This window comes from Gilliamella sp. W8145, from assembly GCF_016101145.1.
Taxonomy (GTDB): domain Bacteria; phylum Pseudomonadota; class Gammaproteobacteria; order Enterobacterales; family Orbaceae; genus Gilliamella; species Gilliamella apis_A.
In genome coordinates, this window is the sequence record NZ_JACFRC010000004.1 from 1 (window position 1) to 57,671 (window position 57,671).

Consider the following 57,671-nt stretch of genomic DNA (forward strand, 5'->3'; position numbering starts at 1 on the left):
GGTTTTGTCTGCTTGTCGCTGACGCCGTGTCAGTGGATGCGCATTATAGGCACTTCTTTTTTTTTGGCAAGTGAAAAATTGCAATCACGATTCCGTTTGTTTTTTATTTGTTCAATACTCATATTGGTATATTTATAATATTTCCCCAGCAATTATTATAAACATAATAAAAAACAAAACTTTGCTATAAGTCACATTATTCAACATCCAAAAAATAAAAAAACTATTTTTTCTCTTTCAATAGCAATTTTATTTTAACGATTACCGCCAATTAAATATTTTGCTTTATCTTTAAATACCCATTTTATCAGATTAGCTATAATGATACTTATCGTTAATGTAGATATTAAAAAGCTAATTGCACCAAGTGAAGCTAATTGTCCGTCATCAGTTCTAATTACATCTGCTATTGGTGAATTAAATACTTGTTGTTCCAAAAGTAACACGATAATTTCATGAATAAAGTAAATTGGAAAACTTATATTGGCCATATATGAAAAAAACTTATATGTTCTTCCATGTTCATTCTTATGGTTTAAACCATCTAAAAAATAAAGCGCTAAAATAAATAAAATAATTTTTTGTAATGTATCATAATAAAGTTTTTCAACACCTAAATAGTCAACATAACGATAAGCAAATGGAATACAAAAACATAAACCAAAAAAGAAAATTACTAGCAATAGATTATCTTTAACTAATTGCATAATTTTTTCATAATTCTGTTTTATCATCATACCCGTTAAATAAACCGGTCCATAATGCAACAAATTTAATAACGGCCGGGTATAATCAGGTTTAGTGAACATAACTACCCAAAACATTGATATCAGACCAATAACAATCAAACTTTTTTGAGACCAGGAATATAGTAAAGGACTGATTGCAAAAATCATGATAATCATCGGCATAAACCACAATGGTAACAGTTGCGTGCCAGTCAACATCATCTTGACAATAGAACCAAGCGCACTCGGTTCAGTAGATGAAAAAAAAGGTAAGCTAGATAAAGACTGATAGTGAAAGTATAAAAAACAGAATATTGATACTGATATATATGGACATACAACTGTTTTGAATTTAGATAAATAATATTCCTTTACCTTATATTTGTATGTTAAATGTTGAAATAAAAAACCCGCAATTAAAACAAAAAAAGTGGTGAAGTTAAAAGCAAATAAATTCAAAAAAGAAAATAAATAACTATTAGCGATTAAATTACTATTTTTAAAAACACCTAAGCAATGGCTAAAGACGATCATAATGATAGCTACGCCACGTAATACATGGATAGAGTGGATTTTTTGAGGTTTGACTGTTGCCATTTTAACACACTAAATTTAACGAAGAAAATTTAGCATACATTAGCATAAAATCTGCTAATAAAAACTAGGATTATTATAGAAAAACAATAAAATATTTCTTGACAAAAGCTGGAGAGAATTACAAAAGATCTATATATAAAACTGATTTTAATTAATTATTTAATTTATTTTTAGCAAACGAACATAAAGGTATAATTTCACGCTTTTCTTGCTGTAATTTTTTAACGACAAGTTCAAGTAACTTGTCTGCAATACCATGCCCTCGATAAGCAGGATCAGTATATGTATGATTAATCGTTGCCTTATCATCACCAATTCGAGTAAATGTCATTTCAGCTATTTCTTGATTATTATCATTACAAACATAAAAACGGTCATCTTCTTGCTTATATTGTAATGTCATAAAAACCTCAAAATTTTATCGAAATTAATGAACCATGACTAGAAAATTATAGAAATTTATTAATAAAAAAATCTTTATAAGATCAATAGGGTGGATAATTGATATATCTATTTAAAACCTTAATCTTATCAATTATCCACATCTTATTTGATTATTAATAGAGCAATTTTTAGAATAAACGTTTTGCAGTATTATAAAGATCCATATCAAATGGTCTTTTCATATTATTAATCGCATCGATAATATCATGATGCACTAATTTACCATTTTGGATGCCTACACAACGTCCAGCATGACCATTAATAAGTAATTCAACAGCATAAGCCCCCATGCGCGAACCTAAAATTCGGTCATAAGGTACTGGTGAACCACCACGTTGTACATGTCCCAAAATCGTTGCTCGAGTTTCATGATGAACAGCAGCTTCAATATCCTTTGCCAATTGGTTTACATCACACATATTTTCAGTCACAGTAACTATCGCATGTTTTTTACCTTTAGCAAAACCTAATTTTATCTCTTCAATTAAGTCTTCTTTAGTATAAGAAACCTCAGGAATAATCATAAACTCACAACCACCAGCAACTGCCGCATTTAGTGTCAAATCTCCGCAATCACGGCCCATGATTTCAATCACAGAGATTCGATGATGTGAAGAACAAGTATCTCTTAATCTATCGATAGATTCTACAGCGGTGCCTAAAGCAGTAAAATAACCAATAGTATAGTCAGTTCCACGAATATCGTTATCAATGGTGCCAGGTAAACCAATACATGGAAAACCTTCTTCAGTTAAACGCATGGCCCCCATATAAGAACCATCACCGCCAATTACAACTAATGCATCGATTTGATGTTTCTTTAAATTAGCGATCGCTTTTTTTCTAACTTCTTGGTCTTTAAATTCAGGAAATCTAGCTGATCCTAAGAATGTACCGCCACGAGTGATAATATCGGAAACGCTAGAACGATCTAACTGAACGATTCGATCTTCACACAGACCTAAATAACCATCATAAATGCCAAAAACATCTAATCCTTCAGTTAATGCGGTTCTCACAACACCTCGAATAGCTGCATTCATCCCTGGCGCATCACCACCACTGGTTAAAATACCTATTTTTTTTATCATACAAAATAACTCCAATATATAAACCTTCGGCTATTATAAGGTCATAATAATTAACTAACAATAAAAGTTTAGAGGCTATTTTGATTAGTTTATCTACTTATTCATTTCTAAGGGGACAACAGAAACAGGATCTTGATGAATAATCACTGTTGCAGGCGCAAATTCTTGAGCAATATGTTTTTCAACTGCATCAGCGACAGCATGCGCTTTGATTAAAGGCATATCATCGTCTAATTCAAGATGCAATTGTATAAATTTTAATGGCCCAGCTTGTCGAGTTTTCAGATCATGAAAACCATGTACATTTGAGTATGAAGTAACAATTTGACTAATTTTTTGGTTATCACTTTCTGGTAAGGCTTTATCTAATAAGTCTTGAATTGCACTATAAGCTATTTGATAAGCATTATAAAAAATATATAGCGCAATAAAAAAGGCAAAACAGGCATCAGCATAAGTAATACCATACCAACTTAAAAAGAGAGCCACAATAACCGCAATATTCATAAACATATCAGAAGAATAGTGCAACATATCAGCTTCAATTGCTTTGCTTTTAGTCTGTTTTATTACATGTTTTTGGTATAAAACTAATACCCCTGTCACAATAACTGAAATCACAGAGACAGCAATACCTAATAAAGGTGAAGCTATTGCTTCTGGATGAATAATAGATTTAATACTTGAAAGTAATAAAATAGTTGCAGAACCAATAATAAAGGTGCTTTGTGCTAATGCAGCCAACGATTCGGCTTTTCCGTGACCAAAAGTATGATCATCATCAGCCGGTTTTAATGCATAACGAACTAAGAAAAAGTTAAGTCCAGATGCCAATAAATCAATACTCGAATCTAAAAGAGAGGCAAATAAACTCATCGAGCCAGTAAACCAGCACGTAAGTAATTTTATAATAATTAGGAAAACAGAAATTAAAACGGCACTTAATGTTGCCCTTTTAATTAACTTTTCGTACAAATGTGATTTTGACATTTGTTACCTATTTATTGGTAGGATGCGATCCCTTGTGGTAGAACCAGTTGCGCAGCAACTTGAGCTGCAGCTTTTTTATCTAATAGAATTTCAATAATTTTCAATGCAAAATCAATAGACGTTGCAGGACCTTGACTGGTAATGATTCTATTTTGTGCATCAAAATAAACTCTATCCGATTTCCAATGTTTAAAAGCATCTCTCGTTTCTGGATAACCGGTCATATATGCATCTGGAAATAAATTATGATGTTGCAGAACCATTGCCGGAGATGCACAAATAGCAGCAATTATATTGCCAGCTTGATGTGCTTGTTTTAATTTTTCAATTAATTGTTGGGAGTCGCGAAAGTTTTCCGCTCCTTTTAATCCACCAGGTAAAATAATCACATCAAAATCAAGATTACTAACTTCTGAAAATACCTTTTGGGCTAAGATAGTTACTCCACGAGAACATTTAATTTGTCTATCTTCGGTGATGCTAGCGTAAGTGACATTTATTCCGGCTCGAGTTAATAAGTCAATAGTTGTAACAGCTTCGGTTTCCTCACAGCCATTCGATAAAAATACTAATGCTTGCTTTGCCATATTACACTCCTTCTTATCTAATAGCTGTGTTTAAACAGCGTCAAAAATTAAAACTATTTTACTCGTTCGATATTAGCGCCCAATTTTCTAAGCTTCTCTTCAATATTATCATATCCACGATCAATATGGTAAATACGATCAACAACTGTCGAACCTTCAGCGATACATCCTGCTAAAACTAAACTTGCTGAAGCTCGTAAATCAGTCGCCATAACTTGAGTACCACTAAGTTTTTCGACACCATGAGTAATTAATGTATTACCTTCGATTTCGCCATGAGCCCCCATACGAATAAGCTCTGGTACATGCATAAAGCGATTTTCAAAAATCGTTTCTTTGATAATTCCAGTTCCTTCTGCCACCATGTTTAATAATGAAAATTGGGCTTGCATATCAGTTGGAAAACCTGGATGTGGTGCAGTATGAATATTTACAGCTTTTGCTCGTTTGCCTTGCATATCTAAACAGATCCAATCATCACCTGTTTCAATATTAGCACCAGCTTCCTTCAATTTTGATAGCACAGCATCTAATAAATTTGGATCAGTTTTACGACAAGTTATTTTACCTCTTGAAATAGCAGCTGCAACCAAAAATGTTCCTGTTTCAATACGATCAGAAACAACTTCGTGTACGCCACCACCCAGACTAGTGACACCTTCAATTTCAATACGCATAGTGCCAACACCGGTAATTTTAGCGCCCAGCATATTTAAGAATTTTGCGGTATCAACAATTTCAGGCTCACAAGCTGCATTTTCTATTATAGTTTTACCTTCGGCCAAGGTTGCTGCGCACATAATTGTTACTGTCGCCCCAACACTCACCTTATCCATAACAATATGAGCACCTTTCAAACGACCATTAACTGATGCTTTAACATATCCTTCATCTAACGTGATTGTCGCACCTAACTGTTGTAAACCTGTAATATGCAAATCTACAGGTCTTGCACCTATAGCACATCCGCCCGGTAATGAAACTTGCCCTTGTCCAAATCGAGCAACCAGTGGACCTAAAGCCCAAATTGATGCACGCATGGTTTTGACAAGTTCATAAGGTGCACAATAATTGTCAATTTGGCCAGCATCAAGATGAATAGAACCGTTACGTTGGTATTTCACGCCTAATTGCGCAAGCAATTCGAGTGTTGTATCGATATCTTTTAATTTGGGAACATTTTGCAACTCAACTGGCTTTTCAGCCAAAATTGCAGCAAATAAAATAGGTAGCGCAGCATTTTTAGCGCCAGAAATGACAACTTCCCCATTTAAAGAAGTAGGGCCAGTAACGTGAAACTTTTCCATTGTTAACTCTTATTCATTTTAAATGGCCGTTATTATAGAAGTTATTTATCAATAGATAAATGAATTTTACCAAAATATAATCACTAATTTATCTTCACTAAAGCAACTCAACACGATTTCAATTATTTGATATATCTCTTTTATTTATCCTAAATTTTATTTAATAAATTAGATTAAAATTATTGTTAATCGGAGATTGACTCACTTCACATCGGCATTTATAGTGAGATTGATATTTTTGAAAAGATCAATTAATTAAAAAATAAAATAATCTTAACTGCTTTATTTAATAAAAAGAGATAAATATGTTTGACTCAATCGCTAAAGCTGGAAAATATTTAGGTCAAGCCGCCAAACTAATGGTTGGAATTCCCGATTACGATACGTATGTACAACATATGAAACTAACTCATCCAGAACAAACTCCTATGACTTATGAAGAGTTTTTTAAAGAACGACAAGATGCTCGTTATAGCGGCAAAGGTGGCTTTAAGTGTTGTTAAATAGAAAGGAATAGTTTATGACACAAGATATTAGTACTTCCTTATTACCAGTCACCTTATTAACTGGATTTCTCGGTTCAGGAAAAACAACACTCATCAATTACCTGCTTGAAAATAATCACAATGAAAAAATAATGATTATTGAAAATGAATTTGGTCCAGTAAATCTTGATAGCAATTTACTTACACCGAATCAGGATATTCAAATTGTTGAAATGACCAATGGTTGCATTTGTTGCACTGTACAAGGTGAACTGACCAAAACTCTCCATCAATTGCACGCAGAAAGACAAGCTGGAAAATTGCAATTTGATAGACTTATTATCGAAACCACAGGGCTTGCCGACCCGGCACCTATTATTCAAACTTTTTTTATTGATGAGCTAATTAGAGAAACAATTAGACTTGATGCAATTATTACGATTGTTGATTCTCAACATATTTTGCAACATTTAAATGAACATCGAGTTGCTGTTTCTCAAATTGGTTTTGCCGATCGTATTATTTTATCTAAAACCGACTGCATCACCGAACAACAACAAATTGAAATTCTAAATCGCATTCAGAAAATTAATAGTAAAGCAACTATCTATCAAGCGATTAATGGTAAAATTGCAAAATCACAATGGTTAGATATCCATGCTTTTGATTTAGATGAGGAATTAGTTCTTAATAAAGGTTTTTTTATTGTTAATCCGTCCAAACAGTTAGAAACTAATTTTAAAATAATTCCATATCAAACCTCATCCTGGAATGATGATATCTGTTCCTATCTTTTTGAAGCTGGAGAACTTGATCTTAAAAAGATTGGCTCATTTATGGAAAATCTAGTTGATAAATACGGTAATGATATGCTGCGCTATAAAGGGATACTTGCAATTAAAGACAATAACCAAAGGCTCATTGTTCAAGGAGTCCATAAAATTGTCGGTTTTGATTACGGTTCTCCATGGCAACAAGCTTCCGAAAAAATATCTCGCTTAGTTGTGATTAGTCGAACTTTACCATTTGATGAATTAAATAAGGAATTTTTACAGACGGTAGCAAATTAACTGATCACAATTAATTAAAATCGACTAAAAAACCCCTTTCCTCAAAATTTTTTAGTAAAATCGACTAAATCTTCGATTTTACTATTAACTGCCTTTTTATCGAATATGGTAAAATGGTCAGCTTTCAACCAAATAAAACAGATAACACAAGAATATGGATTACGATATTGCCATCATTGGACTTGGACCTGCCGGTAGCACGCTCGCTCGGTTACTTAGCTCATCTTTTAAGATCATTGCATTAGATAAAAAACATCAAGCTGGTGATGAAGGTTTTCAAAAACCATGTGGTGGCTTATTGGCTAATGATGCACAAAAAGCGTTTGTAAGACAAAAGCTAAATTTACCATTGGATATATTAACTGATCCGCAAATTTTCAGCGTAAAAACCATCGATCTGCAAACGAAACTGATCCGTAATTATCAACGCAGTTATGTCAGTTTTGATCGACATAAATTCGACCTATGGTTAAAGTCGCTTATACCAAATAGTGTCAATGTGTTACATGATACGCTATGCAAAGAAATCAGAAGAGTCATTGATGGATATCAAGTCACTTATATTGATGAAAATAAAATTGAACATAAGATTACCGCTAGATATGTAGTTGGCGCTGATGGCGCAAATTCAGTTGTTCGACGTATGCGCTATCCTAATCATTCTATTAGACAATATGTTGCTATCCAACAATGGTTTACAGACAACCATAAAATTCCTTTTTATTCTTGTATTTTTGATAATAAAACCACAAATTGTTATGCGTGGAGCATTTCCAAAAATAAACATTTCATTTTTGGTGGAGCCTTCCCTAAAAAGACAGCCAATCAACATTTCGAGTTATTAAAAGAAAAATTAGCTCAACAAGGTTTTATTTTTGGCGAACCTTTAAAAACCGAAAAGTGTCTTGTTGTTTACCCAAATCGATTCCGAGATTTTTATACTGGTAATGAAAATATATTTTTAATTGGTGAAGCAGCTGGTTTTATTAGTGCTAGCTCGCTAGAAGGTATCAGTTATGCACTTGATAGCGCTGAAATTCTTAGCAAAATATTAAATAGTGGCGTAGCAAAACCTAATAAACATTATTATCAAAAAACAATGCCTTTACGCTTTAAACTATATAGCAAAATTATTAAAGCAAAAATTCTTACTACGCCAATATGGCGAAAGTTAATAATGAAAAGTAAAATTCAGCATATAAAAACAATTTAGTTAATACCAAATTAGCAAATGTTTCTAACAATGAAATATAACAAGGAATAGACATTATGTTTGATGTTAGCGATCTTATTCGCTTTAATCACGAATGGTCAGAAAAAATAGAACAAGAAGATCCTGATTTTTTTAAACAGCTTGCCGTTGCTCAGAACCCAAAATTTTTATGGATTGGCTGTTCTGATAGTCGAGTGCCCGCTGAAAAATTGATTAAATTAAAACCCGGAGAATTATTTGTTCACCGTAATGTTGGTAATTTGGTTATCCATACCGATCTTAACTGTTTATCTGTCGTGCAATATGCCGTTGATGTACTTGAGATAGAAGATATTATCATTTGTGGACACTTAGGTTGTGGTGGAATTAAAGCTGCAGTCGAAAACCCCGATCTAGGTCTAATTAACAATTGGTTATTACATATTCGCGACTTATGGTTCCGTTATAGTTCTTTAATCGGTGAGTTTCCTGCCGATATTCGTTTAGATATTTTATGTGAGCTTAATGTTATTGAACAAGTTTATAATCTAGGACATTCAACCGTTATTCAATCCGCATGGCAAAGAGGCAAAAAAGTTAATTTACATGGTTGGGTTTATGGGATTGATAATGGCAAGATTACTGACTTACATATTACATCATCAAGTAGTGAAAACCTTGAAATCAATTATCGAGAAGCAATTTCTTATCTATTAAATTTGCATAAATCACAATAATTTTACTTAAATCGATGGATAATTTGATTACTGCTGCCTCGCCATAATAGTTTGGGATCAGCCAGTTCTTGCACAAATTTTCCATCAATCAAAACATCTATATAGGGAACTACAGCTTGTTGAGCATCGGTTAATTCATCAAGCTTATAGCCTGTCCATAACCAAATATCTTTATTATCACACTCATTTTTTACTCGTTTGACCAGTTTTAAAATGGCAGGGACATTTTGTGGGTGCAAAGGATCACCACCAGAAAGCGATAATCCTTGGCGTTTTATTTCAGTATCTTGTAAATCTTTAATAATTTGATCTTCAAGTGATTGTGTAAATGGCTTACCAGAGTTTATTCCCCATGTGCTTTTGTTATAACAGCCAGGACATTGATGTATACAGCCTGCAACAAAAAGTGCACAACGAGTCCCTTCACCATTAACCACATCAACAGGATAATAACGATGATAATTCATAATGATAAAATAATTTATTAGCCTATTTGCCCATTATCTAAATGTTTAACTCGGCGTTTGACTTCTTCTTGTTTACCTGCATTAAATGGACGAGCATCGGGACTGCCTAAATATCCACAAACACGACGAGTAACAGAAACTTTAGCTGAATCATGATTACCACAGCTAGGACAAACAAAACCTTTGCTAGTACATGAAAATTCACCGGTATAACCACATTCATAACATTCATCAATTGGCGTATTGGTACCATAATAAGGTACACGCGTATAGCTGTAGTCCCACACATCTTCTAATGCTTTAACATTATTAATCATGTTAGGGTATTCGCCGTAACAGATGAAACCACCGCTTGCTATTGCTGGATAAGGTTTTTCAAATTCGATTTTTTCATATGGGTTCACTTTTTTCTCAACATCAAGGTGGAAACTATTAGTATAATAACCTTTATCTGTTACTCCAGGAATAATACCAAATTCAGAAGTATCTAAACGGCAGAATCGGTCGCATAAGTTTTCACTCGGTGTACTATATAAGCTAAATCCATAACCAGTCTCTTTTTTCCATTGTTCAACCGCTTTAGCTAAATGTTCAACGATTGCTACACCTTTATTACGTAAGGTTTCACTATCGAATGGATGAGTTTGGTTACCATAAAGTGCATTTAAAGTTTCATGCAGACCAATATAACCTAAAGAGATTGATGCACGGCCATTTTTAAAGATTTCAGAAACATTATCATCTTCTTTTAAGCGAACACCACAAGCACCTTCCATATATAAAATCGGAGCAACACGAGCTTTGACACCATCGAGACGAGCAATACGAGTCATCAATGCCTTTTTACAAAGTGCTAAACGTTTGTCTAAAATTTCCCAGAAACGAGCTTCATCACCTTTAGCTTCAATAGCGATACGAGGTAAGTTAAGACTAATGACACCTAAATTATTCCGACCATCATGAATTTGTTGACCATCTTCTTCATAAACACCTAAAAAGCTACGGCATCCCATTGGCGTTTTAAATGATCCAGTTACTTCAACAACTTTATCGTAGTTTAAAATATCTGGATACATACGTTTACTTGCACACTCTAACGCTAACTGTTTAATATCATAATTAGCATCACCTTGTTTGTGATTAATACCATCTTTAATGGCAAACACTAATTTAGGGAATACCGCCGTTTTATGATTTTTACCTAACCCTTTTATGCGCACTTTTAAAATTGATTCTTGAATTAACCTTGATTCCCAGCTTGTTCCTAAACCAAACCCAAATGTAACAAATGGAGTTTGTCCATTAGCAGTATGCAAAGTATTTACTTCATATTCTAAAGATTGAAATGCATCATAACACTCTTTTTGGGTACGACTTTCTGCATAAGCCTCTGGATTTGGGATATTCCATTCTTCAGCAACTTGCTTATGTTTTTGATAACTAATAGTGACAAATTTTGCTAAAATTTCATCAATACGATTAATGGTGGTACCACCATAAATATGACTAGCAACTTGCGCAATAATTTGAGCCGTTACTGCTGTTGCTGTGGCAATAGATTTTGGCGGTTCAATTTCAGCATTACCCATTTTAAAACCATTAGTTAACATGCCATCTAAATCAATTAACATACAGTTAAACATTGGGAAAAATGGAGCATAATCAAGGTCATGATAATGTATTTCACCACTATCATGCGCGCGCGAAATATCCTTTGGTAATAAATATTGTTTCGCATAATGCCGAGCAACAATACCTGCTAATAAATCGCGTTGAGTAGGAATGACTTTACTATCTTTATTCGCATTTTCGTTCAAAATAGCGACATTACTTTGTTCTATTAGCCCACGAATATCTTGATTTAAACGGCTACGTTCTTCACGAGCACGATCACGATCATGTCGATATTCAATATAGGTTCTCGCTAATTTTTTATAAGGGCCTGACATTAGTTGATTTTCAACAACATTTTGAATTTCATTAATATCGACACTTTCACGATCCATCATTTGATTAGTCACTACGCGAGCCACCGCTGCACAATAATCTGGATCATTAACATTAGCCGCAACAGCTGCTCTTATAATAGCATCCTTAATACGAGTCTCATTAAATGCAGTCTGACAACCATCACGTTTGATTACTACGGGCATATATACTCCTCAATATTCATTAATAGTTAGCGCTTAGCATGAGTTTTTATCGACCTTAATAGTTAATGTACTTATTCAAAACTATTGATTTTTTATTAAAATATGAGGCTTTTGGATATAAACTCGGATTTTCACATCGCTTTAGAAAACACTATATGTAGTAAATATGTTTGAATTATACGCCATATATTGTGTTTTTCTAGTTTTTTAAAAAAATAATTTACTTGACAAAGCAAACGCCAATAATCACAAGTCTTCCGGTGAATAGCATTAAAAAAATTTGGATAAATAGGATATAAAAGGTGAATAAATTTTGTTAGAGTGCAAATTAATTTTGCACTCTTATATAAGAAAAAGTATAGATATTTATCAAAATTAAGATTCAATATTTAACCAATCAGTATGGAACACACCCTCTTTATCGATTCGTTTATAAGTGTGCGCACCAAAATAATCTCGTTGGGCTTGAATCAAATTTGCGGGTAACACTGCTGAACGATAACTGTCATAATATGCGATTGCAGCCGACAGTGTAGGAACAGCAATACCTTGCGAAACAGCTAAACAAATTACATCACGCAATGATTGTTGATAGACTTCAACGGTTTTAGAAAAATATGGTGCTAAAAGTAAATTATCAATATTATTATTTTCACTATAAGCATCAGTAATTTTTTGTAAAAATTGTGCGCGAATAATACAACCTGCTCTAAAAATCTTAGCGATTTCACCATAATTTAGTTGCCAATTATAATGTTCTGATGCAGCTTTTAATTGAGCAAACCCTTGTGCATAAGAGATAATTTTCCCCATATAAAGCGCTTTACGAACTTTTTCAATTAATACTTGCTTATCTCCTATAAATACCTCTTTACTAGGGCCTTTTAGTACTTTTGAAGCAGCAACACGTTGATCCTTAATCGCTGAAATATAACGTGCAAATACCGATTCAGTAATTAAAGATAATGGTTCGCCTAAATCTAATGCACTTTGGCTTGTCCATTTGCCAGTACCTTTATTACCTGCTGCATCCAGAATCTTATCAACCAAATAATCGCCATTTTCATCTTTATATTTAAAAATATCTGCGGTAATTTCGGTTAAATAACTATCTAACTCGCCTTTATTCCAATCAGAAAAAACGTCAGAAAGTTCATCATTAGTTAATCCACCTACATGTTTTAATACACTATAGCTTTCAGCGATTAATTGCATATCACCATATTCAATGCCGTTGTGAGCCATTTTGACATAATGTCCGGCTCCATCAGGGCCTATATAAGCTACACAAGGTTCCCCATTTGCTTTTGCAGCAATTTTTTCTAAAATTGGCGCAACAAGTTCATAAGCTTCTTTTTGACCGCCAGGCATAATTGATGGCCCTTTTAATGCGCCTTCTTCTCCACCAGAGACTCCTGTCCCAATAAAATTAAAGCCTTCATCGGATAACATTTTATTACGACGAATTGTATCCTCAAAATAAGCATTACCACCATCAATAATAATATCACCTTTATCTAACAAGGGTCTGAGTTCATCAATGACAGCATCAGTACCTTTACCTGCTTGCACCATAATTAGGATACGGCGAGGTTTTTCCAAAGAATTAACAAAATCTTCAATACTATAATAAGGAACCAATCGTTTATCAGAATGTTCAGCTATAACCTCTTCTGTTTTATCTCTAGAGCGATTGTAAATTGATACTGAAAATCCACGACTTTCAATATTCAGTGCTAGGTTTCGCCCCATAACGGCCATTCCGATGACACCGATTTGTTGTTTAGACATAATTTGGCTCCTCTACTTTACTTGATTTAATCTTTATAACCTTACAAGATTTGATATTACTGCGCTAACACAATTATTTAGTCGCAATTAGATTACATTCTGCCATAAAAAAAGCCGTATCAATACTTAATACGGCTTTTTTTCATAACTTTAATTAAATTGCTTTAAACAAAGCAAATTATGAGCGTTTCATCATTTCAAAAAACTCGTCATTAGTTTTAGTCATGGCAAGTTTGTCGATTAAGAATTCCATTGCGTCAATTTCGCCCATTGGATTGAGAATTTTACGTAAAATCCACATTTTTTGTAATTCGTCAGGAGAAGTCATTAAATCTTCTTTACGAGTACCTGAACGGTTAAAGTCAATAGCAGGAAATACGCGACGTTCAGCAATTTTACGCGATAAATGTACTTCCATATTACCAGTACCTTTAAACTCTTCGTAAATAACTTCATCCATTTTAGAACCGGTATCAATTAGAGCCGTCGCTATAATGGTTAAACTACCACCTTCTTCCACATTACGAGCAGCGCCAAAAAAGCGCTTAGGACGATGTAAGGCATTAGCATCAACACCACCTGTTAATACTTTGCCTGATGATGGGATAACAGTATTGTATGCACGCGCTAAACGAGTAATTGAATCCAATAAAATAATGACATCTTTTTTGTGCTCGACCAAACGTTTTGCACGTTCAATTACCATTTCGGCGACTTGAACATGTCTTGCCGCTGGTTCATCAAACGTAGAAGCCACGACTTCACCTTTAACTAGGCGTTGCATTTCAGTCACTTCTTCTGGTCGCTCATCGATCATCAATACGACTAATTCACACTCAGGGTGATTAACCGCTAAACTTTGAGCAATGTTTTGTAGTAACATGGTTTTACCCGCTTTAGGTGGCGCAACAATCAAACCACGTTGACCTTTACCAATTGGAGAGGCTAAATCAAGTACTCTTGCGGTAATATCTTCGGTTGAGCCATTGCCACGTTCCATACGTAAGCGAGAATTTGGATGTAGAGGAGTTAAGTTTTCAAAAAGGATCTTATTGCGAGCATCTTCAGGTTTATCGTGGTTAACTTCATTTACTTTTAATAAAGCAAAATAACGCTCGCCTTCTTTTGGCGGTCTAATTTTACCAGCTATAGTATCGCCAGTTCTTAAATTAAAGCGCCTAATTTGACTTGGTGAAACATATATATCATCAGGCCCTGCTAAATAAGAACTATCAGCAGAACGTAAAAAGCCAAAACCATCTTGCAAAATCTCTAGAACACCGTCGCCAAAAATATCTTCACCACTTTTAGCGTGCTGTTTTAAGATTGCAAAGATAATATCTTGTTTTCTAAGACGGGCAAGATTTTCAAGCCCCATTTTTTTCTCACCAAGCGCTACAAGCTCGGCAACAGATGTGTTTTTTAATTCAGTTAAATTCATAGTTTTAAAAATTCTTGAGGATAAAATTGATATGTTTGCAATTACTGCTTTTGTTGTATATTTCTTTCATTTACTTATAAAAATTTCTCTTTCTAGCAATGTATAAAATTAATTATTACTTAGCTTTTGATGATAATTACGCGATTGGATATTGAATTTCACCACTTTATCAAGAAAAACAATGGATTGCTGAAAGGGGTTTCTGTAAGAATTTTAGCAATTTACACTAAAATTATAAGGCTGTCTATATTTTTAATTATATTTTATGGAAATAAAAATAATAAGCGCCATTATAAACGCTTATTATTTATATTTATTGAACAAATTAAAGTTGTGGATCGATAAATGCTTTAAGTTGTGCTTTTGATAATGCACCCACTTGAGTAGCTACTACTTCACCATTTTTAAAAATTAATAATGTTGGAATACCACGAATACCAAATTTTGGCGCTATATTTGGATTTTGTTCTACGTTTAATTTAGCAATAATAATTTTATCACCATACTCTTGAGCGATTTCCTCTAAAATAGGGGCAACCATTTTACAAGGTCCACACCATTCAGCCCAAAAATCAACTAATACAGGTTTTGTTGATTCGTTAATTGTATTATCAAATGTAGCTTCAGAAAGTGAAACAATGCTATGACTCATTTAATTATCTCCTAAGGAATTTATCTGAAATTATATTAGGATATTTTCATATCTACTGCTAGTAATTATTATAATAGGATATAATTATTAGTGAAGTTGTTATATTTAGTATGTTACAATTAACAAATTCTGATAATTATACTTTAAACAATAATGATTCAATCATATCTTACAAAAACAACTTTCAATCAATTTTCCCTGCATCCATTAATTATAAAAGCATTGGAGAAAAAAGGTTTCGTTTACTGTACCCCAATTCAAGAACAAACATTACCATTAACCTCAAAAGGAATTGACATTGCAGGACAAGGACAAACTGGTACGGGTAAAACGATTGCGTTTTTGGCTTCAACATTTAATCATTTATTGAATAATGATCCATTAGCCGATCATAAGCCGAATCAGCCACGAGCTATCATTATTGCGCCAACACGTGAATTAGTGGTACAAATTTATCATGATGCACAAACACTTTCAGAACAAACTGGCTTCAAATTAGGCTTAGCTTATGGAGGTGATGGTTATGATAAACAATTAAAAATGTTGTCTGCTGGTGTTGATATATTAATTGCTACCACTGGTCGACTAATTGATTATGCAAAACAAGATTATATTAACTTAGAGGCAATTCAGGTTGCCGTTCTTGATGAAGCAGATCGTATGTTTGATTTAGGTTTTATCCGTGATATTCGTTGGATATTTAAACATATGACATCGCCTAAAAAACGCCTCACTATGTTATTTTCAGCAACGTTAACCCATAATGTTCGTGAACTTGCTTTTGAATATATGAATGAACCACAATATATTGAAGTTGAACCTGAACAAAAAATTGGTCATAGAATTAAAGAAGAACTATTTTTCCCATCAAATGAGGATAAATTAGCTTTACTACAAACGTTAATTGAAGAAGAATGGCCAGATCGCTGTATTGTATTTGCAAATACTAAAGTTGCTTGTGAAAAAATTTGGCGCCATTTAGTGGCTGACGGTCATCGTGTCGGCTTATTGACGGGAGATATAGCACAAAAAAAACGTTTATCTATTCTTGATAAATTCACTCAAGGTGATCTTGATATATTAGTCGCAACGGATGTTGCTGCACGAGGTTTACATATTCCAAATGTAACTCACGTTTTTAATTATGATCTGCCTGATGATTGTGATGATTATCGACATCGAATTGGTCGTACTGGCCGTGCTGGTGCTGAAGGTTATTCAATTTCATTAGCTTGTGAGCGTTACTCTCAAAACCTACCAGCTATTGAAAAAGCGATTGATCACGCTATTCCGGTTAGTCAATATGATCCTCAAGCATTACTCACCGATCTACCGACACCAAGACCTTTCAAAAGAACAACTCGTAGAAAGCCATCATAACAAGGTAGCTGCTATCTGCTTAAATAAGAGTTAATTCATTACCATCATTAAGTTAATAACTTTAATGATGGTATTGAACTTATAAGATAAACAGACAACTAATCAATATGTTGCTTAGTTTGCAAAAACTCCTGATAAGCTAATTTTATTTCTTTTTTTAATTCTTGAGATAATAATGCCATATGTTGGCCAGATAATGCGCCATATAACCCAAATAAAATATTAAGCGAAAGTTTCGGATTCTTATGCTTAATTCGGTAATAAGTTTCCAAATAACCTATTCTTTTAAAGCTCTGAATATCAGTAATATCAACACTTATCATTAGTTTTTCTAAGGATACCGTCATATTCGGTAACGCTTTTAAACGATTTTGTGTTTTTGCTAATTTTTCGTTTTGATCTTGTTTAGCATACTCAATAACTATTTTCACAATATCATGTAACTTCTTACGATCTGTCAACAGATCGTCACCAACTTTATAATAATCAAGTAATTTATTTGAACCATCAAAAACTAAATTAAGAGGCTTCATCCCTAGATCAATAAAAAGAGATCGATAATTAGGATGAGCTCTTAAATAAAAATTTTTTTGATCAACCCACCCAAACATAGTTGACTCACTATTAAGACTAAATCCGCCAAAAAACGATCTTATCGAAACGTCTTTAAAACCAGAAAACTCTTGTTTTATTTTTTCCGCTAATTTTCTACGCATAATAAGTTCCTTTTTAACTTACTCGTTTAAGTAATTTTAGTGGGAGTGTTTTTATGTTAAACTATAGCAATTTCTTTGATATTTAAATGATTATTTGATATAAATTGATAAATATGGGATCTGCCTTCCATAAATGAACATTAATAATATTTATACTTGATTAATTATATTTTTTTGTTCTAAAAAATTATGACTTTTTTAATCGTTTAAATTTGCAGCATCTCTTAATATTTCTTTAAAAAAGAAAAGCTGTTTTTACATTGTTATTATGTTGTAATAATTATACAATCAATAATAGTTAATTTAATGGTAGATATTTTTGTCAAGATGAATCAACATGTTTAAAAACGTTTTTATATTACTGTTTTTGTTTCTTGCATCAACCGCATCAGCCGACAAATTAGCTCTGATAGAAGCATTAACATCTTGTAATCCTGATTTTTTTAAACATGTATATGATTACAAAGATGAGCTAAAAAATCACACTAACGTTGAAACTTTTAATCAGAACCAAGCCTATATTCCGGTTGAAAACCGTAGTGATCCGACAAAAAACTTCATCTATTTTCAAAGCCCTATCGCATATAAAAATCTTAAGCTTATTGGTTACTATGATAGTGCTATGGATTTAAAAAAAATGGGGAAATATTATTTTTGGGGTTTCATTATTGAAAATGATATCAACCAAATCCGCGATAGCTTAGATTTTTTAGAATGGAAAAATATGGAAGATAACCTACTCTATATCGCTAATCCAAAAATTCGAAGTATTAATGATGATATTCAAGTTTGGCATAAAAATACCGGCTCTGTTGTTGGTGTAAAAACAATTCCCGCACCAAATACAACTGAAAAATTATTATTAATTGAAAAAGGTGAGAATATGCATCTTTTGATTTGTTCAATTCAAGGCGTTGTTACTAATAATCTACTTAAGCAAGAACGCCCTGATATTTATGCAAATAAAGTTATTAAATAGCCGATTCATCCATCTCGCCAGTACGAATACGAATCACCTGTTCTACGTTATAAACGAATATTTTACCATCACCAATTTTACCTGTTTGCGCTGTTTTCATGATAGTTTCAATACAGGTTTCTAAAATATCATCAGGTACAACAAGTTCTATTTTTACTTTAGGTAAAAAATCAACCATATATTCTGCACCACGATAAAGTTCAGTATGTCCTTTTTGACGGCCAAAACCTTTCACTTCAGTCACTGTCATACCTGTAATACCTTGATCAGCGAGTGCTTCTCGAATATCATCTAATTTAAAAGGTTTGATGATTGCCTCAATTTTTTTCATATCTCTTTACCCTTAATTCGAGATTACCAATTCTTAAATCCAAAAGCAGAAGTAATTGGATAGCGTCTGCCTTTACCAAAGTTACGAGCAGTAATTTTTGGACCTACTGCTGATTGTCGTCTTTTATATTCATTAATATCAACTAATCTAATAACACGTCTTATTGTCTCTTCATCATAACCTTGTGCAACTAGTTGTTCAATCGAAAAATCCTTTTCAACATAACCCTTTAATATTCCATCTAAAATATCATAAGGTGGTAAGCTGTCTTCATCTTTTTGATCTGGAGCAAGCTCAGCTGATGGAGGACGAGTAATCACACGTTCTGGAATAACATAAGAGCGACTATTTCGATATTTAGACAATGCAAATACCATAGTTTTAGGTACATCTTTAAGTACATCAAAACCACCCGCCATATCACCATAAAGTGTTGCATATCCGACAGACATTTCACTTTTATTACCTGTTGTTAATACGAGCCTACGACGTTTATTTGACAAAGCCATTAAAATAACACCCCGACAACGTGCTTGTAAGTTTTCTTCGGTAGTATCTTTTGCAGTACCTAAAAACATCGGTGTTAAAGAGGTCATGAAGGCATCAAACATCGGTTCAATTGAAATAATATCAAACTCAACCCCCAATATTTCCGCCTCTTCCTTTGCATCAGCGATACTAATATCAGCCGTATAACGAAATGGCATCATAACAGCCTGTACTTTATCTTTACCCAACGCATCAACCGCAATAGCTAAAGTTAACGCTGAATCAATGCCACCTGATAACCCTAATACCGCACCTTGGAAACCATTTTTAGTAATATAATCACGCGTTGCAAGTACTAACGCATCATAAACAGCCGCTAATGGATCGTCTTTAAGGCTAGGTATTGGTTTATAATTATCATTGAGCAGAAAAATAGAAATTTGCTCTTCAAACGAATTTAATCGATGGACGATATCACCCTTTTCGTTACAGACAAATGAACTACCATCAAAAACAAGCTCATCTTGACCACCAATTTGATTCACATACACAATTGGTAATGCGGTTCTTACTGCATGTTGTTTAATAAGTTCTTGACGATACTGCGGTTTTTCATAAGCATACGGTGAAGCATTAATCGAAATAACCAAGTCGGCACTGTTTGCTGCAATTCGATCAATCGGTTCACATTGCCAAAGATCTTCACAGATTAATAAGCCAACTTTTTTACCTTTAAAATCAACCACACAAGTTTGCTCACCAGCAGCAAAATAGCGTTTTTCATCAAATACATCATAATTAGGTAATTGCTGTTTGTGATAACACGCTAATTGTTGTCCATCGAAAAATAGTGACAATGAGTTATAAACCAAACCATCTTGCCAATGAGGATGACCAACAATTACTCCACATTGTCGACTAGCTTGTTTGATGGCCGATAGCGCTTGTTGGCAACGATTTTTAAAGTCATCACGATAAATTAGATCTTCTGGAGGATAACCACAAATTGCAAGTTCAGAGAAAATAATAAGATCATGAGATGAATGGCGTTGCATCAATTCAATGATTTGCTGAGTATTACCTTCAATATCACCTACACGCCAATTTTTTTGTGCTAATACGAAAGATAAGGACATATAAATTCAACATTACAGATAAAAATTGGCAGTAAGTTTAAATGATTCTAAGTTGCGCTGCCACTTTTTTATCGTTAACATGCAATATTAAATTGGCATAAACTTGTTGGGAAATAATTATGCAAAAGATCCTAAATGTAGCATTAGAAAATCGCAGTTACCCTATTACTATTGGCGAAAACTTACTTAGTCAATTCGAACATTTCAAACTACACAGCGGCCAGCGAGTACTTATTGCCACAAATGACACAATTGCTCCGCTTTATCTACAGCATTTGATAGATATGTTTGAAGCTCATGGGATAAAAACAGATTTTGTTATAGTCCCTGATGGTGAACAATATAAAACCATGGAAACATGGAATCAAATTCTAACCGCTCTACTTGCCAACAATCATACTCGAAATAGCATCCTTATAGCGTTAGGTGGAGGTGTTATTGGTGATGTCGCTGGTTTTGCTGCTTCTGCTTATCAACGAGGAATTAAATTTATACAAGTACCAACAACATTATTATCACAAGTAGATTCCTCCGTTGGAGGAAAAACAGCTATTAATCATCCTCTTGGTAAAAATATGATTGGTGCATTTTATCAACCACAAGCTGTTGTCATTGATATTAATTGTCTTAAAACTCTGCCACCACGAGAGCTTTCAGCCGGTTTGGCCGAAGTAATTAAATATGGCATCATTATGGATTCTGAGTTTTTTAATTGGTTAGAAACACATATCGATGATCTACTTAATTTAGATGTAGATGCCTTGAGTTATTGTATTTATCACTGCTGTAAACTAAAAGCACAAGTCGTTGCTGCCGATGAAACAGAACAAGACATGCGCGCTATTTTGAATCTTGGTCATACTTATGGTCATGCTATTGAAGCGGAACTTGGTTATGGTAATTGGTTACATGGTGAAGCAGTTAGTGTTGGTATGTTAATGGCTGCACAAACAGCTAAATTGCTTGGTAAGTTGACAGATAAAGATATTCAACGAATAAAAAATCTTTTAATTAAAGCTAAACTACCAGTTAAAAGACCGGAACAAATGACAATTGAATCCTATATTCCACATATGCTACGAGATAAAAAAGTTCTGTCAGGACAAATTAGATTGGTCTTACCAACTAAAATAGGTGCAGTTGAAGTCATTGATGTTGTAGATAAACAATTGATATTAGAAGCAATCTCATCTATTTAAATTCTTCTTTTTTACATAACCTGCCATATTCAATATACGGATGCATACAATTCTCTCACCGCATCCGTATATATTTATTTACATTCATGCAAGTTTAATTATGAATTTTTGTAAACATTAATTTACATGCCATCAATTAATCTAACAATATGTTAATTTTTTATTTACTATTCCGTAATTTTGTGTTTACATATTGCCTGTTTATGTAATTAATATTTTACATATAAAAATATGAATGATTTTAACAAGGAAAACCAAATGTTAAAAGACACACTAAATAATGTTCGAATCAGAGATGAGCATATGTTAATCACACCAGAAGAAATAAAAAAACTTTATCCATTATCATCTGAATTAGAAAATCAAATTGCTTCATCCCGACAAACCATTGTTGATATTTTAGAACGTCGAGATCACCGATTACTTATAGTTTGTGGTCCTTGTTCTATTCATGATCCTGATGCAGCTATTGAATATGCACATAAACTAAAAAAACTTTCTGATGAAGTGAAAGATAACTTATTTATTGTTATGCGAGTTTATTTTGAAAAACCAAGAACTACTGTTGGTTGGAAAGGTATGATTAATGACCCGCATATGGATAGCTCGTTTGATATTGAACATGGCTTAAAAAAAGCACGTAAATTGTTACTTGATATCACTAAGATTGGATTACCAATTGCAACAGAAGCATTAGATCCAAACACACCGCAATACATTGGTGATTTAATTAGCTGGTCAGCTATTGGAGCGAGAACAACTGAATCACAAACCCATCGAGAAATGGCTTCTGGACTATCAATGCCTGTTGGTTTCAAAAATGGTACAGATGGAAGTTTAGACGTAGCAATTAATGCAATGAAATCAGCTTCAATGGCGCATCGATTTGTTGGTATTAATCAAAAAGGGCAAGTTACAGTATTACAAACTTTAGGTAATCCGCACGGTCACGTGATTCTAAGAGGCGGAAAAACACCTAATTATGATGCTGAAAATGTTGCTTTATGTGAACAGCAAATGGATAAGGCTAAATTAGTCCCTAACTTAATGATAGATTGTAGTCATGCTAATTCCAACAAAGATTACCGCAATCAACCTATCGTTGCAGACTCGATTATTGAGCAAATTAAGCAAGGCAATAACTCAATTATTGGAGTAATGATAGAGAGTAATTTATTTGAAGGTAATCAATCATCTGAACAACCAAAAGAAAATTTCAAATATGGAGTATCCGTTACTGATGCTTGTATTAACTTTGAAACGACTGAGCAATTATTGCGAAGAATGGATAGTGATTTAGCTAAACCACTACTTAGTCGACAAAAGCAGACTATCTAAATTTAGCCTATTTTCTATAACAGTAAGTAAATTCGCCGACTAATGGTCGGCGAATTTTTTTTAACCGAGTTGTTTACGTGCATTACGGAAAATTCGCATCCACGGGCTATCTTCTCCCCAATTATCAGGATGCCATGAGTTGGTTACGGTTCTAAATACTCGTTCAGGATGTGGCATCATGATTGTTGCACGCCCATCATTAGATGTTACCGCAGTAATACCGTTTGGCGATCCATTTGGATTAGCAGGATACGCTTCTGTCACTTGACCAAAGTGGTTAATATAACGTGCGGCAACCAAACCTGAATTTTCTAAATTAGTTAAATGCGCTAAATCATAGGTTTCAACTTGACCTTCACCATGTGAAACAGCAATCGGCATATGCGATCCAGCCATATCAGTAAAAAGTAATGAAGGGCTAGACTGAATTTGAACTAGACTAAATCGAGCCTCAAAACGTTCCGATACATTACGAACAAAACGAGGCCATAACTCAGCACCAGGTATCAGTTCTTTTAAATTCGACATCATCTGGCAGCCATTACAAACACCTAACGATAAAGTATCATTGCGCTGGAAGAATTGCTCAAACTCATGACGAACCTGTTCATTAAATAAAATAGACTTAGCCCAACCTTCACCAGCCCCTAATACATCGCCATAAGAAAAACCGCCACAAGCAACTAAAGTATTAAATTGATTCAAAGTCACTTGACCTGATAATAAATCCGTCATATGAACATCAATTGACTCAAAACCTGCTCGAGCAAATGCTGCTGCCATTTCAACATGTGAATTGACACCTTGTTCACGTAAAACTGCAACCTTAGGCTTTACGCCTTTGACTATGTAAGGTGCAGCAATATCTTGCGCAATATCAAAAGTAAGATGAACACTTAAACCTGGATCTTCATCATTTTGCTTAGCTTGGTGTTCTTGATCTGCACATTGTGGGTTATCACGTAAGCGTTGCATCTGCCAAGTGGTTTCTGCCCACCATGTTCTTAATGTCAATCGCGATTCGCTATACACCACAGCGCTATTATTACGAATAATAAATTGCTGTCCTGTTTTAGCTATTCCTAATGTATGAATCGCTTGAGATAAACCAAACTGCTTAAAGCATGTCATGACTTTTGCTAAATCACTATTACGAATTTGAATAACTGCGCCGAGTTCTTCATTAAATAGTGAGGCAAGAACATCGCTACCAAGTGAATTAATATCAATATCTATACCACAATGTCCTGCAAATGCCATTTCTGCTAAGGTTACCAATAAACCACCATCAGAACGATCGTGGTAAGCAAGTAAGGTATTTTGCGCAACTAAACTTTGGATAGCCTGATAAAAAGCGGCTAATTCTTTAGCATCATGAACATCAGCTGTTCTTTGTCCTAGATGACGATAAACTTGTGCTAATGCTGTTGCGCCTAATGCTTGATGACCTCTAGATAAATCAATAAATAGTAATAGATTATCCTCATTTGTACAAAGTTGGGGGGTAACTGTTTTACGCACATCTTCAACTCGAGCAAATGCGGAAATCACCAATGATAACGGTGAAGTTACCGTTTTTTGTTCACCATCTTGTTGCCATGTTGTTTTCATTGACATGGAGTCTTTACCAACCGGAATGGCTAATCCTAAAGCAGGACATAACTCTTCACCAATGGCTTTAACGGCTTGATAAAGACCAGCATCTTCACCAGGATGACCAGCTGCAGCCATCCAGTTAGCGGAAAGCTTAATACGTTTTATGTCGCCAATATTTGTCGCAGCAATATTGGTAATTGCTTCACCAACCGCTAATCTAGCTGATGCCGCAAAATTAAGCAGGGCAACAGGAGCTCGTTCCCCCATTGACATAGCTTCACCGTAATAACTGTCTAAACTTGCTGTTGTCACCGCGCAATCGGCAACCGGCACTTGCCAAGGTCCAACCATCTGATCACGAGCAACCATACCTGTTACCGAACGGTCACCAATAGTAATTAAGAAAGTTTTTTCCGCCACAACAGGCAAATGCAATACTCGTTTCACCGCATCATATAAATTGATATCGGATGTTGAAAAATGATCACCTTGTGCTTGGCTAGATTTAACATCTCGGAACATTTTTGGCGTTTTACCCAATAGCACATCTAACGGTAAATCTATTGGATTATTATTAAAATGTTCATCATGTAACACCACTGCTTTATTAATTGTAGCTTCACCAATTACTGCATAAGGTGTACGTTCACGCTTACAAAGCTCATCAAACAATTCTAAGCTTTCTGGGTGAATAGCCAGTACATAGCGCTCTTGTGATTCATTACACCAGATTTCTAACGGTGACATTCCGGGTTCATCACTTAGTATTTTGCGCAATTCAAATTGACCGCCACAACCACCATCACTAACTAGTTCAGGCATTGCATTGGACAAACCTCCCGCACCAACATCATGAATAAATAAAATTGGGTTTTTATCGCCAAGTTGCCAACAACGATCTATCACTTCCTGGCAACGACGCTCCATTTCTGGGTTATCACGTTGAACTGAAGCAAAATCAAGATCAGCATCTGATTGTCCTGATGTCATAGATGAGGCGGCACCACCACCTAGACCAATATTCATGGCAGGCCCACCTAATACAATTAATTTAGAGCCGATAGGAAATTCACCTTTTTGAATATGTTCACGACGAATATTGCCCATACCACCAGCTAACATAATCGGTTTGTGGTAACCTCTGACTTCATCACCATTATAACTGTTTACTTTCTCTTCATAAGTACGAAAATAACCAAGTAAAGCTGGACGACCAAATTCATTATTAAATGCCGCACCACCTAAGGGCCCATCCATCATGATGTCAAATGCACTAACAATTCGATCGGGTTTACCAAAATCTTGTTCCCAAGGTTGTTCAAAATTTGGAATTCGTAAGTTCGAAACAGAAAAACCAACTAATCCTGCTTTTGGTTTAGCTCCTTTTCCTGTCGCTCCTTCATCTCGAATCTCACCGCCACTACCGGTTGCCGCACCCGGCCAAGGTGATATTGCCGTTGGGTGATTATGGGTTTCCACCTTCATTAAAATATCAGCATATTCTTGATGATAATCATAGCTTCGATTATCATAATCAGCAAAGAATCGTCCAACTTTCGAACCATCCATAACAGCGGCATTATCCTTATAAGCGGATGACACATAATCTGGCGTATGTTCAAAAGTATTTTTGATCATTTTAAATAATGATTTTGGTTGTTTAACACCATCAATAATCCAATCAGCATTAAATATTTTATGACGACAATGTTCAGAGTTTGCTTGACCAAACATATAAAGCTCAATGTCAGTCGGATTACGGTTTAATTTCTGAAAATTCTCAACCAAATAGTCAATTTCATCTGGTGCTAAAGCCAAACCTAATTTTAGATTAGCTTCCTCTAATGCTTGACGACCGTGTCCTAACAAATCAATAGTTGTTACTGGTTTGGGTTGGTCAGCCTTAAATAATTGTTCTGCTTGCTCAAAACTGCTTAATACGGTCTCCATCATTCGGTCATGAATCAATCCTAGAAAAGCATTTTTTTGACAATCAGTTAACAGAGAACTAGCTTGCACATAATAAGCAATACCTCGTTCTATTCGATGGATTTGTGATAATCCACAATTATGTGCAATATCAGTAGCTTTAGATGACCATGGCGAAATAGTACCTTCGCGTGGAGTAACTAAAAAGAGTATTTTACTGGTTTTATCTTCGACATTTATTTGCGCACTTTTGGGACCATATTGTAACAACTTATCTAAGGTTAATTGTTGTTGAATGGTTAATTTATCACTTAAATCAATAAAGTGAATGTATTGGGCTTCAATATTTGTTATAGGGATAGATTGTTCACGACAAGAGGATAAAATTTTATTAATACGAAATGCAGATAGAGCAGAAGAACCAGCTAAAATTTTCATGCTAAGAGTACTCTTTTTAAGCCAAAATAGGAAAAAAATAGAACAACATTATAAAATAAACTGAACAAAGAGGCTATCTTAAAAATCATAATATAATGTAATTAAAGAATTTTGAGGAAAGGGGTTTTTTAATGTTCAATTCGGCTTTTTATGATTATTTAAAACACTACAATTTTTTAAAATAAATCTTTAATGTTTATTATTAAATTAAGAAAATTTTTAATTACAATCTGTTAGTAATCATTATTATTGAGGATTATATTCATACTGCAAAAGCAAGCCAAACTAAGCTTCTGACGATGATATCAATAAAAATATTAAGTAGAGTGGATTAATACGCCAACCAAAGTTAGCGTATTGATTATGATTAAGCTTCGTTCCAACTGTCTCTTAATCCCACTGTTCGATTAAATACTAAATTATCTTCAGTGGCATATTTACTATCAAGACAAAAATAACCTTCACGTTCAAATTGATAAGCGTGTTCTGCTTCAGCTTTTTGCAAACTAGGCTCAACAAACCCATGTTTAATAATTAATGAATTTGGATTGATAGTTGATAAAAAGTCCTCTGCACTACCTGGATTTGGAGTATTAAATAGCCGATCATAAAGACGAATTTCAGCTGGCTTTGCAAATTTAGCTGACACCCAGTGAATAACGCCTTTAACTTTACGTCCATCTTCAGGATTTTTATTTAATGTAGCAGGATCATAACTACAATAAATAGTTTGAATATTACCGTCCACATCTTTTTCAACACGCTCTGCTCGTATCACATAAGCATTACGCAAACGAACTTCTTTACCTAATACTAAACGCTTATAATTTTTATTTGCTTCTTCCCTAAAATCAGCTCGATCAATATAAATTTCACGCGTGAATGTCACTTCTCGATGACCTAATTCTGGGCGATTAGGGTGATTTGGCATGCTAAGTACTTCATCAAGTGTTTCCGAAAAGTTTTCAATGACAACTTTAACAGGATCAAGTACCGCCATTGCTCGTGGCGCATTTTCATTAAGATCTTCACGAATACAGAACTCAAGTGTACTCATTTCAACCGTATTTTCTTGTTTAGTTACACCAATTCGACGACAAAATTCACGAATTGATGCCGGTGTATAACCACGGCGACGCAAACCCGATACGGTAGGCATCCGAGGGTCATTCCAACCGTCAACAATTTGTTCAGAAACTAACTGGGTTAATTTTCGTTTAGAAGTAATAGCATATTCAAGATTTAGTCTCGAAAACTCATACTGATGTGGTCTTGCTTCAATAGTAATATTATCTAAAACCCAATCGTACAAACGACGATTATCTTGAAACTCAAGTGTACAAAGTGAATGAGTTATATTTTCAATAGCATCCGAGATACAATGTGTAAAATCATACATTGGGTAAATACACCATTTATTGCCAGTTTGGTGATGCTCAGCAAATTTTATACGATATAATACGGGATCACGCATAACAATAAATGGTGAAGCCATATCAATTTTTGCTCTTAAGCAGGCTTTACCTTCTGCAAATTTACCTTCTTTCATTTGAATGAATAATGCTAGGTTTTCTTCAATGCTTCGATCACGATAAGGGCTATTTTTACCTGCTTGTGTTAATGTTCCACGATATTCGCGTATTTCATCAGCAGACAACTCATCAACATAAGCAAGACCTTTATTAATCAGTTCAATTGCATATTCATATAAACGGTCAAAATAGTCAGATGAGTAACAAATTTCACCATCCCATTGGAATCCTAACCAACGAACATCTTCTTTTATAGATTCAACGTATTCGATATCTTCTTTGGCTGGATTGGTATCATCAAAGCGTAAATTACATTTACCCTGATAATCTTGCGCAATTCCGAAATTTAAACAGATAGATTTTGCATGACCAATATGTAGATAGCCATTAGGTTCAGGTGGAAAACGGGTATGGGTTGTTTTATATTTTCCAGCCGCAAGATCTGCATCAATAATTTGACGTATAAAGTTAGTTGGACGAGTTTCGTTCTCTGCCGGTAATACACCGCTCATAAAAAACCTCTAATTATATATGTTTACTCATGACCAATTTAGAAATGAGATTTTTCACTTTTATCATTTTGAGCAAAGAATATAACAAATTTTTTGTTTTTTCGAAACGTTAAAACGAGAGTTTTAAGTTATCTGAAAAAATATTCTTATTCAAATCCATATCTTTCTTAATAGTTTTTAATTAAATTTTATAAAATCTAGATTGATTATTCATCACCTGATTTTATCGAAACCACAAATCTAGCACCCCCTAATGGACTAGTCACCACAAATGCTTTACCGTCATGAAATTCAGCCATTAATTTTACATAAGCAAGTCCTAACCCATATCCGCCGGTTGAACGTGTGCGGCTAGTATCAAGTCGAGCAAAAGGCATAAAAATTTTTTCACGAGCATCAAAAGGAATACCAGTCCCATCATCATCAATCTCTAAAATCACTCGATGATCCTGTTTCGTGATATTCAACACAGCTTTATGTGTAGCATATTTAAATGCATTAAGTAGTAAATTCTTGACAATGGTTTCAGCCAAATTAATATCAATTTTGGCTTCTACATCTTGACTATTACAAACTAGCTCAAACCCTTCTGGTTTAAATAGTGCTAATGATTGACAAACTTTTTCTCCCCACTCTTTCAACGATACATTAGTAAGATTTAATTCGATATTACTCTGCTGCATTTTGAAATAATTCAAACTGGCATTTATCAGCGTTTCAAGTTCATTAATATCATCGCTCATTCCTTTTTGCAGTAATGCTTTTTCATGCTCATCGCTGGACTCTTCAAGCATACTTAACTCAAATCGCATCCGTGCAAGTGGCGTGCGTAGTTCATGAGCCATCGCATGTGAAATCGTTTGATTGGTACTAACTAAATGTTCTATGTGAGTCCCCATGTTATTAAGTACATTAGCTAATGGTTTAAATAACCAACCTTTTACATTTTCAGTACGAGCTTTTAAATTTCCTTGTCCCAATTGCTCTGCGGTTTGGCGAATATTAACCAAATCTTTCCAAACGGCACTAAAAGCAAAATAGATTAAAATAAAAAAGATAATGGCACTAAACAAGGCCCAAATAATAAGAAATACACTCAACGACATGGTATTCGATTCTAATATATCTCGCATTAAAATCGGACCTAGTTGTAATAGATGTCCATCCTTTAAATCAATATAGACAACCTCGTCATCACCATCATAAGCAAAACCGAGTTTTTCTAACTCTTTTTTAACGGAATGAGACAAGATAGTCTGTTCTGGTAAAACGTTTATTGGATAACCAAAAGAAGGCTGTAATTCATTAACTACATCTTGCAATGGACGTTGCTTATTTTCATCAATGTGTTTACGAATTAAGTTGACAGTTCCGCGTTGTGATTCACGAAAAACAAGATGATCATCGGGCATATCAGTTAATGACGAAGGTAATGAGTCAAACACCAATAATGCACCATAAGCAATAATACATTGTAACGAAAGCAAAATAACAAGGTAAAAGACGATGCGGCGATTGAAAAATAGCGGTTTAGCTAATAATTGTTTCAATGATTTTCCCCTTCACGCATAAATAAATAGCCTTTTCCACGCACTGTTTTAATCCGTGATGAGTTGTCAGGATCATCTAGTAATTTGCGCCGTAATCGAGAAATGCGCGCATCAATTGAGCGATCGCTACCGTCAAAATCAATACCTCTTACTTGAGAGAATATATCGTCTCGCGATAAAATCTTACCAGCGTTATTTGCTAATAACCAAAGTAAATCAAATTCTGCCGTAGTCAAATCGATATCTTGCCCATCTAATAAGACCTTTCGATTTTCGCTATCAATGACTAAATTATCAAAGACCAGTGTATTATTATTAAACGTAGCTACTAGTTCCTTATAGCTTTCTTTATCGGTTTCGATCTGTTTTCGTCGCAACAATGCACGAATACGAGCAAGTAATAACCGCGGTTCTACAGGTTTAGCTAAATAATCATCTGCACCTAATTCTAAACCAACAATTTCATCAATATTGTCTTCACTCGCAGTCATAATCAAAATATAGTTTGTAAACCACGAACGTATATCTCGACATATATCGAATCCAGATTTTTCTGGTAGCATGACATCTAAAATAACTAGATCTGGGTTGATCTGTTGTATTTTTTCCTCGGCGCCGGCACCACTATTATGCCAATCAACCATATATCCTTGACGGATTAAATAAACTTGGATTAAATTGGCTAATCTTTCATCATCTTCGATGATTAATATACGTTCACTCATTTTCGGTTCTCTTTACCGTATAATGTGTACTTCAAAATACCTTATTATACAGGTAAATGTAGCCTCGTTACAAAAGATATACAAAGAGCCTACAAAGTTTACGACCGCTATATGAGAGAATTGGTGCCAATATCTATAACTAAGCAATTTTTACGTTAACTATGAATACTTTTTCATCAATTACTAATCATCTTTTTCAGCCATCTTATACTCACCACCAAAACCCTATTATTTTATGTGATTTTGATGGCACAATTAGTGTTAAAGATGTTACTGATACTTTACTTAGCCAATTCGGTCAAGATGGTTGTGACGAACTTGAAGAGTTATGGGTTAGTGGCAAAATCGGCTCTCAAGAATGTATGAGTAAACAGATTGCATTAATGGATGCTAGTCTGGAGGAACTCAATCAAGCATTAGCAAAAATTGAAATTGATGATAATTTTAAAGCATTTATTGATTACACCGAAAAAAATCATATTCCAGTTCATGTAGTTAGTGATGGCTTAGATTATGCTATTCAGTTTGTGTTAAAACACCATGGTATTGAGCATCTACCTATTTATGCCAATAAGTTAATGCATAATAATCAACGAAGTTGGCGCCTGGAGTTCCCATTTGCCAATAAAGATTGTATTAAACAAAGCGGTAACTGCAAATGCAATCATGTTAAACAACAGCAACATTTTCCTCAGATACTATATGTTGGTGATGGTACGTCCGATTTTTGCGTTTCTCATCATGTCGATCTTGTTTTCGCCAAAGATAAGTTGATTAATTATTGTGAAAAAAACAATATTAAACACAGTGCTATTGAGAGTTTTGCTGATGTAACCGAAGCATTAAAACAAATGCAACAAACACTAATTCCAGTCATGGCGGTAAAATAAAGGAATAATAATGAGTACAATTGAAGATTTATCTTATTTTTTACCTGGTAATAAAAATGGTGTGCTATTAATTCACGGTTTAACTGGCACACCAAATGAAATGCGTATTTTAGCCAATGGTTTACATAAAGCTGGATTTACTGTGTATGCAATACAGTTAGCTGGTCACTGTGGTACAGAAGCAGATCTATGTAAAACAACTTGGCAAGATTGGTATAAAAGTGTTCAAGATGGTGCTGATTATTTAGCTCAACATGTTGATAATCTGTTTGTCGCAGGTTTATCTATGGGCGCATTATTAGCGTTAAAATTAGCTGCTGATCGTCCCAATCAAGTGAAAGGTGTTGGTGTTTTAGCGCCTACTTTTTCTTATGATGGCTGGAGCATGCCATTTTGGGCTAAAAAATTCTTCTTTCTATTAGTCTATTTCAAAAAACTTGGTATTTTTCAAAAAGTATCTTTTATTGAAAAACCACCTTATGGCCTCAAGGATGAGCGGATTCGGGCTGTTGTGTCTGAAAGCATGTTAAGTGGTGACGCCGCCTCTGCAGGACTGGCAGGTAACCCTTTCCCAGCTTTAGCTGAAATGCAGTTATTGGCTAAACATATGCGTCAGGAGTTACCTAAAGTTACCTCACCGTGTTTAATTATGCATTCAGGCAATGATGACATTGCCAATATTGAAACAAATGCAAAATTAGTTGAAAAACACGTTTCCGGCCCAAAACAGTTAATAGTATTAAATGATAGTTATCATTTAATTACCATTGATAGCCAACGCCGAGAAGTGATTAAAGAATGTGCTTCATTCTTTAATCATATTGTAGAAGGAAATCAAGCATAATGTCATCCTTAGTTATTTTTCTTTGGGTTAGTAATATCTGTTTTGATACTTTAGGACAAGTTGCCTTTAAATATGCTGCAATATCACCGACCAATCGAGATGGTTGGTATTACTGGTTGGATTTGGCTAAAAATCATTGGATTTGGGTAGGAATAGCATCTTACATTGCTGAATTTTTATTGTGGCTAGCCTTTTTAACTTTAGTGCCACTATCTCAAGGAGTATTACTGGCCTCATTTAATATTATTACTATTATGTTAGTTGGTCGAATTCTTTTCAAAGAATTACTCACTCTTTATCGCATTATTGGTATGTTATTAATAACTGCTGGTGTTATTTTTGTGGGAATGTCTTAATATGGCTAAGTTTTATTTGATTGGTTTCACCGTATTATTAATGTTTGATACCATTGCCCAGTGCAGCTTCAAATTGGCTGCTGAGCATGCACAACCTCTTGCGATGAGTGTTGAATGGATTATTAGGGTTTTTTCTGGCCATTGGATCTATGTATCAATTGCAGGTTATATTTTTACTTTCTTCACTTGGATGACTTTATTAAAAAAAGCGCCTGTCGGACCAGCTTTTGCGGCATCTCATTTCGAAGTCGTCACGGTAATGATTGCATCAGTTTGGTTATTTAATGAACCAATAACGTTATTTAAGTTAATTGGAACAATATTGATTGTTTCAGGAATTATGTTTCTGGCATTAGCGGAAAGTAAACTAACCAACAAAAACAGTCATAACAGTTATTAATCAAAACTAAAGTCAAGCCTAGCTGTATTTTATTAAAAGAATAATAGATTAATAATACTAGGCTTTTAAAGCGTTTAATAATGTTAAATTGAGTTGATATTGTTCTTGTTGCCAACCATTTAAGTTCTCTAAGGATATTTCTGGTTGTTTATCTAATGAACTAAGCAATCGTTTAAACCAACTTTTCGGTTGCCATATTGATAATTCACCAGTGATATCACTACCAATAATTCGTGGTTTAATTGAGGAAATAGTATCCAATAAGTGATAAGTTTGCAGTTTTCCTTGATCCCAATTAGTATGAATAACCTCTTCACTTAATACGTCTTTATCTATCGATAAATATATTGGTTTAGTATTACGATATTGTTCAGATAGAAACTGGGTAACCAACTCATCAGGCGAATCAAAATGACGAAAAGCATGATTCAAGCCAATTCTTTTCGCCCAATAAACATTGACATCTAAGCTCCAATAAGTCAATTTTTTATGAAATAGCGGTGACCATCTATTTTCCCAAAAATGCCATAATCCAATATCATTAGAAGTTATGCCTAACACATGAACATGGCTTACGAACGGTAAACTTGCTACATAGCTCACCCATGAGCCACAGTGAACACCAAATAGATAACGCATATTGTCTGGATGATTATCAAAAATAATCACTTCAATTGGATTATCTGCTGAATATTGCTTAGCAAGTTGCTCAATTAGTAATAGCGAAATATGATGATAATCACCGCTCCCCATCAACACTGTGCCATAGTTTTCTGGTAATGATTGTTGTAATTGCATTTTAAATTTTTGGAAATTTTTTTCATTACAACCAAAGCGAATTACATCTTGCCACTGCGTGAAATCAATCGTTTTAGCGTCATTAATTTCACCTACGCTTTGATCAAAATTAAGGATAACCGGCAATGTCATGCTACTTTCTCCTTATCGGTTTCAAAATGGCCTATTAATTTACGTAAAATTATTCTTAACAGAGGATTTCGAATATAAACTAGATGTTTGGTTAAAGTAAAACTAGCACCTAACGAAGCTTTAACTTCGGGATCTGTCCAACCTGCGACATAACTACTTAGTTTCTGTTGTAACGCATATTCAAGATTAACAAACCAGCTAACAAAATAGAGATTCAACTCCCGTGCCTGCGGATAAACCATACCAATATACTTATCAATTAGAACATTATTCACCACAAAACAGATGTTATAACCAATTAATTGGCCATTATAGTGATAAGTGAAAATACGCCCATTTGCTGCTTTACTTTGCAGTAATTGGATAAAAAATGGTTTGGTTAATAAATCAAAATGTATTTCACTTTGTTCATATACATTAAGATAAAGCTGATAATATAAATCAAGATTGGCGTCATCAAAAAAACAGTTATCACCAGTTTGTAAGATATTAATCTCTAATTTTTCACGAGATTTCAGCTTTCTTCTTAAATTCTTTCGACGGCTATATGATAATTTTGCCAAAAAGTCATTTATCGATTCGAAATCGATTGGAACCCACGCTAAAGCTTGTCCTTCAACTTCAATAAAACCGTTATCTTTTAAAGACCCAATAACCTGTTTAGAATATTGATTATCCTGCTTACTTAGTAAAGGCGAATCGGAAGGTAAATCTTTCACAATAGTAAAAGGATATTTCTTTGCGTACGCTGTTTTAACATTATCAGCTAATTGCTGTGCATTCACTTTATCAGTTAACAAACTGTATTCTGAAACTGTCGTTCCGACAAAACATGTTTTTGGTTGTAACCAATGTCGCCATTTGCTATAAAAAGGTAATTTATGAACTTTATGTTTAAAATCATCATCGGCAGTTGTGAGCAAATCAAACTTAGCAGAAAAAGCAGGTACACCATCTTCACTCATCCAGCTCGTAAATTCCTGTGGTGGATGAGAAATAAAATTATTGATTAATTCATTTGGTTCTAGTTGATTGATATATCGCATAACTTTCTATAAAGGATCGGGTATAACTAGAATCCCGCTAACACATATTAGCGGGATTATTTTGCTTTAAGACTTAAAGTTCTTTTTTAGCTCGAGTAATTAATTGGTCAAGTAATTCAATACCTTGATCGATTTCTTGACGAGTAATATGTAATGAAGGAGCAAAAGTGATAACATTTTTATAATAACCACCAATATCAAGCACCAAGCCCATTTTATTACCTTTCCAATCAAGATCACCTGACATACCAATATCAACCATTTTATCAACTAATGCTTTATTAGCTGTAAAACCGTCATCGGTACAAATCTCAGCACGTAGTGCAAGACCTAAGCCATCAACCTCACCAATTTCTTTATGTTTCTTCTCAAGTGTTTTTAATCCTTCAAGGAAGTATGCACCACTTTCCATCACCATTTTTTCGTAATCGGTTTCTGAAGTCATTTTTAATACTTCTAAGCCAACCGCAGTACCTAATGGATTTGAAGCAAAAGTTGAATGTGTTGAACCAACAGGAAATACTTCAGGATTAATTAACTCTTCACGAGCCCATAACCCACCTAGTGGATTTAAACCATTAGTTAATGCTTTGGCAAATACCACTACATCAGGTTTAACATCAAAGTGTTCGATTGACCATAGTTTACCTGTACGATAAAAGCCCATTTGGATTTCATCAACGACTAATAAAATACCATATTGATCTAAAACTTTTTTCAAACCTTTAAAGTAGTTACGAGGAGGGACAATATAACCGCCTGTTGCTTGTAAAGGTTCGGCATAGAAAGCAGCATATTCAGCTTGACCTACTTTAGGATCCCAAACACCGTGATATTCTGTTTCAAATAAACGAGCAAATTCAGCAACTAAATGTTCACCATACTCTTCTGAAGTCATTCCTTTAGGGCGACGGAATGGATATGGGAAAGGAACAAACATTGCACGATCACCAAAATGACCATAACGACGGCGATAACGATAACTTGAAGTAATTGATGATGCACCAAGAGTACGACCATGGTAGCCACCTTGGAAAGCAAACATTAAAGATTTACCACCAGTCGCATTACGAACTACTTTTAATGAATCTTCAATACATTGTGAACCACCAACATTAAAATGCACACGGCCTTGGTAACCAAATCGTTTTTCCATACCTTGAGCAATAGTTTTGGCTAGTTCAATTTTAGTTGGATGAAGATACTGACTCGCACATTGCGGTAAAGTATCGATTTGTTTTTTAAGTACGTTATTTAGACGCTCATTGGCATAACCAAAGTTACAAGCTGAGTACCACATTTGTAAATCAAGAAAAGCTTTACCTTCTTTATCATACATGTAGCTACCTTCACAGCCATCAAAAATCTTTGGTGGTTCAACGTAATGCACAGTATCGCCAAATGAGCAATATTTTGCTTCATCAGCTAATAATACTGCGTCGTCAGGGCGACTGTTAATCATTTCTTTAGTTGGTTTACTCATAATTTATCTCACTAATCCATATTCAAATATGACAAAATGTGGCATTATTATCGGAGAAAAGTGATTGTAACAATGTACAATTACTGTATAGATTTTGTGACGACAGACTTGAGATAAAGAAATCACAATAACTCTTGTAAACCATATCACTATGAATAGGTATCCAAATGAAAAGAATAAGCTGTATAATTTCGCTATTATCAATGTGTTCTCTAGGATATACGCAAATTGTATCAGCAGAACCTACCTCATTGGGAATCGGTTTAGGTTGGTCAACTTCACCATATAAAAGTTATAGTTCAAACTACTATCCTATACCACACATTGATTATGACAATGGCTCGTTTTTTATTGATGATCTTTCTGCTGGAGTTTATGCACTCAATGATGAGAATCAAAGCCTATCCTTTGGCGCTCGCTATTTAGCGAATGAATTTAAACCTCACGATTCTGATAATCATAAACTAAAACAGCTCGATAGTCGCCACTCAACCCTACTGGCTGATATTGAATATTCACTTAATACCAATTGGGGGATTTTTTCTAGTAGTATTGGCGCTGATATCCTTGATAATAGTAATAGTATTTTAGTTAATGCTGATTATACTGTGCCTTATATTGAAGATAATTTGATAGTTGCACCTGCTATCGGTATAAATTGGGCAAATCGTAAACATAATGACTATTATTATGGAATCTCGCACAAAGAATCTGCACGTTCAGGCTTAGGTTATTTCAATGCTGATAGCTCTTTTACGCCTTACTTTGAAATTGCTGCTCAATATTCGTTAACAGATAATATTGCAACCTTTGGTGGAGTCCATATTGATAAACTAACAGGTGATGCAGCCGATAGCCCAATGGTTGATGATAGTACGGTAACATCGATTTATATGGGTGTATCTTATAAATTTTAAAGAATTTCTTATCAAATATTATTACTAAGGCGATAATAAATCATCGTCTATGAAATTTTTATTATAAATCGTTATAATAAAATAAACTTCATAAAGCAAATTTTTGGAAATATAACACTATGCTTTGGTTTAAAAACGCAATTATTTACCAACTTAATAATGACAATTTACTTAATAAACAAACTATTGAACAAGCGCTTAAATCGGCTTCATTTTCGCCGTGCGGTAATTTAGATACCACTAAGATGGGATGGGTTTCGCCTTATAATGATAATAACTTAGATGATTTCATTATTGATATGCAAGGACATTTACTGTTACGGATTAAAAAAGAAACTAAAATATTACCCGCGCCAGTAATTAAACAAGCACTTATTGATAAAATTGACAAACAAGAGAAAATATTAAGTCGAAAACTCAGCAAAAATGAAAAAGCGACATTAAAAGATGAGGTGATGATCGATTTAATGCCTAGAGCATTTAGTAAATATAACCATTATTGGTTATGGATCGATACTGAAAATAAAAGAATTATTATTGATTGTAGTAGTTTTAAACTAGCTGAAGATATTTTAGCAATCTTACGTAAAGAGCTAGGATCTTTAGCATTAACTCCATTATCAATTGATAAACCACTTGAAAAGATAATGACTACTTGGGTTAAAGAAAAGTTAAATTTTCCTCCTTTTATATTAGGTGATGAAGCTGAATTAAAAGATCCACTGGAAGGTAATGGAATTATTAACTGCAAAAAACAAGATATCACTAGTGACGAAATGTTAGTTCACTTAGATTCTGGTAAGTGGGTAACTAAACTTAAAATTATTGATGAACGTGGTATCAATTTTATTATCAACCCAGACTTAACATTGAAAAAAGTAAAATTTGATTCTATTATAATGGACGAAAATGAAGATATTGGTTCTGATGAGTTTGATAAACGACTCGAAGCGGATTTTTGCATTATGGCCAATACGTTATCTAACTCTATAAATGATTTATATATTACAATTAATAAAATTAATTAATGCAATTTAAGCTATTTAATTTATACAATGTAAAATTATTCTATCTAGCTTTGCGCAATTTATGTGCTATAATTAAAGTTAGATTATGTGTAACATAATTATTAGTAATATCTATTTATAAGAAGTAAATTTAAACAATAAAATCAAATTAAACAACGTCTATAACAACAAATAAGTTGAGGCAAAAAATGAAAAAAACAACTCTAGCTCTAGCAATTGCAGTTGCAAGTTTAACCGCTACTGCCGCTAATGCAGCATATGAAGACAACACTTTTTATACAGGTGCTAAATTAGGTTGGTCAGAACTTTATAAATTAGATGCAAAAAAAGTTCGTGCTTTTGATGATGTCAGCATCAAAACTTCTAATCGCAGTAATATTGCTGGCGGTGCATTCTTAGGTTTCCAAGCTAATCCTTACTTAGCATTTGAATTAGGTTATGACTGGTTAGGTTCTGCAAAATATAAAAGAACTGACCTATATGATCATAGCAAAGCAGGTAATAGCAAAATTTCAGCTCAAGGCGTTTCTTTAACTGGTAAATTAAGCTATCCATTATCATTTATCTCTGACGATTTAGATATCTATGGCCGCGCGGGTGGAATGGTAACTATTGCTAAATGGAAAAATGGTGGTGATGTTAAAGAAGCATACGGTAAAGGCGGAACAAAAACAGATTTATCACCTGTTTATGCTTTAGGTCTTGATTATCGTTTTGCTGAAAACTTCTCAACTCGTTTAGAATATCAATATGTTCAACATATTCATACTAAAACTGATGCATCTCCAGACGCAGGTACTGTGAGCTTAGGTATCACTTACCGTTTAGGTTCACCAGCGGTTGCAGCTCCTGTTGAAATCAAAACTGAAGTAAACCGTTATGTTTTAAATGAAGATGTGTTATTTGCTTATGCAAAAGCTGACTTAAAAGCAGAAGGTCGCCAAGCACTTGATAACTTATTAGCAACGCTTGTTAAAATTAACCCATCTCAAAGTGCTATCGTAGTAATTGGTCATACTGACCGTATTGGTTCAGATAACTACAACCAAAAACTATCAGAACGTCGAGCTCAAACTGTATTAAACTACTTAGTACAAAAAGGTGTGCCTGCTGAAATTATCACTTCACGTGGTATGGGTAAATCACAACCAGTTACTGGTACTAAATGTAATGCACTTCGTGGCGCTAACTTAAAAGCATGTTTAGCACCAGATCGTCGCGTTGAAATTGAAGTTAAAGCACGTAACGTTCAAGAAGTTCAAGTAATTGATCAAACAAAATAATAATTGTTGATTAATGATATCTCCTAAAACCCAGCTTTAAGCTGGGTTTTCTATTTATATATTTTGTTAATTAATAAATTATATCTTGCTTTTAAGCTATAAATTATCCACAAAAAAGATTATAATCAACACAATATTGTTAGTATCCTAGTTAAAGGAGTAGCCGTGCCTACTGCGATTTGGCAAGATTGTCTTTCTCAATTACAAGAAGCCCTTCCAACAACAGAATTCAACTTGTGGATTCGCCCGTTGCAAGCAGAAATGATTGAGAATAAGCTATATATTTATGCGCCTAATAGATTTGTATTAGATTGGGTCAAAAATAAATATTTAACGACTATTTCACAGTTATTGAACACACTTTTAGGTAATGATTCATTAAAATTATACCTTGAAGTCGGCTCCACTCTATCTGTAGAAAAAAAATCCGAAGTTAACCAATCTAAATCTGATGTTGTTCCAGCTTGGAAAACAACCAAAGAAAGCAATAGTAACCATACTTACTATTCAGGGATTAATCATAAACATACATTTAATAGTTTTGTTGAAGGTAAATCTAACCAACTAGCTGTAGCAGCTGCAAAACAAGTAGCGGAAAATCCAGGAAAAGCTTATAACCCGTTATTTTTATATGGTTCAACCGGTTTAGGTAAAACCCATTTATTACATGCAGTTGGCAATGGGATTATGGCTGGTAAAGCAAATGCCAAAGTGGTTTATATGCACTCAGAACGCTTTGTGCAAGACATGGTAAAAGCACTACAAAATAATGCTATTGAAGAATTCAAAAATTATTATCGTTCTGTTGATGCTCTACTTATTGACGATATACAATTTTTTGCTAATAAAGAACGATCTCAAGAAGAATTTTTTCATACCTTCAACTCGTTATTAGAAGGTAATCAACAAATTATCTTAACTTCTGATCGTTATCCAAAAGAAATTAATGGCGTTGAAGATCGTTTAAAATCAAGATTTGGCTGGGGTTTAACCATTGCTATCGAGCCACCGGAGCTGGAAACTCGCGTTGCAATTCTAATGAAAAAAGCAGAAGAAAATAATATAAAACTACCTGAAGAAGTTGCATTTTTCATTGCTAAACGCTTACGTTCAAATGTACGTGAATTAGAAGGCGCATTGAATCGAGTGATTGCCAATGCCAATTTTACAGGCAAATCTATCACTATTGATTTTGTGAAAGATGCTTTGAAAGATTTACTTGCCTTGCAAGAAAAATTGATTACTATTGAAAATATTCAAAAAACGGTTGCTGAATATTATAAAATCAAAGTTTCTGATTTATTATCAAAACGTCGCTCCCGTTCAGTTGCAAGACCAAGACAGGTCGCGATGGCGTTAGCAAAAGAGTTGACGAATAAGAGCCTTCCAGAGATTGGAGATGGTTTCGGCGGTAGAGATCACACAACTGTATTACATGCATGCCGAAAAATTGCAGAATTGAAAGAAGAAAGCAATGATATTAAAGAGGATTATTCCAATTTAATTAGAACATTATCAACTTAAAAAAGAATTAACACTATGAAATTTATTATAGATCGTGAAAAACTTATTAAGCCCTTACAGCTTGTTAGCGCACCATTAAGCAGTCGCCCTACTTTACCTATTTTAGGTAATTTATTATTACAAGTCATCGATAATACACTATCTATGACCGGAACCGATTTAGAGATTGAGATGATATCCCATCTTCCTTTAACCGAGCCTTGTGAGCCTGGGGCAACAACAGTTCCGGCAAGAAAGTTCCTCGATATTTGCCGAAATCTGCCAAGTAATGCCCAAATTTCGATAAGCGTTGACGATAATCGATTAATCATTCAATCTGGACGTAGCAAATTTTCGTTAGCCACATTACCGGCTACAGATTTTCCTAATTTAGAAAATTGGCAAAGTGATGTTGATCTATCTATACCACAAAAGACAATCAAGCGACTTATTGATGCTGTCCAATTTTCAATGGCTAATCAAGATGTCAGATATTATTTAAATGGTATGCTATTTGAGATCGAAGATGGATTATTAAAAACTGTTGCGACAGATGGTCACCGTTTAGCTGTGTGTGCTCAACCTGTAGGTCAAAATATCTCCGAATCCTGTTCAGTTATTTTACCTAGAAAAGGGGTAATAGAACTCGCTAAACTGGTTAGTGACAACGATGAACTGGTAAATATGCAGATTGGTAATAATAATTTGCGTGTTAATCTTGGTGATTTTACCTTTACCTCAAAACTTATTGATGGAAGATTTCCTGATTATAAACGAGTAATGCCGCGTAATCCGGATAAACCACTTGAAGTTTCATGCGAAGAACTTAGAAATGCGTTATCACGAGTAGCAATTCTTTCAAACGAAAAATTCCGCGGTATAAGATTATATGTACATAATAACCAAATAAAAATCACAGCAAATAATCCTGAACAAGAAGAAGCGGAAGAAGTGATTGATGTGAAATATGAGTCACAAGAGCTTGAAATTGGCTTTAATGTGACTTATTTATTAGATATATTAAACACACTAAAATGTGATAGTGTACAATTATTATTAACAGATGCAACATCCAGTGTGCAAATTGAAGATATCAATAATCAATCGGCTACTTATGTTGTTATGCCAATGCGCTTATAATAACTATCTATCAAACTTCCGGCTTCGGCCGGAAATTTTACCAACATGACTCTTTCACAAATCAAAATCCATAATTTTCGCAACATTGATTATGCTGAATTATCATTATCAAATCATTTCAACTATATAGTTGGTGATAATGGTAGTGGAAAAACTAGTCTACTTGAGGCTATTTATATGCTCGGACATGGCCGTGCATTTAGACATATTCAATCGAATAGAATCATACAACATGAAAAACCTCAGTTAGTTTTATTCAGCCAAATAGAGTCATCGCAACAAATTCGTACAATAGGATTATCAAAAACAAGAAATAATGATAATACGATAAAAATTGACGGTGATGAGGGATTTCGATTAACTGACTTAGCTAAACTATTACCTATTCAACTAATTACTCCAGAAGGATTTGATTTACTTACTGGTGGTCCAAAATATCGTCGATCGTTTATAGACTGGGGATGTTTTCACCATTACCCAGAATTTGTATCACTATGGAACAATTTAAAACGGTTATTTAAACAAAGAAATGCATTATTAAAACAATCGTCTAACTATAATCAATTATTACCTTGGGATAAAGAACTAACACCAATTGCCGAAAAAATCAGTCAAATTAGAGCTGATTATAGTCAAAATATATTTCCGCAAATTATAGAAACTTGTCGGCATTTTTTACCCGAGTATCAACTTAATTGCCAATATTATCAAGGCTGGGAATATGGGATGAATTATTCTGATATTTTATATAAACAATTTGAGAGAGATAAATTCATTAACTATACCTCATTAGGCCCACATAAAGCCGATATAAAATTACGTATAGATAATATTCCAGTAGAAGATCTACTATCTCGTGGGCAACTAAAATTACTTATGTGTGCATTACGTTTATCACAAGGGGAATATTTTTCAGAAAAAACTGGATTATCATGTATTTATTTAATAGATGACTTTGCTTCTGAACTTGATCAAAATAAACGTAATCTATTAGCTAAACGATTAAAATCAGCCAAATCTCAAGTTTTTATTACGGCGGTTAATCAAGAGCAAATTACCCATATGATCGATGAAAATGATAAGATTTTTCACATAAAATCTGGTATAATTTCTTAAATATATAGAATGATATAAATAATTAAACAAGTCGAGAAATCCATGTCTAACTCTTATGATTCTTCAAGCATTAAAGTACTTAAAGGACTTGATGCGGTTCGAAAACGTCCAGGAATGTATATTGGTGATACTGATGATGGTACAGGCCTTCATCATATGGTTTTTGAAGTGGTAGATAATGCCATTGACGAAGCATTAGCGGGTTATTGTCACCATATTGAAGTTACTATCCATCCTGATAATTCTGTTTCAGTACGAGATGATGGTCGAGGAATACCTACCGGCATCCATGAAGAAGAAGGTATTTCTGCTGCAGAAGTTATTATGACCGTTTTACATGCTGGTGGTAAATTTGATGATAACTCATATAAAGTTTCTGGTGGCTTACATGGTGTTGGTGTCTCGGTTGTAAATGCATTATCGGATAAATTAGAATTAGTTATTTACCGTGAAGGTAAAATTCATAAACAGACTTATCATTTAGGTGTACCAGAAGAACCGCTAAAAGTAATTGGTGAAACAACCGAATCTGGTACTTATGTTCGCTTCTGGCCAAGCCCAGAAACTTTTTCTAATATCGAGTTTGTCTACGATCATTTAGCTAAAAGATTACGTGAATTATCATTTTTAAATTCTGGTGTTTCAATAAAACTTACAGATGAAAGAACCGGTAAAAGTGAACACTACCATTATGAAGGTGGTATTCAAGCATTTGTTGAATATTTAAATAAAAATAAAAATCCAATCCATCCGAAGATTTTTTATTTTAGTACTGAGAAAGATAATATTGGTGTCGAAGTTGCTTTACAATGGAACGACGGCTATCAAGAAAATATCTATTGTTTTACCAATAATATTCCTCAACGTGATGGCGGTACCCACTTAGCTGGCTTCCGTGGAGCAATGACGCGTACATTAAATAACTACATGGAAGCTGAAGGATATAGCAAAAAAGCTAAAATCAGTGCTACTGGTGATGATGCACGTGAAGGACTAATTGCAGTAGTATCAGTAAAAGTACCAGATCCTAAATTTTCATCACAAACCAAAGATAAATTGGTTTCGTCTGAAGTAAAATCAGCAGTTGAATCAGTAATGGGTGAAAAATTAGCCGAGTATTTACTGGAAAATCCATCGGATGCCAAAATTGTGGTTGGCAAAATTATTGATGCTGCTAGAGCTCGCGAAGCAGCACGAAAAGCGCGAGAAATGACACGCCGTAAGGGTGCTTTAGATTTAGGTGGCTTACCAGGTAAACTAGCTGACTGTCAGGAAAAAGACCCTGCATTATCAGAACTTTACTTAGTGGAAGGGGACTCTGCGGGTGGTTCTGCAAAACAGGGCCGTAACCGTAGGAATCAAGCAATTTTACCGTTAAAAGGTAAAATCCTTAATGTTGAAAAAGCCCGTTTTGACAAAATGCTTTCATCTCAAGAAGTCGCAACTTTAATTACTGCTTTAGGTTGTGGTATTGGTCGTGATGAATATAATCCAGATAAAATGCGTTATCACAGCATTATCATCATGACCGATGCGGATGTGGATGGTTCACATATTAGGACTTTATTGTTAACCTTCTTCTACCGTCAGATGCCTGAAATTATTGAACGAGGTTATGTTTATATTGCACAACCACCACTTTATAAAGTTAAAAAAGGCAAACAAGAACAATATATTAAAGATGATGATGCAATGACTCAATTTCAAATTGCTCTAGCTTTGGAAGATGCATCACTACATGTTAATGATCATGCCCCTGCTTTAGCTGGTGAAGCTTTAGAAAAATTAATTGCTGAATACCAAAAAGTTGAAAAACTAATTACTAAAATGGAACGTCGCTATCCTCGCGCGTTGTTATCAGAATTAGTCTATCAAGAAGTATTAGATGAAGATATTTTAAAAGACCAACAAAAATCTGAATACTGGGCAAAATCAATTGTTGAAAAATTATCAAATAAAGAACAACATGGCAGTAGCTACCATTATAGTGCGGATTACAATGAAAAAGCAGAGTTATATATACCTGTAATCAAAGTAAGAACACATGGAGTTGATACCTGTTATGCTTTAGATCAAGTATTTATTCATAGTAATGAATACCGAAATATTTGCCATTTAGGCTCACAATTGAAAGATTTACTTGAAGAAAGTGCATTTATACAACGAGGCGAACGAAAACAACCAGTAAGCTCATTCGAAGAGGCTGTTGATTGGTTAATTCGAGAATCTCGTCGTGGATTAACAATCCAACGTTATAAAGGTTTAGGTGAAATGAACCCCGAACAATTATGGGAAACAACCATGGATCCAACCAGTCGTCGTATGTTGCAAGTTACCATTAAAGATGCAATTGAAGCAGATCAATTGTTTACCACATTGATGGGAGATGAAGTCGAACCTCGCCGACTATTTATTGAGGAAAATGCATTAAAAGCAGCTAACTTAGACTTCTAATAACAATTGTTTAATAAATAAAAAAACCAGATATTTTGTCTGGTTTTTTACTATTTTTAATTGTTATTTTTATTAAAAATAACTATTGAGTAAAATCTAGTACTAATCATTTGGTATTATCAATTTTATTTATCTGTTTACTGACAAACAGGACGATTAATTTTTAAATCAGATACCGCTTTATTCATCTGTCTAATCATATCCTTAGGACTTTGTGCGATATAAACTTTGCCTCGAGTAGCATTAGCTACACAATCTATTTTATGTTCACCCGCTATATCAACGATATTTATCTTGAGTCGAGGTTTTTGAGCTGCAATATAATTAGCTAGAGTACAAATATTACTTCTTGTGCAGTTATCATCGCCATCACTAATTATAAGGATATAATCATCTCGTTTTACACCATCAAGCATTTTACTTGCTTTCTCTAATCCACTATAAAGTGGTGTACCTCCGCCACCAGCTGCACTTGGTGTTAATCGATTAATTTTACTTTTTAAAGCGCCTCTGCCGGAATAATTATAAAATGGTGTTGTATCTGCCGCTGAACAACTATTTAATGCCACTAATGCTATATTAATATTTTGTTGAATTTTATCGATACTAGTCAATGCTACTTTTTTACTGGTTGATAAACGAGTCGGTAGTCGAGACATCCTTTTTTCATACGCAATTCTTTCTGATGCAGGCATATAGCTAGGGTAGCCATGGGTTAAATAATTAAAATATTGCTGAACTTGTGAAGGAGGCTCTGCTAATGTTACCGTCATTGATAAAGAATTATCAAAGATCAACGCCATCTTGGATGGATTAGAGTTTTTTACCAATTCTTCCTTAGTAATACAATTTGGTGGATTTTTTACTTTTGGCGCTGGTTTAGGTTCTGATTTGCTAACCGACTCTGGTGTTGGGTCAGGTACAACTACAGGTTGTGGCTCTGAAACCTGTGGTTCTGGTTTTAATTCAGGTTTAGGTTTAATGACAAGTTCTGGTTGTTTTGCAAATTCAACGGTTAGTTCCGTTTTTTTCGGTTCAATTGGTTGTGTAATCGCTGGTTCGACGATTGGTTCCACCTTGCTAGTCTTTTTGAAAGGATTAAAAAAGAACCATATCAAACCTAAAATTAATAATAAAAGTAAAACTAAAATTAAGGTATACCACCATCGCCAAAAACTTTTTGGTGCGACAATTGGCGGTTCAGGTAATACAATTGGCTCAAAAGTATCAATAATAACTGGTTCATTATTAATTACATAAATTTGATTATTTGGATTTTTAATTCTTGATAACCATGAAGACACTAAAGCTTTTTGTTGATGATCTAAGGGAATTAATTTGACTGTAGTCTCAATATCATTGATTCGAGTATGTAAGGCGTCTTCAATTACTGCTTTTTGCGACGAGTCACTTATATCATTAAGCAATACAGGTTGGCCTTCAAGATCAGTATACCAGGCAATATATTGGTTGTTTTCTATTAATCTTGATGAAGCAAAAATTGAAAATGTTCTTGCGGTCAAATGAGGTTTAAGTATTGAAAGTAAAGAATTATACTGTTCCAGTAACTGCATCTTGTCTATGTTACTATGATCAAAAGCAATACGAGTTATTCTTTGCATCTCTCAACTTATTCCTTGTTACTTAAAAAGTCTTTATAAAAGTCTATTAGTTAGCTAAATATTTAATTTATAAATTGTCAATTAAATCAAAATTATTATATCTTATTTACAAATAGGTTTACTAATATTCATATCTGAAACGGCATTACTCATTTGTTTAATAAGCTCGGTTGGATTTTGAGCTATATAAACGTTACCACCAGTGCTTTTTGCTACACAATCTATTTTATGCTGTCCGGCAATATCAACAATATTAATTTTTAAACGAGGTTGCGCTGTGGCTATTTCATTAGCAAGAGTACATATATTACTTTTAGTACAATTATCCTCACCATCACTAATAATTAATATATAATCATCACGATTAATACCATCAAGCATTTTACTTGCCTGTTTAACACCACTATATAATGGCGTAGCACTATTATATTCTAATGGCTGCAACCGTTTAATTTTACTTTTTAATTTTTCTCTATCTTCATAAGGATAGAATGATGTAGTTTGCGCAGCCGGACAACTTGTTAACGTGACAAGAGAAATATCTATATTTTGCTGTATTTTATCAATACTGGTTAATGCTACTTCTTTACTACTTGATAAACGATTAGGTAATCTGGTCATTTTTCTTTCATAAGCTTCGGCTTCTTTTTCTGTCATCGAATAAAAATTACTTTTTAAATATTTATCGATACTTTCTTGTGATTCCATCAAGGTTAAAGTCATTGAGGCTGAATTATCAAATATTATCACCATTTTAGAAGCCGATATCTTATTAGTAGCTTCTTCTTTAGTTATACAATTCTTAACTTCTGTTACAGTTTCGTTTTTTGGTTCTAAAACATTAGTTTGTTTAACTACTGGGGTTGATTCAACTCTATTTTTCTCTGTATTTTGTGCCATTATTGATGGAGAATCTGATGCTTTTTCTTTGCCATAAGGACAAAAAAAGAACCAAATAAAACCAATCAATACAATTAAAAACAGTGCGAGTAATAAAAAATACCACCAACGCCAAAATGATTTTGATGTAGGTGGTATTGCTGTAGGTTCAGGTAAAATCGGAGCTTTAAATGAATTAACAATAACAGGTTCATCATTAATTACATAAATGGTATTTCCTGAGTTTTTTATTCTCGGTAACCATGCAGATATTAAAGCTTGTTCCTCTCTTGTCAATGACATTGATTTGATTACGAGTTCAAGGTCATTAATTCGTGTATTCAGCGTTTTTTCTATCTGTTTTTTATGTTCTTCATTTTCAATATCATTGAGTAAAATAGGTTGCCCTTCTAAATTACTATACCAACCAATATATTGATTATTATCAATTAACTTTGGCTGACCTAAAATTGAAAATGTTCGCTCAGTTAAATTATTCTTTAGCAATACTAACAAAGAATTATATTCTTTTAACAAAGAAATCTTATCAGATTCACCCTGATCAAATATAACTCTTGTTATACGTTGCATTGCTAAATTATTTACCTAAATTTAAAGCTTTTTGTAGCTGTTGAAGTTTTTTATTTAACTTATCTAATTCAACTTGTTTTTCAAGTTCAGATGAATTGGAATTGTTAACTTTCTTCAACTGTTGCTCAATATCATTAACTTGTGCTTGTAAATCATCACGATTTTTAGCATTTTGTTTTACTTCATTAGTTAATTGAGTCAATTCTTTTTTTAACTTTTGCAACTGTGCTTGCTTTTGTTTAACACTTGATGAAGTCGAATTTTTTTGTCTTTCAATCGTTGCATAAATTTCTCTGAATTGTGCATTAGCTCGTTTTTCATTCTCTAAAATTTGCTCTTTTTTATCAATACGAGCTTGATAGTTACCTGAATAATTGCAACTAATTTTATCCATAATACCTATGTTAGTATTAGTTGGGTCACATTGTTCTGGCGTTGTCGAACACCCAGTTATAAGTAACAATGGACTAAGTAAAAATAGAACAGATATCTTTTTCATAATTAGCTTACCCTTACAGCTGAACGTTGTTGAGTAACAAGATTAATTTGTTTTTCAAGTACCGCAATTTGTTTATGTAACTGATTAATTTCTTTATCAAGTTTTGACACATTTACACCCGATTGTCGTTCTTGTGATGAAATTGAAACCCAATCATTTTCAACTTTTTTCATGCGTGATAATTTATCTTTCAAATAAGCAATATTGGCGTCTATTTGAGTCAGATCTTTTTGGGCCTGTGTTTTAGTAACGGATTGAGAATTAATTTGTTTATTTAATGATTTTAATGTTGCCAAGTTTTTATCTAAAACAGCTTTTGCACTTTCAGTAACTGCTTGGACTTCATAAGTATTTTGCTGAACATCTTGAATATAAACATCAAGTCGCATTTCAGCATCAGCATATTCAGCTCGTTTATTATCAAGATAATAATTGGCCCCCATCATTACACCACAACCAACCGCCGCTGAGGCAAGACATGTGCCAGTTTTACCGCCCAATAATACACAACCAATACCACCGATACCAGCCCCTATAGCACAAGACTGCCATGCTGATTTACTAAAAAATTTGGCACTATTACTTTTGCTTAAAGCTGGATCAACATCTTTTGAACTTGCACCACCTGATGTTTGACAACCTGATAGAATCAAGGAGATACACAAAGTTATTGTTACTATTAATTTATTCATTATTACTTTCCTTTTATTTCATTACACGTTTCAAGCCAATTTGTTCGGTCGATCTTCCCTGATTCAATATATTTATTGATATGTTTGAAATAGAGTTTTAAGTAATCGCTCATATTAGCTTTACCACTATTTTCAAGTATAAATTGCGTAGGCTTAGATTGATTGTTAATGGTATCCTTCTCATAATTTGTTGCAGTATTTACAATAGTATCTGAATAATATTTTAGTATAAAATCACGTGCATTCTTAGATTCATCTAGGACATTTTTTAAATCATTTAGCTTCACTTTGGAACACATATTATCTTCATTCAATGTTTCTATTTCATTTGGATCACATACCTCATTAGTCATTATTTCGTATAAATTATTATTATATTCAAATTTAGCATTCAAATCGGAAACGTTAGCACATAAAAAAGCGCCCAATTGTAATGCTGATTGAATTGAGCGATCTCTCTGTTCATCACGAGCTTGATTAGCGCTACGTAAAAGAGCATTAAGTTGATTTAATTCTTTTTTAGTTTTTTCATCATCAACTTGCTTGGTAATTTTTTCTAACTCACTAACCACATTATCATCTTTTGAAAGACCCACTTGGTTACCCAGTTCATTCCATTCTTTATCCAGTTCTTTTACTAGCTCATTCGATTGCATAATTTCAGTTGTATAAACTAACCGAAATCCAACATCTTTGCTTCTATAAGCACTTTGAAGATCATAATAAGGTTTTTCTATTTTGAATGCAGTAGTTATCGATGCTTCTGGCGTTAAATAACTTCCTCCACGAACAGTAATACCTCCTTGCTGACCATGATAACGATCAAGTTTATTCATGCGAAATGAATCGAACATCATTTCATTCGCATTACCCAAAATGTCGTAAAGACCAAGCGGATTAGCATCTAACCGACCAATAAGTTGCAGTTTACCATTGGCTGATTTTGCACCAGAAAACCAAGCATAATTTTCTAAACTATTCACCATAGGAAATTTTGATTCACGGAATTCTGATTCGCTAACTTTAGAACCACCTCTTGCCGCATATTCCCATTCAGTATTAGTTGGTAGACGAACATACCCTTTGGGTAAGTCTTTTGATCTATTTTTTGCTTGTTCAATTAGCCAACGATTATATTTATCAGTAAAAGCTACAGCATCAAACCAACTGATATCAGTAATAGGAAAAGCAAGATTAGTTTTGGCTGTTGGGCAATTATCATTCATAACTGATTGATACTGAAGAGCGGTAATTTCATATTTACCAATAAGATAATATCTTTCTGCACCATCATCAGAAAAACTACCTGAGATATAATTAGGTGTTGCATACTCAGCGAAACCAAGTTCTTTTTGGTTATTACCTAAAACAATTTTAACATCATCCAATGGTTTACGTGTTGGTGTAAAAACTTTTCTCATCACCAAACTACCTTCACACGGCATAGGCAGAATAACATCATCATTGGCCGGTTTAGGATTATAAAATTTACTATCCCATGACTGAGCATATCCCATACTAGGAATAAAACCGAAAATAATCCCCAAAAAAATAGGCTTAAACTTACGCTTCACGTAGGCTTTCGGCTGGTTGAATACTGATAGCACCTCGTCCTCCTATCGCAACAACAACAAATGATATTAATAGTGTTGATATAAATGCGATAATGAAATGATAAAATTGTAATTGACTAACGATTGGTTGTGAAACTAAATTTTTACCTAAAACCAGATTAAATGCACAATTTCCTAATAAAAATAGCAAACATGATACGATAAAAGCTAAAAAGCTTAACGTCATTGCTTGTATCAGTAAATAGAACATAACTTGCTTAGACTTAAATCCTATAAGCCTCATAAAAGCAATATCTTTACGTTTTCGCTCGATATTAGATAAAAATGAGCCACTGAAAGATAATATACATCCAAAAATTGCGGTAATAGCAATCACACTAAAAATAAAACCTAAGACTCGATCAATAGCTTGCATATTTTCAATCGCATTAGCCTGAGTTCGCGTTTCTATATTTTTTTCACGCAATTTAAATGCTAAAGGAGCAACATTATCAAGCGAATTAGCATAAATTCGCGCTCTTGCAAATGAGTTAGGGTAGGAAGAATCAGTTAAACCTGTTCCGGTTAGAAAAATTTCACTTTGATAACCATCATAAAAATGTTCCATTTCAATTAAAAGATCTAAGCTTATAAAACCTGCTACGCGACTATAATATGCTTCAGGAATGATGCCTATAACCTCTAATTCAGTTCTTCCTTTTTCCAATTTACCATCTAGTTGTCTAGTAATAACCATTTTTATTCGGCTACCAATTGCTGCTTGCATTTTCTCGGCCGCCAAAGAACTCAATAGAATTTGATTTTTATGAGGAAGATAAGGCATATCTTGAGTTATTGGATCACCTTTAGCGGTCGGAATAACTTCAGCATTATTAACAAAATGACTTGAATCATTAAGCAAATCAGCTTGTGTATTCAAAGAACGAGTAAGAGGAATAACAAATGCCGTCTCAGGTTGCTTTGCAATCCAATCGAACATCTGTTGATCAAGTTGTAGATTACCAACAATTTTTATCTCTAAATTTTGTGGATCATTAAGTAATTGATGGCGTAGCTGAGCGACAACACCATACTTCAAACTAAATAATAGCAACAATGGTGTAATGACTGATATTATAGATGCGATAATACAAAATGATACTTTCTTATCATAACATAAATCGGCTAATGATAACCGAATAATAAATCGCCATTTTGAGGTTACATTATCCATCTTCTATACCTTACTTGATAACGGTAAAAATTCTGATGATTGTGTAGAAGTTAATTTTGCCGATAAAGTAAACAATCCTTTATTTTCAATTTTCTGCCAATCATGAGTGACAATCATAGCCGCAATATTATCTTGCTGGGCTTGCTCTATAATTAGATCAAATAATAAATTAGCATTATAAGGATCAAGTGCGGAAGTTGGTTCATCAGCTAACAGTAACGCAGGTCTATGAATAATCGAACGAATGAAAGATGCTCGTTGTCTTTCACCTATTGATAACTGTTTAGGATATTTATTCAACAAATGACCTATATTCAATTTATCAATTAAGTAATCAAATCTGGTTGGTTCAATATTTTTTTGTAATAACTTCGCTGATAATAAAATATTATCTTTAATATTTAAAAAAGGTAATAATCCACCCGTTTGTAACATAAATCCCAAATATTTTGCGCGTATAGTCGCTAATTCATTTACATCATTGCGTTGAATCACATCAGCAATATCGTAATTTTGATTATCAATTATAAGATGATAATGGCTAATTTCATCAGGTTGAAGAATCATACCAATCATTTCTAGTAAAGTACTTTTACCACAACCACTATCACCTTTAATGACAACAACTTGACCAGCTTTAACCGAAAGCTCTGGTAGGCAAACTTTAAAAAAAGATTTGCCTATCGGTCTGGAAATTACCAGATTATTAATAGTTAACATTTTTTATGGCAACATTTCTAATGGTACAGGATAGACATTTTCGCGCGGATCACTACCTTCAGATAATGAAATCCAACGATCAACATCAGCATTACATTTTTGATAATAACGAACTTTACTATTTAGATTACGGATAAACTTTTCTTGTTCAATTCCACTCATACTCTTCCATGTTTCTTGATCAAGACCGGTTACATCACTTTTATAAGGAATATTATCTAAATACTCGCCGAGTAAACCTAAATCAGCAATCTTAGTGACAGAATCTGATTTTAATTTATTTGGATCTTGTCCCATTGCCGCAGCAACCGAACGTAGTTGTGAAAACATATCATCAGCTGAAATTAATCCATCATTAGCTGCATTAGCAATCTTAGTCACAATATCACTCAAATCACTTAATTGTGATTTAGTTAACAAAATTCGTGGTTCCGCAGTTGGAATAGTCGGTTTAACAAAATCTTTATCAGCAATCCATGCTTTAAAAACAGTTGGCGCTTTAGTTCCTTTAGTATCGCCTAGATAAGCTAATTGCATCGCCTTACTCAATAGTAAAGCATCTTTTAACATATCGGCATCATCATCTTTAGCATTAAGCGCATTACCAACTGATGATTCCCCTTTATAAGCTAATTTAACTTGTTCTGATAAAGCTTGTGCTAATGAATCGACTTTCTTACCAAATTCATTAACATCGCCAGCATTAACGGGATAATACAATGATTTATGAATAAAATCGTTATAAGTCAAATCAGAATATTGGGCAGCGGCTACTTGATGATCCTTTTCACCACTTGGTGTTTTTAAATGTAAAGCATAAATTGCAACACCTTTATGCTGTGCTTCAAGTCGCAATTGGGCTGCATCCATACCAGTACTTGAAAGCTTATCATCACCAGGAATAGCACTTGCATCAGTAATCAAAATCATATATCGAGCACCAAAGCTATTCCAATTAATATCATTTAATGCTTGAGATACACCTGCATAAGAGTCCTCGGCAAAATAAGCGGTGGATACAGATGCTTGTTTGAGTGAAGCACTTAATTTTTTAAAATCATCTTTATTTTTTACTTTATTTGGATCTGCAAAAATTTTACTGACAAATTCTAATTTATCCGAGGCTTTTAAACTTGAGCGAAATGAAATCAAGCCAAATTTAACCTGATCTTGTAAATGTTCTTTTTCAATATGTTGATAAACTCTTTCCACGGCCTCTTTGGTTCTAGAAATATAAGGATCCATTGAAATAGTTGAATCGATAACAAACACAATAGCGGCCTTAAATGGAGCAACTTGATTAATACTATCATCAGAAGACTGATTGGTCGACTTGTTATTATTTTTAACAACTGTTTCTTGTTTACTAACCGAAGCAACCTCTAAAATTCTTTCATAAAAGCCTTGGCCATTCATTACTTCTTCCCCCTGTAAGATAGGTAATAAATAGAAATTACTTTTAAAATCAATAAATTCTTTAGGTTCTTGTGCCACTACTTGTGGTGCGGTTTTATTCTCTTTTAGTGCATCACGAATAGGTTTTATTAATGTTTCTGGTTTATCAGCATCAACAATTGTTGCTAAAGAGGTTTTATCTTTGAAAAATAATAAAGGATCACGTTCAACAGGATTAGTAAAAACTAAAGTCAGTTGCATATTCCAAGCAACAGCACAGGAATTATTAATCCAACCAACAGTTTTACCATATGAATCAGGCCCAACATTCAACCATTCTTGATTATTTTCATTTTTCCGTTCATACACATAATAACGCGAAAAGGCAGGTACTGATTGACCAGTAGCATCATTAATATTTTTTTTTAACTCACAAGTTGGTGTACTCAAGACTCGCTGATAAAGCGTTGTTTTACCGGCTTGCTTTAACGGTTCTAAAGCCGAACTAACCAAAGGTAAGCAAGTCAGGCTAAATCCGAAAATCAATATTGAAATTACTGTTTTTTTCATACCTGCACCTTAATTATTTTTGTAATTCAGCTAACCGTTCTTTAGCCAGCTCGTTATTTGGATCATTATTTAATGACGTTTCATACCAATAAATTGCCGTTTCTTTATCTGCCTTGAAGCACTGGTTATCTTGATAAAACTTCACATCGTATTCTTTCGCATAAAGTAAGGCCACTTTGGCATTCAATAAAGATTGATTGGCATATAACCGTTGTGCGATATTACATTTATTAGCTTGTTTAGCCTGATTTATGACATCAATTACTGCATCAGCATCTGGTTTACTCTGTAAACATTGTTGAATAAAAGATAAATCATCAGTTGTTGCATTAGCAATATTACATTGACTATTACTTTGAGTTAGAGAAGTTAAAGGATTTTTATCTTGAGAAAATAAAAAATACCATACTGCAAAGCCAATCCCAGCTAAAGTCAGTAGAATGACAAAAATGATAATAATCAACCCTAATTTACTTTTTGCTTTAGTGGGTTGTGAAGCTGACACCTCTTGTTGTGTTATCGTTGGTGTTGGCGTTACCTCTATTTCAGATTCCATTTCAGGTTCTACTATTACCTCATTTTCCATCCCAATTGTTTGTTCTTCGGTTTCAGGTTCTACAGGTTGAGAATCATCAGATTCAACAAGATTAGAAGCTACTTTATCCGACTCAAAGGTATTTTGTTTAGTCTCATCAGATATTGATAATTGGGTATTTAAAGCAGATGAAGGGAATACTGTTTCAGCAATATTTACCACTCCTCTATCAATATAGCTTTGATTTTGTTTATCACGAATTTCAGCAAGAAATCTAACACTATTTTCTTGAGATAACAAAGAATCAACTAGCCATTCATCAACGAGACCACTTAATTGCTCATTCTCGACAGACATGCTAGTTACAGTATGCCAATTTTTTTCTGGTCCCCATTGATTAAGACCGGAC

The 57,671-nt window shown here is 33.9% G+C and carries 49 protein-coding genes (1 of these 49 running past the window's edge); 19 read left to right on the forward strand and 30 right to left on the reverse strand.

Annotated elements, in window-relative coordinates; all coding sequences use genetic code 11:
* Positions 1-254: 254 nt before the first annotated feature.
* The 6 genes from H3T80_RS10230 to murA all read right to left on the reverse strand — a co-directional run bounded on the left by H3T80_RS10230 (position 255) and on the right by murA (position 5,744).
* On the reverse strand, positions 255-1,325 hold the full coding sequence (locus tag H3T80_RS10230) for an acyltransferase (RefSeq protein WP_198201618.1): 1,071 nt from the start codon (positions 1,323-1,325) through the stop codon (positions 255-257).
* 151 nt (positions 1,326-1,476) lie between these two features.
* Positions 1,477-1,728: a GNAT family N-acetyltransferase gene (locus H3T80_RS10235; protein WP_110447043.1), complete on the reverse strand. Its 252-nt coding sequence runs from the start codon at positions 1,726-1,728 to the stop codon at positions 1,477-1,479.
* 169 nt (positions 1,729-1,897) lie between these two features.
* Positions 1,898-2,860: a 6-phosphofructokinase gene (gene pfkA / locus H3T80_RS10240; RefSeq protein WP_110447042.1), complete on the reverse strand. Its 963-nt coding sequence runs from the start codon at positions 2,858-2,860 to the stop codon at positions 1,898-1,900.
* Positions 2,861-2,953: 93 nt separating this feature from the next.
* Positions 2,954-3,850 carry a cation diffusion facilitator family transporter gene (locus H3T80_RS10245; RefSeq protein ID WP_198201619.1) on the reverse strand — a complete coding sequence of 299 codons (897 nt, stop codon included), beginning with the start codon at positions 3,848-3,850 and terminating at the stop codon, positions 2,954-2,956.
* A gap of 11 nt (positions 3,851-3,861) precedes the next feature.
* A complete protein-coding gene (locus tag H3T80_RS10250; RefSeq protein ID WP_198201620.1) occupies positions 3,862-4,437 on the reverse strand; it encodes a DJ-1 family glyoxalase III in 576 nt (191 codons plus the stop codon).
* A gap of 53 nt (positions 4,438-4,490) precedes the next feature.
* The gene (gene murA, locus H3T80_RS10255; protein WP_086364376.1) at positions 4,491-5,744 is read right to left on the reverse strand and encodes a UDP-N-acetylglucosamine 1-carboxyvinyltransferase; all 1,254 of its coding nucleotides are present in this window, start codon (positions 5,742-5,744) and stop codon (positions 4,491-4,493) included.
* A 305-nt stretch (positions 5,745-6,049) separates the two neighbouring features.
* On the opposite strand from murA, the gene H3T80_RS10260 reads away from it, so the two are divergent.
* The 4 genes from H3T80_RS10260 to can all read left to right on the forward strand — a co-directional run bounded on the left by H3T80_RS10260 (position 6,050) and on the right by can (position 9,228).
* Complete coding sequence (locus H3T80_RS10260) at positions 6,050-6,247, forward strand: YbdD/YjiX family protein (protein ID WP_034883017.1); 198 nt, start codon at positions 6,050-6,052, stop codon at positions 6,245-6,247.
* Positions 6,248-6,264: 17 nt separating this feature from the next.
* Complete coding sequence (locus H3T80_RS10265) at positions 6,265-7,299, forward strand: GTP-binding protein (RefSeq protein WP_198201621.1); 1,035 nt, start codon at positions 6,265-6,267, stop codon at positions 7,297-7,299.
* Positions 7,300-7,453: 154 nt separating this feature from the next.
* On the forward strand, positions 7,454-8,512 hold the full coding sequence (locus H3T80_RS10270; protein WP_198201622.1) for an FAD-binding protein: 1,059 nt from the start codon (positions 7,454-7,456) through the stop codon (positions 8,510-8,512).
* A gap of 56 nt (positions 8,513-8,568) precedes the next feature.
* A complete protein-coding gene (gene can / locus H3T80_RS10275) occupies positions 8,569-9,228 on the forward strand; it encodes a carbonate dehydratase (protein WP_086321232.1) in 660 nt (219 codons plus the stop codon).
* A 2-nt stretch (positions 9,229-9,230) separates the two neighbouring features.
* Here the strand turns inward: can and nrdG are convergent, their stop codons facing one another.
* The 5 genes from nrdG to trxA form a co-directional block, all read right to left on the reverse strand.
* Entirely contained in the window at positions 9,231-9,695 is a 465-nt protein-coding gene (gene nrdG, locus H3T80_RS10280) for an anaerobic ribonucleoside-triphosphate reductase-activating protein (protein WP_086359305.1), read from the reverse strand.
* A 17-nt stretch (positions 9,696-9,712) separates the two neighbouring features.
* The gene (gene nrdD / locus H3T80_RS10285) at positions 9,713-11,848 is read right to left on the reverse strand and encodes an anaerobic ribonucleoside-triphosphate reductase (protein WP_198201623.1); all 2,136 of its coding nucleotides are present in this window, start codon (positions 11,846-11,848) and stop codon (positions 9,713-9,715) included.
* 375 nt (positions 11,849-12,223) lie between these two features.
* Positions 12,224-13,639 (reverse strand): NADP-dependent phosphogluconate dehydrogenase, encoded by a 1,416-nt coding sequence (gene gndA / locus H3T80_RS10290; protein ID WP_198201624.1) that lies wholly within the window; start codon positions 13,637-13,639, stop codon positions 12,224-12,226.
* Between the two features lie 178 nt (positions 13,640-13,817).
* On the reverse strand, positions 13,818-15,080 hold the full coding sequence (gene rho / locus H3T80_RS10295) for a transcription termination factor Rho (protein WP_065577819.1): 1,263 nt from the start codon (positions 15,078-15,080) through the stop codon (positions 13,818-13,820).
* A gap of 325 nt (positions 15,081-15,405) precedes the next feature.
* Positions 15,406-15,732 (reverse strand): thioredoxin TrxA, encoded by a 327-nt coding sequence (gene trxA, locus H3T80_RS10300; RefSeq protein WP_198201625.1) that lies wholly within the window; start codon positions 15,730-15,732, stop codon positions 15,406-15,408.
* A gap of 153 nt (positions 15,733-15,885) precedes the next feature.
* Between trxA and rhlB the strand changes: the two genes are divergently transcribed.
* Positions 15,886-17,112, forward strand: coding sequence for an ATP-dependent RNA helicase RhlB (rhlB, locus tag H3T80_RS10305; protein ID WP_110447034.1), 1,227 nt, complete (start codon positions 15,886-15,888; stop codon positions 17,110-17,112).
* Positions 17,113-17,210: 98 nt separating this feature from the next.
* Here the strand turns inward: rhlB and H3T80_RS10310 are convergent, their stop codons facing one another.
* Positions 17,211-17,828: a TfoX/Sxy family DNA transformation protein gene (locus H3T80_RS10310; protein ID WP_198201626.1), complete on the reverse strand. Its 618-nt coding sequence runs from the start codon at positions 17,826-17,828 to the stop codon at positions 17,211-17,213.
* 337 nt (positions 17,829-18,165) lie between these two features.
* On the opposite strand from H3T80_RS10310, the gene H3T80_RS10315 reads away from it, so the two are divergent.
* Complete coding sequence (locus H3T80_RS10315; protein WP_198201627.1) at positions 18,166-18,807, forward strand: hypothetical protein; 642 nt, start codon at positions 18,166-18,168, stop codon at positions 18,805-18,807.
* Here the strand turns inward: H3T80_RS10315 and glnB are convergent.
* Together glnB and H3T80_RS10325 are read right to left on the reverse strand one after the other, a co-directional pair.
* Positions 18,800-19,138: a nitrogen regulatory protein P-II gene (gene glnB / locus H3T80_RS10320; protein ID WP_065577823.1), complete on the reverse strand. Its 339-nt coding sequence runs from the start codon at positions 19,136-19,138 to the stop codon at positions 18,800-18,802. The genes H3T80_RS10315 and glnB overlap by 8 nt on opposite strands.
* 23 nt (positions 19,139-19,161) lie before the next feature.
* Entirely contained in the window at positions 19,162-20,769 is a 1,608-nt protein-coding gene (locus H3T80_RS10325; RefSeq protein ID WP_367274797.1) for an NAD+ synthase, read from the reverse strand.
* 113 nt (positions 20,770-20,882) lie between these two features.
* Between H3T80_RS10325 and aroB the strand changes: the two genes are divergently transcribed.
* Positions 20,883-21,962 carry a 3-dehydroquinate synthase gene (gene aroB / locus H3T80_RS10330; RefSeq protein WP_110447030.1) on the forward strand — a complete coding sequence of 360 codons (1,080 nt, stop codon included), beginning with the start codon at positions 20,883-20,885 and terminating at the stop codon, positions 21,960-21,962.
* Positions 21,963-22,220: 258 nt separating this feature from the next.
* Positions 22,221-23,300 carry a 3-deoxy-7-phosphoheptulonate synthase gene (locus H3T80_RS10335; protein WP_110447029.1) on the forward strand — a complete coding sequence of 360 codons (1,080 nt, stop codon included), beginning with the start codon at positions 22,221-22,223 and terminating at the stop codon, positions 23,298-23,300.
* Between the two features lie 60 nt (positions 23,301-23,360).
* On the opposite strand, the gene purL is transcribed toward H3T80_RS10335, so the two are convergent.
* From purL to H3T80_RS10355, 4 genes are all read right to left on the reverse strand, one after another.
* Positions 23,361-27,263: a phosphoribosylformylglycinamidine synthase gene (gene purL / locus H3T80_RS10340; protein ID WP_198201629.1), complete on the reverse strand. Its 3,903-nt coding sequence runs from the start codon at positions 27,261-27,263 to the stop codon at positions 23,361-23,363.
* 367 nt (positions 27,264-27,630) lie between these two features.
* A complete protein-coding gene (glnS, locus tag H3T80_RS10345) occupies positions 27,631-29,307 on the reverse strand; it encodes a glutamine--tRNA ligase (protein ID WP_110447027.1) in 1,677 nt (558 codons plus the stop codon).
* A 206-nt stretch (positions 29,308-29,513) separates the two neighbouring features.
* The gene (locus tag H3T80_RS10350; RefSeq protein ID WP_198201630.1) at positions 29,514-30,857 is read right to left on the reverse strand and encodes an ATP-binding protein; all 1,344 of its coding nucleotides are present in this window, start codon (positions 30,855-30,857) and stop codon (positions 29,514-29,516) included.
* The gene (locus H3T80_RS10355; protein WP_086362597.1) at positions 30,854-31,582 is read right to left on the reverse strand and encodes a response regulator transcription factor; all 729 of its coding nucleotides are present in this window, start codon (positions 31,580-31,582) and stop codon (positions 30,854-30,856) included. Before H3T80_RS10355 ends, H3T80_RS10350 begins: the two co-directional genes overlap by 4 nt.
* 161 nt (positions 31,583-31,743) lie before the next feature.
* On the opposite strand from H3T80_RS10355, the gene H3T80_RS10360 reads away from it, so the two are divergent.
* Genes H3T80_RS10360 through H3T80_RS10375 form a run of 4 tightly spaced genes read left to right on the forward strand, consistent with a single transcriptional unit; the run spans position 31,744 to position 34,072 of the window.
* Positions 31,744-32,472, forward strand: a complete 729-nt coding sequence (locus H3T80_RS10360) for an MtnX-like HAD-IB family phosphatase (RefSeq protein ID WP_065614670.1) — start codon at positions 31,744-31,746, stop codon at positions 32,470-32,472.
* A 10-nt stretch (positions 32,473-32,482) separates the two neighbouring features.
* Entirely contained in the window at positions 32,483-33,316 is an 834-nt protein-coding gene (locus H3T80_RS10365) for a carboxylesterase (protein WP_034901882.1), read from the forward strand.
* Positions 33,316-33,672, forward strand: coding sequence for an EamA family transporter (locus tag H3T80_RS10370; protein WP_034901884.1), 357 nt, complete (start codon positions 33,316-33,318; stop codon positions 33,670-33,672). Before H3T80_RS10365 ends, H3T80_RS10370 begins: the two co-directional genes overlap by 1 nt.
* Position 33,673: 1 nt before the next feature.
* Positions 33,674-34,072 (forward strand): multidrug efflux SMR transporter, encoded by a 399-nt coding sequence (locus tag H3T80_RS10375; protein ID WP_110447024.1) that lies wholly within the window; start codon positions 33,674-33,676, stop codon positions 34,070-34,072.
* Positions 34,073-34,129: 57 nt separating this feature from the next.
* Here the strand turns inward: H3T80_RS10375 and H3T80_RS10380 are convergent, their stop codons facing one another.
* The 3 genes from H3T80_RS10380 to H3T80_RS10390 all read right to left on the reverse strand — a co-directional run bounded on the left by H3T80_RS10380 (position 34,130) and on the right by H3T80_RS10390 (position 37,531).
* Positions 34,130-35,002: an arginase family protein gene (locus tag H3T80_RS10380; protein WP_198201631.1), complete on the reverse strand. Its 873-nt coding sequence runs from the start codon at positions 35,000-35,002 to the stop codon at positions 34,130-34,132.
* Positions 34,999-36,048 carry a GNAT family N-acetyltransferase gene (locus tag H3T80_RS10385; protein WP_198201632.1) on the reverse strand — a complete coding sequence of 350 codons (1,050 nt, stop codon included), beginning with the start codon at positions 36,046-36,048 and terminating at the stop codon, positions 34,999-35,001. The genes H3T80_RS10380 and H3T80_RS10385 overlap by 4 nt, the downstream gene beginning before the upstream one ends.
* A 73-nt stretch (positions 36,049-36,121) precedes the next feature.
* Complete coding sequence (locus tag H3T80_RS10390; RefSeq protein ID WP_086356644.1) at positions 36,122-37,531, reverse strand: aspartate aminotransferase family protein; 1,410 nt, start codon at positions 37,529-37,531, stop codon at positions 36,122-36,124.
* Between the two features lie 167 nt (positions 37,532-37,698).
* Here H3T80_RS10390 and H3T80_RS10395 point away from each other — a divergent pair, with 167 nt between their 5' ends.
* From H3T80_RS10395 to gyrB, 7 genes are all read left to right on the forward strand, one after another.
* The gene (locus H3T80_RS10395) at positions 37,699-38,448 is read left to right on the forward strand and encodes a MipA/OmpV family protein (RefSeq protein WP_198201633.1); all 750 of its coding nucleotides are present in this window, start codon (positions 37,699-37,701) and stop codon (positions 38,446-38,448) included.
* Between the two features lie 119 nt (positions 38,449-38,567).
* Positions 38,568-39,476 carry a recombination-associated protein RdgC gene (locus H3T80_RS10400; protein WP_198201634.1) on the forward strand — a complete coding sequence of 303 codons (909 nt, stop codon included), beginning with the start codon at positions 38,568-38,570 and terminating at the stop codon, positions 39,474-39,476.
* Positions 39,477-39,664: 188 nt separating this feature from the next.
* Complete coding sequence (gene ompA / locus H3T80_RS10405) at positions 39,665-40,759, forward strand: porin OmpA (protein WP_198201635.1); 1,095 nt, start codon at positions 39,665-39,667, stop codon at positions 40,757-40,759.
* A 165-nt stretch (positions 40,760-40,924) separates the two neighbouring features.
* Complete coding sequence (gene dnaA / locus H3T80_RS10410) at positions 40,925-42,283, forward strand: chromosomal replication initiator protein DnaA (RefSeq protein WP_198201636.1); 1,359 nt, start codon at positions 40,925-40,927, stop codon at positions 42,281-42,283.
* Positions 42,284-42,298: 15 nt separating this feature from the next.
* A complete protein-coding gene (dnaN, locus tag H3T80_RS10415) occupies positions 42,299-43,402 on the forward strand; it encodes a DNA polymerase III subunit beta (protein ID WP_198201637.1) in 1,104 nt (367 codons plus the stop codon).
* Positions 43,403-43,447: 45 nt separating this feature from the next.
* Positions 43,448-44,518, forward strand: coding sequence for a DNA replication/repair protein RecF (recF, locus tag H3T80_RS10420; RefSeq protein ID WP_110447015.1), 1,071 nt, complete (start codon positions 43,448-43,450; stop codon positions 44,516-44,518).
* A gap of 42 nt (positions 44,519-44,560) precedes the next feature.
* Entirely contained in the window at positions 44,561-46,972 is a 2,412-nt protein-coding gene (gyrB, locus tag H3T80_RS10425) for a DNA topoisomerase (ATP-hydrolyzing) subunit B (protein ID WP_198201638.1), read from the forward strand.
* A gap of 137 nt (positions 46,973-47,109) precedes the next feature.
* On the opposite strand, the gene H3T80_RS10430 is transcribed toward gyrB, so the two are convergent.
* From H3T80_RS10430 to H3T80_RS10470, 9 genes are all read right to left on the reverse strand, one after another.
* On the reverse strand, positions 47,110-48,594 hold the full coding sequence (locus H3T80_RS10430; protein ID WP_110447013.1) for a VWA domain-containing protein: 1,485 nt from the start codon (positions 48,592-48,594) through the stop codon (positions 47,110-47,112).
* A gap of 102 nt (positions 48,595-48,696) precedes the next feature.
* Positions 48,697-50,064, reverse strand: a complete 1,368-nt coding sequence (locus H3T80_RS10435; protein ID WP_198201639.1) for a VWA domain-containing protein — start codon at positions 50,062-50,064, stop codon at positions 48,697-48,699.
* Positions 50,065-50,071: 7 nt separating this feature from the next.
* Positions 50,072-50,563 carry a hypothetical protein gene (locus H3T80_RS10440; protein ID WP_198201640.1) on the reverse strand — a complete coding sequence of 164 codons (492 nt, stop codon included), beginning with the start codon at positions 50,561-50,563 and terminating at the stop codon, positions 50,072-50,074.
* Positions 50,564-50,565: 2 nt separating this feature from the next.
* Complete coding sequence (locus tag H3T80_RS10445; protein ID WP_198201641.1) at positions 50,566-51,255, reverse strand: hypothetical protein; 690 nt, start codon at positions 51,253-51,255, stop codon at positions 50,566-50,568.
* A gap of 2 nt (positions 51,256-51,257) precedes the next feature.
* Complete coding sequence (locus H3T80_RS10450; protein ID WP_198201642.1) at positions 51,258-52,862, reverse strand: SUMF1/EgtB/PvdO family nonheme iron enzyme; 1,605 nt, start codon at positions 52,860-52,862, stop codon at positions 51,258-51,260.
* The gene (locus H3T80_RS10455) at positions 52,819-54,042 is read right to left on the reverse strand and encodes an ABC transporter permease (protein ID WP_198201643.1); all 1,224 of its coding nucleotides are present in this window, start codon (positions 54,040-54,042) and stop codon (positions 52,819-52,821) included. The genes H3T80_RS10450 and H3T80_RS10455 overlap by 44 nt, the downstream gene beginning before the upstream one ends.
* Before the next feature lie 3 nt (positions 54,043-54,045).
* Positions 54,046-54,762 carry an ABC transporter ATP-binding protein gene (locus tag H3T80_RS10460; RefSeq protein ID WP_198201644.1) on the reverse strand — a complete coding sequence of 239 codons (717 nt, stop codon included), beginning with the start codon at positions 54,760-54,762 and terminating at the stop codon, positions 54,046-54,048.
* A 3-nt stretch (positions 54,763-54,765) separates the two neighbouring features.
* Complete coding sequence (locus H3T80_RS10465; protein WP_198201645.1) at positions 54,766-56,727, reverse strand: vWA domain-containing protein; 1,962 nt, start codon at positions 56,725-56,727, stop codon at positions 54,766-54,768.
* 13 nt (positions 56,728-56,740) lie between these two features.
* Positions 56,741-57,671 carry the 3' portion of a hypothetical protein gene (locus H3T80_RS10470; RefSeq protein WP_198201646.1) on the reverse strand. 122 nt of this gene lie beyond the right edge of the window, so only the last 931 of its 1,053 coding nucleotides appear in the window; the start codon falls outside the window, past its right edge; the stop codon is at positions 56,741-56,743.

What these genes read in the sequence shown, in the direction of transcription:
- H3T80_RS10260 (WP_034883017.1), top strand. Translation starts at nt 6,050, where the DNA reads ATGTTTGACTCAATCGCTAAAGCTGGAAAATATTTAGGTCAAGCCGCC.
- gndA (WP_198201624.1), bottom strand. Translation starts at nt 13,639, where the DNA reads ATGTCTAAACAACAAATCGGTGTCATCGGAATGGCCGTTATGGGGCGA.
- H3T80_RS10335 (WP_110447029.1), top strand. Translation starts at nt 22,221, where the DNA reads ATGTTAAAAGACACACTAAATAATGTTCGAATCAGAGATGAGCATATG.
- H3T80_RS10440 (WP_198201640.1), bottom strand. Translation starts at nt 50,563, where the DNA reads ATGAAAAAGATATCTGTTCTATTTTTACTTAGTCCATTGTTACTTATA.
- H3T80_RS10455 (WP_198201643.1), bottom strand. Translation starts at nt 54,042, where the DNA reads ATGGATAATGTAACCTCAAAATGGCGATTTATTATTCGGTTATCATTA.
- H3T80_RS10355 (WP_086362597.1), bottom strand. Translation starts at nt 31,582, where the DNA reads ATGAGTGAACGTATATTAATCATCGAAGATGATGAAAGATTAGCCAAT.
- H3T80_RS10235 (WP_110447043.1), bottom strand. Translation starts at nt 1,728, where the DNA reads ATGACATTACAATATAAGCAAGAAGATGACCGTTTTTATGTTTGTAAT.
- H3T80_RS10315 (WP_198201627.1), top strand. Translation starts at nt 18,166, where the DNA reads ATGTTTAAAAACGTTTTTATATTACTGTTTTTGTTTCTTGCATCAACC.
- H3T80_RS10230 (WP_198201618.1), bottom strand. Translation starts at nt 1,325, where the DNA reads ATGGCAACAGTCAAACCTCAAAAAATCCACTCTATCCATGTATTACGT.
- trxA (WP_198201625.1), bottom strand. Translation starts at nt 15,732, where the DNA reads ATGAGTCATAGCATTGTTTCACTTTCTGAAGCTACATTTGATAATACA.
- murA (WP_086364376.1), bottom strand. Translation starts at nt 5,744, where the DNA reads ATGGAAAAGTTTCACGTTACTGGCCCTACTTCTTTAAATGGGGAAGTT.
- rho (WP_065577819.1), bottom strand. Translation starts at nt 15,080, where the DNA reads ATGAATTTAACTGAATTAAAAAACACATCTGTTGCCGAGCTTGTAGCG.
- H3T80_RS10365 (WP_034901882.1), top strand. Translation starts at nt 32,483, where the DNA reads ATGAGTACAATTGAAGATTTATCTTATTTTTTACCTGGTAATAAAAAT.
- H3T80_RS10375 (WP_110447024.1), top strand. Translation starts at nt 33,674, where the DNA reads ATGGCTAAGTTTTATTTGATTGGTTTCACCGTATTATTAATGTTTGAT.
- H3T80_RS10435 (WP_198201639.1), bottom strand. Translation starts at nt 50,064, where the DNA reads ATGCAACGTATAACAAGAGTTATATTTGATCAGGGTGAATCTGATAAG.
- H3T80_RS10460 (WP_198201644.1), bottom strand. Translation starts at nt 54,762, where the DNA reads ATGTTAACTATTAATAATCTGGTAATTTCCAGACCGATAGGCAAATCT.
- H3T80_RS10250 (WP_198201620.1), bottom strand. Translation starts at nt 4,437, where the DNA reads ATGGCAAAGCAAGCATTAGTATTTTTATCGAATGGCTGTGAGGAAACC.
- H3T80_RS10360 (WP_065614670.1), top strand. Translation starts at nt 31,744, where the DNA reads ATGAATACTTTTTCATCAATTACTAATCATCTTTTTCAGCCATCTTAT.
- gyrB (WP_198201638.1), top strand. Translation starts at nt 44,561, where the DNA reads ATGTCTAACTCTTATGATTCTTCAAGCATTAAAGTACTTAAAGGACTT.
- H3T80_RS10380 (WP_198201631.1), bottom strand. Translation starts at nt 35,002, where the DNA reads ATGACATTGCCGGTTATCCTTAATTTTGATCAAAGCGTAGGTGAAATT.
- dnaN (WP_198201637.1), top strand. Translation starts at nt 42,299, where the DNA reads ATGAAATTTATTATAGATCGTGAAAAACTTATTAAGCCCTTACAGCTT.
- H3T80_RS10465 (WP_198201645.1), bottom strand. Translation starts at nt 56,727, where the DNA reads ATGAAAAAAACAGTAATTTCAATATTGATTTTCGGATTTAGCCTGACT.
- glnS (WP_110447027.1), bottom strand. Translation starts at nt 29,307, where the DNA reads ATGAGCGGTGTATTACCGGCAGAGAACGAAACTCGTCCAACTAACTTT.
- purL (WP_198201629.1), bottom strand. Translation starts at nt 27,263, where the DNA reads ATGAAAATTTTAGCTGGTTCTTCTGCTCTATCTGCATTTCGTATTAAT.
- recF (WP_110447015.1), top strand. Translation starts at nt 43,448, where the DNA reads ATGACTCTTTCACAAATCAAAATCCATAATTTTCGCAACATTGATTAT.
- H3T80_RS10445 (WP_198201641.1), bottom strand. Translation starts at nt 51,255, where the DNA reads ATGAATAAATTAATAGTAACAATAACTTTGTGTATCTCCTTGATTCTA.
- H3T80_RS10270 (WP_198201622.1), top strand. Translation starts at nt 7,454, where the DNA reads ATGGATTACGATATTGCCATCATTGGACTTGGACCTGCCGGTAGCACG.
- H3T80_RS10400 (WP_198201634.1), top strand. Translation starts at nt 38,568, where the DNA reads ATGCTTTGGTTTAAAAACGCAATTATTTACCAACTTAATAATGACAAT.
- H3T80_RS10395 (WP_198201633.1), top strand. Translation starts at nt 37,699, where the DNA reads ATGAAAAGAATAAGCTGTATAATTTCGCTATTATCAATGTGTTCTCTA.
- H3T80_RS10370 (WP_034901884.1), top strand. Translation starts at nt 33,316, where the DNA reads ATGTCATCCTTAGTTATTTTTCTTTGGGTTAGTAATATCTGTTTTGAT.
- H3T80_RS10265 (WP_198201621.1), top strand. Translation starts at nt 6,265, where the DNA reads ATGACACAAGATATTAGTACTTCCTTATTACCAGTCACCTTATTAACT.
- rhlB (WP_110447034.1), top strand. Translation starts at nt 15,886, where the DNA reads ATGATTCAATCATATCTTACAAAAACAACTTTCAATCAATTTTCCCTG.
- pfkA (WP_110447042.1), bottom strand. Translation starts at nt 2,860, where the DNA reads ATGATAAAAAAAATAGGTATTTTAACCAGTGGTGGTGATGCGCCAGGG.
- can (WP_086321232.1), top strand. Translation starts at nt 8,569, where the DNA reads ATGTTTGATGTTAGCGATCTTATTCGCTTTAATCACGAATGGTCAGAA.
- H3T80_RS10390 (WP_086356644.1), bottom strand. Translation starts at nt 37,531, where the DNA reads ATGAGTAAACCAACTAAAGAAATGATTAACAGTCGCCCTGACGACGCA.
- ompA (WP_198201635.1), top strand. Translation starts at nt 39,665, where the DNA reads ATGAAAAAAACAACTCTAGCTCTAGCAATTGCAGTTGCAAGTTTAACC.
- H3T80_RS10385 (WP_198201632.1), bottom strand. Translation starts at nt 36,048, where the DNA reads ATGCGATATATCAATCAACTAGAACCAAATGAATTAATCAATAATTTT.
- H3T80_RS10245 (WP_198201619.1), bottom strand. Translation starts at nt 3,850, where the DNA reads ATGTCAAAATCACATTTGTACGAAAAGTTAATTAAAAGGGCAACATTA.
- nrdD (WP_198201623.1), bottom strand. Translation starts at nt 11,848, where the DNA reads ATGCCCGTAGTAATCAAACGTGATGGTTGTCAGACTGCATTTAATGAG.
- aroB (WP_110447030.1), top strand. Translation starts at nt 20,883, where the DNA reads ATGCAAAAGATCCTAAATGTAGCATTAGAAAATCGCAGTTACCCTATT.
- H3T80_RS10430 (WP_110447013.1), bottom strand. Translation starts at nt 48,594, where the DNA reads ATGCAAAGAATAACTCGTATTGCTTTTGATCATAGTAACATAGACAAG.
- H3T80_RS10310 (WP_198201626.1), bottom strand. Translation starts at nt 17,828, where the DNA reads ATGCGTAGAAAATTAGCGGAAAAAATAAAACAAGAGTTTTCTGGTTTT.
- nrdG (WP_086359305.1), bottom strand. Translation starts at nt 9,695, where the DNA reads ATGAATTATCATCGTTATTATCCTGTTGATGTGGTTAATGGTGAAGGG.
- glnB (WP_065577823.1), bottom strand. Translation starts at nt 19,138, where the DNA reads ATGAAAAAAATTGAGGCAATCATCAAACCTTTTAAATTAGATGATATT.